Origin of the sequence: Candidatus Pelagibacter sp. (assembly GCF_052049995.1) — a bacterium.
Lineage (GTDB): Bacteria > Pseudomonadota > Alphaproteobacteria > Pelagibacterales > Pelagibacteraceae > Pelagibacter.
Genome location: NZ_JBNGYX010000004.1, coordinates 1 through 57671 on the forward strand (window position 1 = coordinate 1; position 57671 = coordinate 57671).

Below are 57671 nucleotides of genomic sequence, written 5' to 3' on the forward strand. Positions count from 1 at the left end.
ATTTTAATGCTGATTCCCTATTTTTTAATATTGTCATCAAAAGAGAATAATAATTATTCTAAATTAAAACTTCTTACTTTTCTTGGTGGAGTGATTACAATTATTTTTTCAGAAACAACTATAAGATTTATATCAATCGAATTAATAAAGAATTCACTAATATTATTTTCTCCATTTTTAATATTTATTTTTTTATATTTGATATTTTTTTTCAAACTTTCATTTTACTTTAATAAGCAATGAGTACATACATAAAATTTTTTTTTATTATTTTTTTTAAATCACTTTTATATGTCCTTGCGGTGATGATTTGTTTGGTTTTTATTTTAAACCTATTGGGTGAATTAGAATTTTTTAGAAATACTAATGCTGATATTTATTTTACATTGTTTTTAGCATTCTTAAACTCTCCCTCAATGATATTTGAGATGTTTCCATTTATTTTTTTAATAACTTCACAGTTATTCTTTGTAAAGTTATTGAATAACAATCAATTGGAAACATTAAAATATTCAGGTTTAAAAAATTCAAAAATTTTAAGTATATTAACTACTATATCATTTTTTACAGGTATATTAATTGTGTTGATATTTTATAATTTTTCATCAAATCTCAAAAATATTTACTTAGAACTAAAGTCTCCATTTACAAACGATGGAAAATACCTTGCAGTAGTTACAAAAAATGGTTTATGGATAAGAGATAAAATTGGAGAAAATACCATTGTTATAAACTCATCGAAAATAGATAATAATTATTTAATAGATAATTTTATAACTATTTTTGATGAAAAATATAATGTTTTAAAAAATATAAACAGTAACAAGATAGATATAACAAATTATGAGTGGTTAGTTTACGATCCAAAAATTTATAAAAAAAATAATTATGAAAGCAAAGAAATAATAATTTTAAATACAAATTTTAATTACAAAAGAATTCAATCTTTATACTCTAATCTCACGTCTTTAAGTGTTTTTGAACTTTATGAGCTTAGAGAAAATTATAAGAAATTAAATTACTCTATAACAGATGTAGATCTCCAATTATTAAAATTATTTACTAATCCATTTTATTTAGTTTTGATGAGCTTGTTTTCAGCTTTATTAATGATTAAAATTAAGCAAGTAAGTAGTACCGCATTGAAAATTTCTTTGGGATTGTTTTTTTCTGTAGTTATTTATTATATTAATAATTTTTTCTTTGTTTTAGGTAGTACAGAAAAGCTATCAATATTATTTTCAATTTTTACTCCTTTAATAATGCTTACTTTTATAAATATTTTTATGCTAAATAGAATCAATGAAAAATAAATTTTTTTCAAAAATATTTTGGCTTTTTATCTTATTTTTATTGTTACCTTTTAAAGGCAATACGGAACAATTTGAATTTAAAGTAAGTGAAATTGAAATTTTAAACAATGGAAATCTATTTAAAGGTCTAAATAGAGGAATAATAGAGACAGATAATGGAGTAATTATCGAAGCTAATAATTTTGTTTATGACAAATTATTAAATATACTAAATGCAAATGGAGAAGTAAGAGTAAATGATACAATAAATAAATATAATATATTCTCTGACAAAATTACCTATAAAAAAAATGAAGAAATTATATTTACTACTGGCAACTCAAAAGCAATAGACAATAATCAAAAAATTATAAAAGCAGATAATTTTACTTATAATAAAAAATTAGACATTTTAAATGCAAAAAAAAATGTTTTTGTTCAGGATGGTATAAATAATTACGAATTAACTTCTGAAGAAATTACATATAATAGAAAAGAGGAAGAATTATTTTCTTCTGGAAAAACAGATGCAATAATAGACTCTAAATATAACTTTGAAGGAGAAAATATTTTATTTCTTATAAAATCAAAACAACTAAGTTCTAAAAACAAAACAAAAATAAAAGATTCTAATTCACAAATTTATTTTCTAGATGAATTTTTTTATTTAATAAATGAAGGAATTCTGAAAGGCAAAAATATCATTGCTATATCAAATCATGGGTTGCCTAAGAGTGACAAGGCTTTTTTTTCAGAAGCTATAATTAATTTTAAAAATAATAATTTTACTGCAAAAGATCCAAAGATTGAAATCCATAATGATGCATTTGGAAATAAAGAAAATAATCCAAGAATATACGGGGTTTCTTCGACCGGTAATAACAATAGAACCAAAATCAATAAAGCTATATTTACAAGCTGCAAAAAAGATGACAGCTGTCCTCCTTGGTCAATTAAAGCTGATCAAATAGAGCATGATAAAAGTAAAAGACAAATAAATTATAAAAATGCATTTTTGAATATTTATGACATTCCAATTTTATATTTTCCAAAATTTTTTCATCCAGATCCGTCTGTTGAAAGACAATCTGGATTATTAAAACCTGCTTTAAATAATTCAAATCTTCTTGGTAGTTCATTAACAATACCTTATTTCAAAGTAATTTCTGAGAGTAAAGATTTTACTTTTTCGCCAACATGGTTTGATAATAAAATATTAATGGCACAAAATGAGTATAGACAATCTAATGAAAAATCTGAGTTTATTGCAGATTTTGGTTTTGTTAATGGATATAAATCTTCATTAAGTAAAAAAAAAAATAATTTATCTCATTTATTTGCAAATCTTGATTTAGATCTTAATCTAAAGAATTTTGACTCAAGCAAACTTACAATGTCAATTGAACAAGTCTCTAATGATACTTATTTAAAAATTTTTGATGCACATATAACAAAATCAACTTTAAGACCTGATAATTTCGATATTCTAAATAATAAAATTAAATTATCTTTAGATCATGAGAAATATACGTTTGAGGCTGGTATGGAGTCTTATGAGAACTTGCAATTGGAAAATTCAGATAGATATCAATATATTTTACCATACTATAATTATAGTACAATTTTAGATAATCAATTTTTCAATAGCACTATTGGTTTTAAATCTTCAGGCACCAATAATTTAAATAATACAAATGATTTGAAAACAAATATAATTAATGACATTAGTTTCAATTGGCAAAGTTATATTTCAAATTTAGGTTTTTTGAACAACTATAGTTTTGATGTAAAAAATTTAAATTCACTAGGTAAAAAAAATTCAGAATACAAATCTTCTCCTCAAGTAGAATTCGTAAGTATATTTACAGCTAATTCAAGTATACCTTTAATAAAAGAAGAAAAAAATTATACAAATTATTTAACCCCAAAGGCATCGCTTAAAATAAATCCTAGCGATATGAAAAATTATTCTACTTCTGACAAAAAAATCAATGTTGGAAATATATTTTCTAATAATAGACTAGGCGTTGAAGATACTTTCGAGGCAGGAAAATCTCTAACATTAGGAATTGACTATAAAAGAGAAAATAATGATTTAGAAAAAATAAATAACTATTTTGAATTTAAACTTGCTACAGTTTATAGAGATAAAATAGAGGAACATATTCCTAAAACAAGTACTTTGAATAAAAAAAATTCAAATTTATTTGGCTCAATTTCAAATAATTTTTCAGATCAATTTAAATTAAATTATAACTTTGCGATAGATAACGACCTGAATAAATTTGAATACAATGACTTTAATGCAACATTGTCTATTAATAATCTTGTTACTACATTTAATTTCATAGAAGAAAACGGTGTAATAGGTGATACGAATGCTTTTGAAAATTCAATTAGTTATACATTTGATGAAAATAATTATTTGTCATTCAAAACAAGAAGAAATCGAAAGTTAAACTTAACTGAATATTATGATTTAGTTTATGAATATAAAAATGATTGTTTAACTGCTGGAATAAAATATAAAAAATCTTATTACCAAGATAGAGATTTAAAACCAACAGAAAATTTATTGTTTACTTTAACTCTATTTCCTTTAACTACATATGAATATGTTGCCGATGAGCTTCTAGAAAATTAAGTTTTTACATGAAATTAAAACTGTTAATTATTTTAATATTTTTTAACTTATTTAATATGTCCTATGGTAAAGAAAATAGGATACTTTTAAAAATAAATAACGAAATCATTACGTCAATCGATATTCTTCAAGAGGTAAAATATTTATCAATTATAAATAAAGAATTTAATAAAACTGGAAAAAATCAAGCTATAGAAATAGCTAAGAATTCTTTAATAAGAGAAAAAGTTAAGCGTATAGAATTATTAAAATATCATGAGGTAATATCAATAGAGGAAAAAATTATAGAAGAAATAATTGTAAATTACTTTTCTCGTTTAAACATTAATTCTTTAGATCAATTTGAGATTTACTTTAATAAAAAAAATATTGACACAGTATTAATAAAAGAAAAAATTGCTATTGAGATACTTTGGAATCAATTAATCTATAGAAAGTTTTTTGAGAAAGTTAAAATAGATGAAAATAAAATTAAAGTTAATTTAAGCAAAAAAGAAAATCAAAAAGAATTTTTGCTTTCAGAAATTATATTCATCCTTGAAAAAAATGAAAAACTTGAAGATAAATTAAATAAGATAAAAAAAACAATAAATGAAAAAAATTTTTCTCAAGCTGCACTAATTCATAGTATATCTGACTCATCTAAAGATGGTGGTAAGTTAGATTGGATTAAAGAAACAGTTCTAAATGAAAAAATAAAGAAAGAGTTAAATAATATTGAAACTGGAATGTTCACAAATCCGATATTAGTTCCAGGTGGTTTCTTGTTATTATATATTGAAGATACTAAGATAAGCAAAGTGCCTATAAATAAAGATAATGAAATAAAAAAAATTATAAACCAGCAAACAAATGAACAACTAAATAGATATTCAAATATTTATTTCAAAAAAGTTAAGAAAAATATTTTAATAAATGAATTCTAAATATATTTTAATTGTAAGTGGAGAGCCAAATAGTATTTTCTCAGAAGTACTTTTTAAAGCTTTGAAGAAAGAAAAATTTAAAAATCCAATAATACTTATCTCATCTAAGAAAATAATAGAAATTCAAATGAGGCACCTAAAGTTTAAAAAAAAAATAAAAGTGTTAGATTTTAGAAAGTTAAATGAATACAAACTTGACAATAAATCAATTAATTTAATCAACGTTAATTATAATCAAAGGCGACCATTTGAAAAGATTTCAAAAAATTCAAACAAATTTATAAGTGAATCATTTAAACTAGCAATTCAAATTATCAAAAAATATAAAATTGTAAAATTTATAAATGGTCCAGTTGTAAAAAAAACTTTTTTACAAAAAAAATATCTTGGCATCACAGAATATATTTCAAAAAAGTTTAATATAATGAATAATGCAATGTTAATTTATAATAAAGATCTATCAGTTTGTCCTTTAACAACTCATCTTCCCTTGAAATCTGTAACACGAAAAGTTACTAAAAATAATATTTTTGATAAAATAGAGCTAATTAATAATTTTTTTAAAAAGAAACTGAATAAAAAACCAAAAATTGCCATTTTAGGTCTTAACCCACATTGTGAGAGTATTAGTAAATTTAATGAGGACGAAAAAATAATTAAACCAACGATAAAACTACTTAATAAAAAAGATTTTAATGTTTCGGGACCTTTTTCAGCTGATACTTTTTTTATTAAAAAAAATAGAAAAAAATTTAATGTGGTGTTGGGAATGTATCATGATCAAGTATTAACACCAATTAAAACATTATATGAATATGATGCTATTAATATTACCTTGGGTCTACCTTTTATACGCATCTCACCTGACCATGGACCCAATGAAAAAATGCTAGGAAAAAATTTATCTGATCCCACAAGTCTTATTCAAGCAATTAAATTTTTGGACAAAAGTTGATAAAAGCTAAAAAAAGTTTAGGTCAAAATTTTTTAATTGATAAAAAAGCTTTAGAAAAAATTACAGATACTACTGATATTGAAAATAAAATTATTCTTGAAATCGGCCCTGGTACTGGAAATCTCACTTCCTATATTCTTAAAAAAAAACCAAAAAAACTATTTGTTGTCGAAAAAGATAATAAGCTTGCAAAATATCTTGAAAATAAATTTAATAATAAGATAACAATTATTAATGATGATGTTTTAAAAATAAACGAAAACCAACTTTTTAAAGAGAAGGTAATAGTCTTTGGAAATTTGCCTTATAATATTTCAACTGAAATTCTAAATAAATGGATAATAAATTTAAAAGAAAGTTTTTGGTTTGAAAGTTTGATTTTAATGTTTCAAAAAGAAGTTGCTGATAGAATTATTGCTGAGTTTAATACCCCAAATTATGGAAGATTATCAATTATCTCTAATTGGAAATTAAATATAAAAAAAATATGTGATATCAAGCCTGAAGCATTTTATCCAAGACCAAAAATTGATAGTACTTTATTATACTTATTACCTAAGAAAAATTTTATTAAAATAAATGATCCTAGTCATTTGGAAAAACTTACAAGAATTTTTTTTAATCAAAGAAGAAAAATGTTAAAAAAACCCTTTAATCAACTTTTTAATGGAGATCAAAAAGTTTTAGATAAATTAAAAATTGATTTAAATTTAAGACCACAAAACCTTAATTTAGATACTTATTACAAATTAGCCTGTGAATATGAAAAATTAAGAGGTTAGTTTCTCAACATGACTTCTTATATAATCAGGGTCATAATCTTTAGACCCATTAGTGATTACTGCATCTATTAAATTAATTATTTTTAAATAGCATTCATTTAAATCATTATTAATAACAACATAATCATAATTTATCCAATGCAAGACATCCCTTTCGAACTGTTTCATTCTTTCTTCAGCTATAAATTTGTCATTTGCGTGTCTTTTAGACAATCTTTCAAATAAAACTTCTTTACTCGGGGGAAGTATAAAAAAGGTAATTAGTTTATAATCTAATTTTTTATTTTTAATTTGGTCGGCTCCCTGCCAATCAATGTCAAATAAAACATTCTTACGTTTATTTAATTTATCAATAACTGGTGTTCTCGTTGTACCGTAAAAATTATTGAAAACTTTTGCGTATTCAAGAAACTCTTCATTTTTAATAAGTCTTTTAAATTCTAACTCATCAACAAAAAAGTAATCCTCATTCTTCTTTTCATTAGGTCTTGGTTGTCTGGTAGTATGTGATATTGAAATTTCAAAATTATCTTCTTCAGACAATTTTTTAACTAAAGTGGTTTTACCTGCTCCTGAAGGAGAAGATAAGATTATCATTACTCCATCTTTTTCTGATGGCATTAAAATTTCTAGTTAGCTTTTCCTTCGATAAACTTAACTGCATCACCCACAGTTAAAATTTTCTCAGCTTCACTGTCTGAAATTTCAGATCCAAATTCTTCTTCAAAAGCCATCACTAACTCAACTGTGTCTAAACTATCAGCTCCTAAATCATCTATAAAACTTGACTCTTCAGTTACTTTTGCTTCGTCGATACCTAAGTGATCAGCTACAATTTTTTTTACTTTGCTTGAAACATCCTCTGACATATTGATCCTTTTTGTTATAAATTCTTAATAGTTTAAAAACCTATTTTGTCAAGCCATATACATACCACCATTAACATGCAAGGTCTCACCATTTATGTAACTTGATTGACTTGAGCATAAAAAAAGTACTGCATTTGCAATATCATCTGGCTCTCCTAGTCTTGCAGATGGGATTTTTGATATTATAGCCTCTTTAAATTTATCATCTAATTTATCAGTCATTGCAGTTTTAATGAAACCTGGTGAAATGCAATTTATATTTATATTTTTCTTAGCATATTCTATAGCCAAGCTCTTTGACATTGCAATTATACCTGCTTTAGAAGCAGTATAATTGGCCTGACCTAAATTACCTGTGTGTCCAACAACTGAAGTAATATTAACAATCTTTCCTGATTTATTTTTAAGCATTTTTTTAATTGCTGATTTGCTCATTAAAAAAGTTGATGTTAAATTTACATCAATCACTTTTTTCCATTCATCTAGACTCATCCTTATTGCTAAATTATCTTGAGTGATCCCTGCATTATTAACTATACAATCTAGACTGCCGCCAAGTTCTTTGGTTGCGTGTTCAACAAACTCCTCAATTTTATCACTTTGAGAAATATCAAACTTTAATGTTTTAATACTTGTATATTTACCTTTTAGTTCCTCAAGTTTTTCTATTCTTGTGCCTGAAGCTAAAATATTTGCTCCAGCTTGATTTAATTTTTCAATTATTGAATTTCCTATTCCACCTGAAGCACCTGTAACTATAATATTTTTATCTTTTAAATCTGTCATATTTTAAGACCTTCAATATCACTTTGAGAATTAATTGTATCAGTTTTAACGTTTCTATTAATTCTTTTTACCAAACCTGACAAAACTTTCCCAGGTCCAATTTCTATAAAATGATCTACATCATTTTCTATCATATTTATTACACTTTCTCTCCATCTAACTCTATTCTCTATTTGCTTAATTAATAGATTTTTTAGTTCATTTGGATCTTTGATTTCATTGGCAGTTACATTTGAAATCAATTTATTTTGACCATTTTTGAAACTAAGCTTATTTAGCTCTTCTGTCATAATTTTTGTAGCATTATTCATCAAATCACAGTGAAAGGGTGCGCTTACAGGAAGCTTAATATTTTTAATTGAATTATCCTTTAAAATTTGAATTAACTTATTTAAATCTTCCGTTTTTCCACTTAATACAATTTGACCTTCAGAATTATCATTTGCAATTTGTGCTTTTAAATTTTCTTTATTTTCTGTCAAAATTTTTTCAATCACATCAACTGATGAACCTAATACAGCAACCATTCCTCCCTGTCCTTTAGGCACAGCGTTTTGCATTGCACCTCCTCTAATTCTTAGTATTTTTATAGTGTCGGAAAAATCAAGATATCCTGCGCATGATAAAGCTGAATATTCACCTAAGGAATGTCCAGCAAAGTACTTCGCTTTATTTAAATCTAAGTTAAATTCATTTTTTGCAAGATTGAATATTGAATAGCTTATTAGATATATTGCTGGCTGTGTATTGGCTGTTAAATCTAGCTCTTCTTTTGGTCCTTCTAGAATAAGTTTGGAAATAGAAAAATTTAGTGTGTTATCTGCCTGTTTAAAAAGGTCTTTTACTATATTAAATTTATCATAAAGCTCTTTTCCCATTCCCACTATTTGAGATCCCTGACCTGGAAAAATTACTGAAAACATATAAAAAAAACTAATTATTTTGCCTTTTTAACTATTGTAATTGAACTTTTATAATAGTATATCCTCACATTTTATTAAAGAACTTAAATGAATTTATACGAACATACAATTATAGCTAGGCAGGATGCTTCACCAAGTGAATTAAAGCAACTAACAGAAAAATATTCTAAAATTGTCGAAAAAAATGATGGTGAAGTTGTTAAAACTGAAAACTGGGGATTACTAAACTTATCTTATCTAATTAAAAAAAATAAAAAAGGGAGTTACATACACTTTAAAATAAAAGGTAAAGGCAATGTTATTGATGAATTAGAGAAAAATGAAGCTATAGACAAAAAATTACTAAGGTATCTAACAGTAAGAGTAAAAAAATTTGACCTAGAAACAAACTATTTTGGAAAAAAAGAAGATAGTGAAAAAAAAGAGAGCGCTAAAAACTAATGCCTAAAAGACAAAGTGGAAATAAAAAAGGTAAACAGAGTAACTTTGCAAAATTAAGTATTTTTCAACCAAACAAATATAAATTTAAAAAAACTTGCCCATTATCAGTTAAGGGTGCACCTGAAGTAGATTATAAAAACATCAAACTTTTAAAAAAATACATATCTGAAAATGGTAAAATTTTACCTTCAAGGATTACAAATGTATCTCAAAAAAAACAAAGAGAACTTTCTCTTTCAATCAAAAGAGCAAGAAACTTAGCATTAATATAAAATGAAAGTAATATTATTAGAAAACGTAAAAAGAATAGGGTCTATTGGTGAGGTAATAGATGTAAAAAGAGGTTTTGCTAGAAACTTTCTAATTGCTAATAAAAAAGCTCTTTATGCATCAAAAGAAAATATAAAAGAAGTTGAAAAAATTAAAGCTGAATTATCTAAAAAAGATAACGAAAAAAAAAAAGAAGCCTCTCAAATTGCTGAACAGATTAATGGTAAAGAGTATTCTGTAAAAAAACTTAGTACAGAAAATAATGAATTGTATGGTTCTGTTAAACCAACTGAAATTTCAAAACTTATTCAAGAAGAAAACAAAATTGATATTAAACCTTCAATGATACAACCAGTTGAAGAAATAAAAGCTTTAGGGAAATTTAAAGTTAAAATTTCTTTACACTCAGAAGTTGATGCTGAAATTACAATCAATGTTTCTTCGGCTGATACAATTCAATAATTATACATTCTTTTCCCCAGTAGAAATATACAATTTGAATTAATTATTTTTCATGTAAATTTATCTTCATGGAAAACAATTTAAGTATAGTCAAAGATCAATTTAAAGAGTTACCAAATAACATTGAGGCAGAACAAGCAGTTATAGGATCAATTCTTGTAAGCAATGATATTTTTGATGAAATAAATACAATAATTTCCAGCATTAACTTTTATGATCCTATGCATCAAAAAATATTTGAGGCAGTTGAAAGCCTTATCTACAAAGGAATGCTAGCTAACCCAATTACTTTAAAAAATTATTTTGAAGATGAGAAAGACGATCTAAATGTTCCAGAATATTTAGTTAAAATTACAAAATTTTCTACATCAGTTAGACAAGCAATAGAATACTCAAAAATAATTTACGATATGTTTGTAAGAAGGGAATTAATCAAAATTTCTGAACAGACTATTGATAGTGCAAAATTAAATGACCTTAATACTAACGGGCAATCTATAATCGAAAGTTCTGAAAGATTGTTATTTGATTTAGCTGAAAAAGGTTCTTTCAACTCATCTTTAGTAAAATTTGATGAAGCAATGAAACAAACAATTGAAATGGCTTCAGCTGCTTATAAGAACGAAGAGGGAATCGTTGGTGTTCCAACCGGTTTAAGAGATCTAGATGATAAGCTTGGTGGTTTACATCAATCAGATTTAATTATTATTGCTGGTCGACCATCGATGGGTAAAACCTCACTAGCTACAAATATTGCATTTAATGCTGCTCAAAAACTACAAGAGAGTGGTAAAAAATCATCTATAGCATTCTTTTCACTTGAAATGTCTTCAGAACAATTGTCTACAAGAATTATATCTGAACAAGCTAGAATTAGTTCTAATGATATTAGAAGAGGAAGAATATCAGATGATCAATTTGATAAATTTTTAGAAACATCAAAAAATATTTCTGAACTACCCCTTTATATTGATGAAACTCCAGCAATAAGTATTGCTGCTCTAAGTAATAGAGCTAGACGTATTAAAAGACTTTTTGGCCTTGATATGATTGTGGTCGATTACATCCAATTAATGAGAGGAACTACATTCAACAAAGACGGAAGAGTTCAAGAAATTTCACAAATTACTCAAGGACTTAAAGCAATAGCCAAAGAACTTTCCGTTCCTGTAGTAGCTCTTTCACAACTTTCTCGACAAGTAGAACAAAGAGATGATCATAAACCTCAATTAGCAGACTTAAGAGAATCTGGATCTATTGAACAAGATGCAGATGTTGTAATGTTTGTTTACAGGGAGGGATATTATTTACAAAGAAAAGAGCCAAGAGAAGCAACAGTTGAACATGCAGAGTGGCAAGCAAAAATGAATGAAGTTGCACATTTAGCTCAAATTATAATTGGGAAACAACGACACGGTCCTATTGGTAATGTAACTCTTGAATTTGAGGAAAGATTTACAAAATTTAAGGATACTCAATCAAGTTAAATTCCAATATAAAGAGCTTGAATGATAGCTCATTTTTATCAAAACGTTATCCTTAAAAATCCCAAAGCAATATTTTTATTGTTAATTATTGCTATTTTAAGTTTTGGTTACTATTCAAAAAATTTTAGGCTAGATGCTTCATCAGAAACCCTGTTAATAGAGGGTGACCCAGATTTAGCATATTTGAAAGAAGTCTCTGAAAGATACGGATCTAAAGAATTTTTAATTCTTACCTATACGCCAAATGAGGGAATGGTAACCGACTCATCAATTAATAATTTATTAAGTTTAAAATATAAAATTCAGAGCCTTAACTGGGTCCATAGTGTAATTACTTTATTAGATATTCCACTTTTAAATAATTCTGATGCACCCCTTCAAGAAAGACTAGAAAGCTTTAAAACTTTAAAAGATGAAGATGTTGACAGAAATCGAGGTTTTAAAGAAATTTTAAATAGTCCTGTTTTTAGAAATTTTGTCATTAGTGAGGACGGTAAAACTAGTGGGATTATTGTTAACATTAAACCATCTCAAAAATTAGAAGATATAGAAAATAAATCAAAAGAAGAAGTAGAACTAATTAAAGATCAAATCAAAAAACAAAACCATCAAAATATTTTAGAAATTAGACAAGTTATTCAAAGTTATGGTGATGTTGGAAAGATTTATCTTGGAGGAATACCAATGATTGCTGATGATATGATGACTTTTATCAAAAGTGATATAATTGTTTTTGGTTTAGGAGTTCTATTATTTATAATAGCCACTCTATGGTTTGTTTTTAGAAATTTTCTTTGGATTGTAGTTCCTATAAGTAGTTGTCTTTTTTCTGTAATAATAATGATGGGACTACTTGGATTGCTAGGATGGAAAGTTACGGTTATTTCATCAAATTTTATTGCACTTATGTTAATTCTAACAATGGCAATGAATATTCATATGAGCACCAGATTTCTTCAACTTAAAAAAGATTTTCCATCAAAAAATAATTTTGAAATTATTTCCTTAACAACTTCAAAAATGTTTTGGCCAATTCTTTATACTGTTCTTACGACAATTTTCGCTTTCTTATCTTTAATTTTTAGTGAAATAAAACCTATTATTGATTTTGGCTGGATGATGACTTTTGGTTTGATTACATCATTTATCATTACATTTACTTTGCTACCTACCCTTTTAAACTTTGCACCCACAAATAATATTTCAGTTAAAAAAGAACAGAAATCTAAAATTACAAATTTACTTAGTTTAATTTCTATAAATAATAAAAACTCCATCTTCTTAGTAACTGGAATAATTATAATATTCAGTGTTATTGGAATAAGTAGGCTTGAGGTTGAAAATAGTTTTATAAATTACTTTGATAAGAATACTGAAATTTACAAGGGTATGAAACTTATAGATGATGAGCTAGGTGGAACCACTCCTTTGGAAGTTATTATAAAATTTCCTGAGAAAGAAAAAGTGAAAAAATCTGAAGAAGATGATGAATTTGATGATTGGAGCGATGAAGAAGATAATAATGATGAAAAATACTGGTTTACAAAAGATAAAATTGATCTAATCACATCTGTTCATAATTACTTAGATAGCTTACCTGAAATTGGTAAAGTTCTATCTTTTTCATCTATTATTGAAGTTGCTACTCAGTTAAACAACAATAAACCTTTAGGTACTTTAGAAATGGGCGTGCTTTACTCTAAAATTCCCGAGAGTATTAAAACTGAAATCATTGATCCCTATCTTTCAATTAAAGATAATGAGGCTCGAATTAGTTTAAGAATTATAGACTCACAGGAAGATTTGAGAAGAAATGATTTAATTAACAAAATCAATTTTGATCTAAAAGATAAATTTGGTTTAGAAGAAAAAGATTACAAACTAGCAGGTGTTTTAATATTATTTAATAATTTATTACAAAGCCTGTTTAAATCTCAGATATTAACATTGGGATTAGTTATTATTGGAATATTTTCAATGTTTATAGTCTTATTTAGAAATATCAAACTTTCATTGATTGGTGTTGTTCCAAACTTTATTGCTGCTTTTTTTATACTAGGAATAATTGGATTGTTAGGAATACCTTTGGATATGATGACGATAACAATTGCAGCAATTACAATTGGAATTGCTGTAGATAATAGCATTCACTATATTTATAGATTTAAAGAAGAGTTTAATAAAATAAAGGATTACAACAAAACACTAAAAACGTGTCATTCAACTGTTGGTGTTGCTATACTAAACACTTCAATTACAATTGTTTTTGGATTTTCAATTTTAATGTTATCAAAGTTTATTCCGACAATTTATTTTGGTGTATTTACTGGACTTGCTATGTTGTTGGCTATGATATCTGTATTAACACTGCTTCCTGCATTAATCTTAATTATTAAACCTTTTGGCAAATAATCCTAATGTTAGAAATCATAAAAGATTTTTATAAAGCAATATCAATAATTGATTTAATTTATTTAATTTTAACAATTCTTTCTTTGATAAATTGTTACAAAAAGGGCTTCATTTTAAGTATTCTCTCGATGGCTAAATGGTTGCTGGCATACATAATTACATTAATTCTATTTCCAAAAGTTAAACCTTATGTAAAAGACGTAATTGATAATGAATATGTGCTCGATGTTGGTTTGGGAATAATAATATTTGTCGTTGTTATCTTTTTAGTTTTATTAGTTAATAAGGGAATTAGTAAAGCAGTCAGATATACAGGAATCGGTGGCTTAGATACGACATTTGGATTCTTTTTTGGTTTTATAAGAGCTTACATTATTTCTGTATGTATCTTTTCAGGTGTTCATATCGTATATAATTATGATAAATGGCCAATAAATTTTGACAAATCATACGTCTTTCCATATTTAGAAAAAGGTAGTAGTTATTTGATAAAAGAATTTCCTAATGAAAAAACATATCAAGATTCTAAAGAAAAAATTAAAGACCTATAATCCAAGATTAAAGGAAGAGTGTGGGGTTTTTGGCATAAGCAATGCAAAAGATGCTTCAGCTTTAACAGCGCTTGGACTGCATGCTCTACAACACAGAGGTCAAGAAGGCTGTGGTATAGTCACTTTTGATGGGGAAAAATATTATTCTGAGAAAAGATTTGGTTTAGTTGGAGACAATTTCAACAAAGAAAAAGTACTTAACAATCTTAAAGGAAATTATGCAATTGGCCACAACAGATATAGTACAACTGGAAATAATATATTAAGAAATATACAGCCTTTTTTTGCTGACACTAATGCAGGTGGTATTGGAGTTGCTCATAACGGAAATCTTACTAATTCAATATCATTAAGAAAAAAATTAGTAGAAGAAGGAGCAATATTTTATACTACTTCAGATACTGAAACGATCGTTCAACTAATTGCTAAATCAAAAAGACCCCAAACAATTGATAAAGTTATTGATGCAATTTTTCAAATTCAAGGTGGTTATGCTTTGGTAATGCTAACTCAAAACTCATTGATTGGGGTACGAGACCCTTATGGAATCAGGCCACTAGTTATTGGTAAACTTGGAAGTAGTTATGTTCTTGCATCCGAAACTTGTGCGTTCGACATTATTGGTGCAAAATTTATTAGAGAGGTTGAGAACGGTGAAATAGTATTAATTGAAAAAAATGAATTAAAAAGTATTAAGCCTTTTCCTCTTAAAAAAGTAAGACCATGTGTCTTTGAATATATTTATTTTTCAAGACCTGATAGCTTGATTGGAGGTAAAACAGCTTATGAACACAGAAAAAACCTAGGTAGAGAACTTGCAAAAGAAAGTAAAATCAATGCAGACATTGTGGTTCCAGTGCCAGATTCTGGAAATGCTGCTGCTATGGGTTTTGCTCAAGAATTAAAAATGAATTTTGAACATGGATTAATTAGAAATCACTATGTTGGAAGAACTTTTATTGAACCAAGCCAGAAAATAAGAAGCTTAGGTGTTAAATTAAAACTAAATGCTAATCAATCAACTATTAAAAATAAAAAAATAATTCTAATTGATGACTCACTTGTTAGAGGAACAACGTCTCATAAAATTGTAAAAATGCTTTATGATGGCGGTGCAAAAGAAGTTCATGTTAAGATTGCATGTCCTGAAATAAGATACCCAGATTTCTATGGAGTAGATACGCCAACAAAAAAAGAATTATTGGCTGCAAACAAAACTAATGATGAAATTTGTAAATATATCGGTGCCAAATCTCTAAGTTTTTTATCAATAGATGGATTATATAAAGCAATAGGTTTTGAAAACAGAAGCAAAATTTATCCACAATTAACAGATCATTATTTTACAGGTGATTATCCAGTAAAATTGGTTGATGAGTTGGGAGACAATAAAATTACTCAATTATCATTATTGAGTTCAGCATCAAATAATTAAACTATGAAAACAGTTAAATTTACTGAAATGAAAAATGGTAGTAAAGATGACTATCAACTTTTAGAAAAACTAGAAAAGAAATTTGAAAGACAAACAGCAGATAGAATTCTTAGTTATTTGAGCAAACAAACCTCAACCTTAGAAGGTTACAAAATCAGTAGACTAGAACATTCTTTACAGGCTGCAACAAGAGCTTTTAAAAATAAAGAAAGTGATGAAATGATTGTTGCAACTTTACTACATGATATTGGAGACGATTTAGCACCAATGAATCATTCTCAATATGCTGCATCCATACTTAGACCTTATGTTTCAGAAAAAACCTATTGGATTATTCTACACCATGGTCTTTTTCAAACTTATTACAGTGCTCATCATTTAGGTGGTGATAGAAATGCAAGAGATAAATTTAAAGACCACAAATATTATCAAGACACAATAGATTTTTGTGAAAAATATGATCAATGCTCTTTTGACCCTGATTACAAAAGTATGACTTTGGATGATTTTAAGCCATTAGTTAAAAAAATATTTGCAAAAGAGCCTTATTATTATCTTTAAATTTATCTATAAATCATTATTTACAGCGCATGATTGATTCAAAAGAAGAAATTATTAATTATTTTAAGTCAGGTGTTAAAGAGCCCAAAAATTTTAAAATTGGGATAGAGCATGAAAAGTTTTTATTTAATAATTCTAACAATAAAAGGATTGATTATTCAAAAATAAAAGAAATGTTTTCAGCCTTACTTGAGTTTGGCTGGAATCCAATTTTTGAAAAAGAAAATATCATTGCTCTTAATAAAGGTGGTAAAAATATAACTCTTGAACCAGGAAATCAAATAGAATTGTCTGGAGATAAATTAAATCATATGCACGAAGCTTGTGCAGAGTCACAAGATTATTTATTTGAACTTAAACAGGTAACAAAAAAATTAGATATAAAAATTGTTAGCGCAGGATTTGATCCTATATCTAAATTAAATGAAATCCCAGGCAACCCTAAGCAAAGATATGAATTAATGACTAAGGATATGCCTCTAGGTGGTGAGCTTAGTTTAGATATGATGTATCGAACTTGTGGCACTCAATTAAATTTAGATTATAAATCAGAGGAAGATTTTATTAAGAAATTTAGAGTAGCAAACTCAATTGTACCCATTGCAATTGCTTTGTTTGCTAATTCATCAATTATAGAGAAAAAAAATAGCAACTACCTATCTTATAGATCTAAAGTATGGCAAAGTACTTCAAGGGGTGGATTGCCTAAATTATTTTTTGAAAATATGAATTTTGAAAAATATGCTGATTTTGTAATTAATTTTCCAATATTATTTATACAACATAAAGATCAATATATTTCAGGTAGGAAATATATTTTTAAAGATTTTATGAATAGAAAAATACAAGAAATTGAAAATAAACTTCCAACTGAAACAGACTTAACAACTCACTTGAGCACAATATTTACTGAAAACAGAGTTAAAAAATATATTGAATTGAGATCTATGGATACCTGTGGCTGGGATTGTTTATGTGCGGGACCTGCTTTCAATATTGGTATGCTTTATGGAAATTTAGATGAAGTTCATGAATTAATTTCAAAATGGGATGTCGATAAAATAATTAACGCTTATCTAGAGGCACCAAAAAAAGGATTTAATACTCAATTGATGGGTAAAGATCTTCTTTATTGGTCGTCTATACTTTTAGATCTTTCGAGAAAAGGTTTAGAGAACAGAGATATTTTAAGTAAAAAAGGTAATAACGAAACTATATTTCTAAATCATCTACAAAAAGTAATTGATAATAAGACAACAAACGCAGATCATATGATTAGTAAATTTTCAAAAAACGAAAATTTAGACGAATTATATGATAAATAAAATTGTTGCTGTTCAAGGAAATCATCCTTCTAAACTAAATCCTTTAACGGATACAAGTGTTTTTTTAGCAAACGAAATACAGAACAAAAAATATAAAATTTTCTATTACGATCCAAAAGATTTATCAGTTATTAATTCAAAAGTTATAGCTAAGGGTTTTTTCATTAAATTTAACTACAGCAAAAAAAAATTCTATAAAATCCTTAAAAAAGAAAATCTAGACTTAACAAAATGTAAATTTATTCTTATTCGCCAAGATCCACCATTTAATCTTGAATATATTTCAACAACATACATTTTGGATACAATTAAGACTAAAGTTAAAATAATTAATAACCCCACATCTGTTAGAAATATTTCTGAAAAATTATATTCATCTAAATATCAAAAATACATGCCACCAACAATTTTTACCCAAAATATGGATGAAATAAAAAAATTTTTTAAAAAAAACAAAAAAGTCATTTTAAAACCCATCCATAGTTTCAGTGGAAATGATATTCATTTACATACTAAATTTAATTCAAAATTTATTAATAAATTTATTAAAAAACATGATCATATTATGTGCCAAAGATTTATTCCAAGAATAAGCAAGGGAGACAAAAGAGTTTTTATTATTAATGGAAAAGTATGTGGTGCAATTTCAAGGGTTCCAAAGAAAGGTTCAATTTTAAGTAATATGAGTAAAGGAGCAAAACCAACTAATATCAAATTAACAAGTAAAGAAATTAAAATTTCAAAAATTATTGCAAAAGATTTAAAAAAAGAAAATATTTTTTTTGCTGGAATTGATTTTATAGATCAAAAACTCAATGGAGATATAAATGTTACATCTCCAACTGGACTTAAAACACTATATGATCTATCGGGAATAAATTTAGCTAAAACTTTTTGGAAAGAACTTAAAGCGTGAATAATTTAAGTAATCAACAAAAAGGCTCTTTAATGGCATTTGTAGCTATTATGTTTATAACTCCTGACTCATTACTAATTAGATTATCAAATATTGATACTTGGGGGATGCTTTTTTACAGAGGAGCAATACCGTTTTTAGTAGTTTTTGTTGGTCTTCTTCTATTTTATAAAAATAATTTCTTAAAAGCTTTATTTAAAATTGGTTATCCAGGTATTTTTTATGTAATTAGTTTTTCCATATGTAATATTACTTTTATTATCTCAATACAAAACACCAATGTAGCAAATACTTTATTAATGGTAGCCCTTGCACCGATGCTATCTGCAATATTGGGAGCTATTTTCCTAAAAGAAAAACCTGATAATAAGACTTGGATCGCTATAATAATTACCTTTATTGCTTGTGTTTATATTTTTTATGACTCATTAAGTCTTGGTAATTTTTATGGAGATTTATTTGGTTTAATTACCTCTTTTGGGTTAGCCTGTAACGCAAACATTGCAAGATATGCAAAATCAACTGACTTGGTACCTGCTGCTGTAATTGGAAAATCATGTGTCGCTATATTTGCCTTTTTCTTTGTAAAAGACTTTGCTTTAGTAGGAAATGATCTTTTTTATATACCTTTAATGTGTGTGATGTGCGTAGCTATACCTTTTGTTTTGGTAACTATAGCACCAAGATTTATAACTGCTGCTGAAGTTAATCTGTTTTTTCTTTTAGAGACAATTCTTGGACCTTTATGGGTTTGGATGGTGATCAAAGAACAGCCTTCTCCTGAAACGATCTATGGGGGCATTGTTATCATTATCACGATAGCAATTCATTCTTTACTAGCCATAAAAAAAACACAAACCAAAACTACCTAGCCAAGAATTATTAAATTTTAAAAACAAAGCATGCAAAAAGAAGTAAAAAAGTCTTGGGCTCTATTTATTGGGATAGGAGTAATGATGATTGCTCATGGATTGCAAATGCAAATCATGGGTATTCGGTCAGTACTTGAGGATTTTAGTGTTTTTACAACTGGTATCTTCATGTCTGGATATTATGTTGGCTACTTTATAGGCTCAAAAACTACTCCTAATTTTGTTTCAAAAGTTGGTCATATAAGAGTATTTGCTGCATTCGCTTCGCTTGCATCTTTAAGTGCTTTAGTAGCAGTTGTTTATGTAAATCCACTTATGTGGACAATTAGTAGATTTATAACAGGTATAAGTTTAGTTAGTTGTTATGTCGTTACTGAGAGCTGGTTAAACGATAGAGCAACTAATAAAAATAGAGGGCAACTATTATCTGCATATATGATGGTAATTTATTTTGGTTTAGCTCTAGGTATGCTTTTACTTAATATAAGTAAACCTGAAGCTTATGAACCCTTTATTTTGGTTTCTGTTTTACTTTCTGTTGCTCTAGTTCCTATTTTATTAACAAAAAGACCCGCTCCTAAATTTAAAAAAATTGAAACAATAAGTATTCTAGAACTTTATAAAATCTCACCTCTTGGTTCTTTAAGCTCTTTCTTTACAGGAATAATTCATGCAGCTTTCTTTTCTTTAATTTCTGTGTATGCAACAATCGCAAAATTTACTTTATTTGAAACATCTATACTTTTGTTTGTTGCAACAATTGCTGGTGTTTTAGGTCAGGGTCCTATTGGTTATTTTTCAGATATTTTTGACAGAAGGAGAGTGATAGTCATAACAACATTTGGAAGTTCTCTTTTAGCATTTATTGCAATTTTAACTTCAAATGATCCTATACAAAATATTTACTATATGGATGAATTTGCTTTTAGAAAAATAATCTTTTTTATAGCTGTTGGACTTTATACAAGTTTATGTCTACCATTATTCTCACTTAACCTTGCACATACTAATGACTTTGTTCCAAAATCTAAATTTGTTGCTGCAGGTGGTGGATTACAATTAATTTTTGGTGTAGGAGCTATTAGTGGTCCTATTTTGTGTGCAATTTTCATGGAATGGTTTGGATTAAATGGTTTGTTTGTATTTTTAATTATAGCACACTCAATAATTGGTGTATTTGGTTTGTATAGAATGAAGGTTAGACGCACTGTTGAAAATCCAGACTCAACATTCACACCAGTTCCAGCAACAATTACACCTGCTGGATTGGAATTAGATCCTGATGCGCCTGCAACACTAGATGAAACTCAAGTTAATGAATTGCAAAAACTTAAATATTAGATAATTCTATTTTATCACCAATATTAATTTTTGAAGAAGTGAGAATTTGACACCTTAGTCCACCCTTCCTCATAAATTCTTTAAGTATATTTTTTTGGTCAAGCATTTCAGTTAAATGTCTGCATGGACGACATAATTCAATCGCCACTAATTCTACATTTCCAACCTTAATTTTTTTTCCAATTAAATCATTTAATTTAATGCCTTTTGTGACTACATTTCTTCTGAAATCTATATAAGGAATATTAAGGCCAAATTTAATATTATATTCATCTATATTCTCAGATTCTATTAATGACAATTGATTGTAAGGATCATTAGACTCATGAAAATGACGATCTCCTACTATTCCTTTATTTGCTAAAACTTCAATTGAATGTACTTCCGAGATGGGTTGATTATTGTCAGTAGCAATTCCTAATTTAAATACTTCGGCCATAAATTATTGAAGAAATGATTAAGCTCATATAATCTTTTCAGAATAATATGACTTATCTATCATCAAATCAACTTAAACAGTATGAAGATCAAGGGTACATATCCCCTATTGAAGTTTTATCGGATAGTGAAGCATTAGAGGCAAGAAAAGAAATAGAATTAATTGAAAAAAAAATGCCCAGTGAAATAGATAATGCAGGAAGATATAATGTCCATCTAATTTCGCCAAAACTTGATTCGATTGTTCATAATTCAAAAATTTTAGATGCAGTAGAAAGTATTATTGGAAAAAATATCTTAGTTTGCAGTACTACTTTATTTATTAAAAACCCTAATGAGCAAGGTTTTGTAAGCTATCATCAAGATGCAAAGTACATAGGATTAGAGCCACACAATTGGGTTACAGCATGGGTAGCATTAACAGACTCAAATGAAAATAATGGGTGTATGAAAATGTGGCCTAAATCACATTTAAATATTAAAGATCATAATGAGAAATTTAATGAAGGCAACCTACTTACTAGAGGTCAAACAGTAGAAAATGTGCCTGAAGATAAAGTTAAAATTATAGAACTTAAAGCTGGTCAAATGTCTTTGCATCATCCAAGAATAGTACATGGATCAGGAATAAATAAAAGTGATGATAGAAGAATAGGATTTGTTATCCAAAGTTATATAAGCACAAATGTAAAACAAACCCTAGGTAAAAATAGTGTTCAGGTTGCAAGAGGTGAGGATAAATTTCATTATCATGAGGTTATACATAGAACTAACGCTTTAATGAGTGATGAAAGTATTTTACTTAGAAAAAAAGAAAATGATCACTTGCAAGAAATTTTTTATAAAGGTGCAAAACAAAAAGGTTCTTATTAATTGATGAAAAAAACGCTCAACCTTGGGGTAATTGGAATAGATCATGGACATATTTTCGATATGTTAGATGAAATGATTAAAGAAGGTTGTAGTTGTAATTGTTTTTGGACAGAAGGAGATCCTTTAACTCTTCAGGAATTTAATAAAAAATACCCTAATGTTAAGAGAAAAGAAAATAAACAGGAAATATTAAATGACTCATCTATTGATATGATTTTAATATCTTCGATCCCTGTAGATAGAGCTGGTCATTCAATAGATGCTTTAAATGCTGGCAAAGATGTTATGGTAGATAAACCGGGCTGCACTACCCTAGATCAATTAAATCAAATTAAACAAACAGTAAAAGAAACTGGAAAAATATGGTCAGTAAATTTTTCAGAGAGATTTCACGTTGCTGCAGTTGCTAAAGCAGAAGAATTAGTAAATGAGGGCAAAATAGGAAAAGTAAAACAAACTATTGGTACAGGTCCACATAGGCAAGGAAACTATGTAAGACCTGATTGGTTTTATAATCGTCAAAGTTATGGAGGAATTATTACCGATATTGGTTCTCACCAAATTCATCAATTTTTAATATTTACAAAATCAAATCAGGCAAAAATCAACCATGCATTAGTAGAAAATACGACAAAGAAAGATATGCCTGGTTTTCAGGATTTTGGTGAAGTGAACCTTACAGGTAATGGTGGGCATGGTTATATTCGCCTAGATTGGTTTACTCCAGATGCACTTCCAACTTGGGGAGATGGAAGATTGTTAATCCTTGGAGACAAGGGTTTTATTGAAATAAGAAAATATACAGATTTAGCAAAATCAGAAAAAGGTAATCATTTATTTTTAGCAAATAATGATGAGGTGAAACATATTGATTGTTCTAATGATAAGCTACCATACTTTAGTAATTTAATTAATGATGTTTTAAACAGAACAGAAACTGCATGTCCTCAAGATCTTACTTATCTTTCAATGGAACTTGCTATTAAAGCTCAAGAGCAAGCTGAAAAAAAATGAAAAAATATCAAGTAGCTATAATTGGAACTAATATAGGAGCAAAACATTTCGAAGATTTTCAAAAAGTATCTGAGAGATTTAATGTTCACACCTTATGTGGTTTAACCAGAGAATCTATTGATAAAATATTAAAGTCAAATACAGAAACAAAAGTTTCTCTTAATTTTGAAGATGTATTAAAAGTTAAAGAAATTGATATAATTGATATTTGTCTTCCACCTCACTTACATTTTTCTGCTTGTAAAAAAGCTATGGAGGCTGGTAAGCATGTAATTTGTGAAAAACCTTTAGTCTCAAGCCTTAAAGAAGTGGATGAATTAGAAAAAATTAGCAAAGAAACTGGTAAAATTATTTTTCCAGTATTTCAATATCGATATGGTCTAGGATTTTCAAAGTTAAAAGCATTAATCAAATCTGGTTTGGCAGGAAAACCATTGGTTGCATCTTTAGAAACTCACTGGAATAGAGGAAAAGATTACTATTCAAAACCATGGAGAGGAACCTGGAAAGGTGAACAAGGTGGAGCAATTTTAAGTCACTCTATTCATATTCATGATTTAGTTAGTATGATCCTTGGTCCTGTATCAAATGTTTTCGCAAAACTAACAACTAGAGTAAATGATATTGAGGTTGAGGATTGTGCTGCTCTTTCAATTGAAATGGAAACTGGAGCTCTTGTTACAAGTTCTATTACATTGGGTGCTGCAAACGATATTAGTAGACTTCGATTTTGTTTTGAGGGGTTAACTGCCGAGTCTGCTGCTTCTCCTGAAAAACCTTATAGCCCAGCTGACGATGAGTGGAATTTTTTAGCAAGAACACCTATAACACAAAGTCAAATTGAAGATGTATTATCTAAAGTAAAACAAACTAAATCCTGGTATGCTGGTATGTTTGAGGAAATAGCAAATAAACTTAACGGTTTGCCTAGTGATGAGGTAACCTTAACAGATGCTAGAAATTCTTTAGAATTTGTCACCGCAGTCTATGCTTCATCTAGGCAAAATAAAACAATTGAAATTCCAATAGATAAAAAAAATAAGCTTTATAATTCCTGGCTCCCTAATTAAATTAATTAATTTTTGAATGTTTTAAATATGCTTACAGATATAAAATAAATATTTGAAACAACCCATAAAAACATTAAGAAAACCTCATATACTGGGTTTATGTTTAAATCCTTTATTAAAATTAGCAAAATTGAAGTAATGAACCAAAAAATTGCAAAAAATATTGATAAACTTTTAAATTTTTTAACTCTTAAAGGATGAATGCATTTTAAAGGAGAAAATTTTAGTAATATTAACAAAATTAGAAATATCAAATTAAAATTTTGGCTGGTGCCAAAAATATAAAAATAAAGTACGATTACATTCCAAATAGCTGGAAAACCATTATAGTAATTATCATTTGTTAAAATATTCAAATTCACATAAGAATAAATAGAAATAAAAATCAAAATTACAGGAATTAATAAAATAAACTGGTCTGGTACATACCTAAACCAATAAATCATTACTGATGGTATTATAACGTAGTTAAAAAAATCAATTATACTATCCAACATTTTACCATCAATATGTGGCAAATTTTTTTTCACATTAAATTTTCTAGCTAAAGTTCCATCAACACTGTCTATTAAAAATGCAAACCCAAGCCAAAGAAAAGCCGCTTTTTGGTTGTTATTCATAACAGCAATTAAAGCAAAAAAACCAGCAACAATTCCTAATCCAGTCAATAAATGAACAAGAATACCAAGAAATCTATCTTGTTTAAAAAGTTCATAGGTTTTAATATTTTTTTCTTTACTCATTTTTTTCTAAATCATCTTGCCAATTTTATAAAAATATCTCCCATTCCACTTTGCAATTGTTCATCAGGCGTATTGTTTCTAAATTCACAAAATAAACCAGTCACTTGATGATTATCTATTTTGACAATTTCAGATTTATCACAAGATTTAGCTTGATGGAATAATCCAATAACTAGCCTATTATTTAATTCAACAACTTGATCTTTTGATAAACTTTCACCATTACAAAAATAATCTCTATTTACTTGTTTAGGAAAATTTTTTTTTCCACACGGGTTTTTAATGGTTAAAACATAAAACTCTTTTTCGATATCTTTAAATTTATGTTTCATTTTATCAACTTTTGAATATTTCATCACATCACAAGAACATGGAATACAGCATCTGTAGTAATCCCCACAAATTTTTTTATTTGTGTTGACTTCTTGTAAATATACTTCTTCAGGTTCAGCGTTAGGATCAATTAAAGAACCGGATACAGCACAATAAAGTTTATTAAACTCTACAAATTCCTGATAAGTAATATCTTTATTTAATATATGTTTAAAAAATTTTGGACCAGCAGCGTTTCTATTTCTATCTGGAAATATTTTACTCCACTCATTTACTAATTCTTGATAATAATCTCTTTCTTGTGCTTCTAAACTTGAGTTATAAGACAAAACTAAAAATACAGTGCATATTATTAATAAAAATTTTTTCATAAAAAGATTAATTTTTTTGTTTAACTTCCAATGTTTTATTTAAATTTTTAATTTCAAAAATATCTTCTTTTCCATTTGTCCAAGTAATTAAAATCTTAATATTTCTCTCATTTTTTCGAATTCCATAATGTGCCACTGGCTCCATTTGACACAAGTAACCTGAGCCTGCATCTATTGTTTTAGAATGTGTTCTTAAATTTGAAATAAGTGTAACTGTGGCACCCCTTGCCGGAGCTCCATAAATATTAATTGGTTTAATTCTTAAATAATCATTTTTTGAATTTGCCTTATATAAAGTTAAAGGTTGATAACCTGACTCACCATGAGAAACCAAAAGTTCGAGTATTCCATCACCATCAATATCAGCTACTGCTGCCCCTGTTCCTAATCCATTAGTTTCTAAAGCATTTCCAATATTTATTTCTTTGAACTCACCATTATCTAAAATTTTAAATAATTTATTTGGCTCACCAATGTTATTCATGAACACCTCATCATAACCATCGTTGTCAAAATCGGCTGAGATTACTGTTCTAATTCTTGATGGAGTACTAAATGTTTTGTCAGCTATGTCTACAAACTTACCATCTTTTAAAACAAATGCTCGATGAGGGCCCTCCCAATTTGAAGTTAAAATATCTAATCTTCCTCGATAATAAATATCACTTAACGCAGTCCCTCGGCCGTTTTGAAAGATATCATCAACAGCATAGTCTTTTGCAAGTTCAACAAAATTTCCATTATTATTATAATATAAAAAATTTTCCCCTCTTTCATTTGCAGCAAAAATATCTGATCTTCCGGATAAAATATTACCTGAAATAACTGCTCTGCCTCCAGTAATTTTGTCAATACCTAGCTCCACAGCTTTGTCAATTATTTGATTTCCATCTTTTTCATAAAATCTTGTTGGACCTCCATAATTTGCAACGTATATTCCATAAGCTCCGTTTCCATTTCTATCTACACATACAACTGATCTACCTGCTGTAAGATTTAAATTTTTTTGATTTATTTCTAATTCAAATAAATCAATAAATTTATTTCCATCAAAATCTAACAATCTATCTGAATATCTTTTGTTTCCACTATAAGTGTCTGTGTTTAAAAAATATATTTCCTCATAACCATCTTGATCAATATCACAAGATGCTACTCCTATTGTTTTACGATTTTTGTCTACAAATATACTTTGGTCAATTGAATTAAACAAAATACCTTTTTTATGAGCTAAGGCTAAATTATTAAATCCAAATCCAGTAACTATAAATTCAAAGGTACCATCATTGTTTACGTCCGAAACAGACACGCCATAACTTAATCTAGGTTGATTTTCTAATATTTGATAAGTTATATCTTCAAAGAAATCGTCTGACTTGGAATAATTAGCAATATTTAAAAATATAAATAAAAATATAAATAATTTTTTCATTTAATTCCACTAGACTAAAAATTTAAAATTAAAACTGTTAATATTGGCATAGTTAATTTAGTGTAATTTCAATAGTAAATTTAAAAATTTTATAAAATATGAGTGATCTAAACAAAGCACCAAACGATTTTTTTGATAATTGGAATAAAATTCAATCAATGTCATATAAAAATGTCATTGAGCTACTTGTAAAGAGAAGTAGTGAAAAAAAGATATTAGCTTTAATTCAATTTGAATTAGATCAATTTTCAGAAAGTGTTCAAAAAGATTTAGTTATTTCTGAAACAAGTTCTTTCTATCAAGAAATATCTAATCTTTTCAGAGACTCAAACTGGTGGTCAACAGCTACAGTAACTGATGCTTGTAAATATTATTTAAACTGTGCAAGAAATAATATTTCTTATTTTGAAAACTATGTAGAGGCAGATACTAATTTGTCTCAAAATCAAAAAAATGAGATATTTGCCTTATATCAATTATGCACTTTATTTGTTTCTTGGAATGCTATTAAAGACAAACAAATAAGAGAAATTATGGATATTAGAAAAAGTTTATTTTTTAGATAAATATTTAGATTAATAATATTCATACTTTTTTTCTCGTCTTTTATATCTATCAGAGTAAATACTGACATAATTACCTTGTTCATAGGCATTGCACCAAAAAATACGTCTTTGTTCTCTAGCCAATGCAGCACGATTACGCTCTATTCTCTCCTTTTCTTTCATCTCTTTAGTAAATTCTCGATATCAAAATAATCCCAAAGTCTTAAATGAAACTTATGTCACAGAGACAGATAATAAATATATTTGTATTTAAAATCTCATGAAAACAATATTTGTTATAGGTTCAAAAAAACATACATTGAAGTACACAAGAAAAATGCCCGAAGGTGAAGTTAAGAAAATGAAATCTTTTGTTACAAACAAAGGTCAAAAGCTTGAGAAAACTTCAAAATTTAAAATTTTAAAAGTATCAGACGACAAAACTTCAAGAACTTTCAAAATCAGTCTTTAAATATTTAAAATGAACAAAATCGTATGGTTCAGGAACGATCTACGTGTATCTAATAATGATGCATTTAACGAAGCTATAAAATTAGGAAAGATTTTACCAATTTACATATTTGATAAAGAATATCACAAATTACCTACATCAAGCTCATTCCATTTAGATTTTTTAAAATCATCATTAGACGATTTATCAAAAACACTAAGTGAAAAATATAATGCTAAACTCAATATATATTATGGAGATACATTAGAAATTTTAAGTCTTTTAACTGATAAATTTAAAATAAATGAGGTTTATTCAAATATAATATTCAAGAACATGTATATAACTAACTTAGATAAAGAAGTTAGTTTTTTATTTAAAGAAAAAAATATTAGCTGGAAAATATCAAATCAATTTGGCGTTCAACTAAATCATAGAATTAGAAATAAATGGTCATATAATTGGAATAAATTTATAGATAGTGAAAGCGTTAATTCAAATTTAAATTGTGAGTTTATTTCAGATGATTATGTAGAAGATTTATCGAAAATAAAAACAAATAATTTAGAAAATGGAAAAATTCAAATTGGCGGAAGACAAAAAGCACTTCAACTTTTAGATTCATTCCTTAATGACAGATCAGAAAATTACCAAAAAGAAATGTCTTCACCAATAACTGGGGAAACTTCTTGTTCTAGATTAAGTCCTCATATTGCATTCGGAAATATTTCTATTAAAGAAATTTTTACAAAAACTAACGATAAATTAAAATCTAAATTATCTTTTTCAAAAAAGAAATCCTTAATTGCATTTAAAAGTCGATTAGCCTGGCACTGTCATTTTATTCAAAAGTTATATGATGAACCAGAAATTGAATTTAGAAATATGAATAGCGCTTATAATGGAATAAGAGAAAATGATTTTAATGAAGATTATCATTTAGCATGGAAAAATGGAACTACTGGTTATCCCTTTGTTGATGCTTGTATGAGGTACCTCAGAACTAATGGATGGATTAATTTTAGAATGAGAGCAATGTTAGTTTCATTTGCGTCTTATCAATTATGGCTTGATTGGAAAAAAACATCAAAACATTTAGCAAAATTATTTACAGATTATGAGCCAGGCATTCATTATTCACAATTTCAAATGCAATCAGGAACAACAGGAATAAATTCAATAAGAATTTACAATCCAATTAAACAATCAATTGATCAAGATCCTAAAGGAGATTTTATCAAAAAATGGGTGCCAGAATTAAAAGAAGTACCCAATAAATTAGTCCATGAGCCATGGAAACTAACCTATATTGATCAAAAGGGCCTAGGTATCGAAATAGGAAAACATTATCCAAATCCAATTGTTGATCACCATTCTTCATCGAAGATTGCAAGAGATAAGATTTGGATGATTAAAAAAACAGAAGAGGCAAAGTTTAATGCCAAAAAAATCTTAGAAAAGCACGCAAGTGCTAAGGGCAGACGATAATATTTTTAAAGTGCAATTTAATTAACAACATTTAAGAGATAAAACAAAGTTTGAAATAGTATGAACAAAGAAAACGCAAGTAAACTTTGGAAAATTATTCAGGAAGCTGGCGATTATTTGGTGGGTCAATTACCTGATCACCCAAATCACCCTAAAGGAAGAAACCCATATGCTCACGTTGCTATTTGTGTGAAAAGCAAATTCAATGCTAGCTATAAAGATATTCCTGATGAAAAATACGATGATGTAATTAAATACATTGAATTTTTAAAACAAAATCCAAGTTAATCTTAATTTCAAATAAATTATTGCTTTGGAAAATAGTCTTTTAAATCGCCTTCTCGATAAACATCAGCTGTACAGCAATGAAGGCCTCCACCAAAAGCATATGCATCTCTAAGTTCAACTGGTATAACTTCCATTCCTAATTTATCCAATTGTTCAGCTTGATAAGTTTCACTTTTTTCCACACATACAGTCTTAGGATCTAATACTAAAACATTCATTGATAGCCATGTTGACGAATAACATAGTGGTGGTGGTTCGTTATGCGCTGGTTGTGCACTGTCCACTATTTCCCAACCATTATCCTCAAATAATTTTCTTTGTTCTTTAGGAAGTCTTCTTTGTGGATTATTAATAATTAAACCCTCCTTTATTGGTGTAAAAGTTGCATCAATGTGAATTGGGTAAGGATCACCTGGGAAGTTAACTGCATGAACTCTGTGATCTTTATAATGTCTTTTAAGCCAATCTATTCCTTTTAAATTTGTTGTAAATCCATGCTGAACAACTAAATCTTTTCCAAATCTCAATACATCTGCTGCATCAAACAATGGTTCTTCTTCAGTAGTTACGAAATATTTTTTCTCAGTCCACTCTAATCTTTTTTGAACACCAATTTTATCTGATAAATAATCTTTTCTGTAATCTGCATCAGTTAGTCTTGGTTTTGGAGCAGACTCGTGTCTCATATTAGGATCTTGATTATAATAATCTTTTAAAAGTGGTCGGTAACATAAATATTCAAACCAACGACATCGGTAACTCATTGTTGCTTCTAAAATTTCATTGCCCACTGTTAACAAAACATCTCTTGGAGGCATGCAACCAAACATTGTTTCAGATTCCCAATCTGGAGTGGATGTTTTTTGATTAAAATCTATTGGTGTTGGACGATCAACTTTAATGCCTCTTATTTCTAAAATGTTTGAAAAGTTATCTAATAATTCATTTGCTTTATCAACAGTATCTTTGGTTCTTGGTCCAAACTGACCTCGCATATCACTGTCTTCAGGAACTTTTGCATCTAACGCTGGTTCAGGCGCAGGTATACATGTACCATCCGCTCTACCAACTATTACATGTTTTAACGGATCCCACTCATTCCAACTATTAACAATAGTTTTATTCTCACTCATAAAGGTTAATTTTTTATAATATTATGGTCTGGGCCGAAAGGAAATTTTGTAATATTTTCTGCTCCATCTTTACCAATCACTAAAATATCGTGTTCTCTATATCCACCTGCACCAGTATTACCTTCTGGTATCATGATCATTGGCTCCATCGAAACAACCATGTTTTCTTCTAACACCGTATCAATATCTTCCCTTAATTCTAATCCAGCCTCTCTTCCATAAAAATGTGAAAGCATACCAAATGAATGTCCATAACCAAAAGTTCGATACTGAAGATAACCAAGCTCTGCAAAAAGTTCGTTAAGCTCATTACAAATATCAGAACACTTAACGCCTGGTTTAATTAATTCTAATCCACGTTTGTGAACTTTAACATTTGCCTCCCAAGCTTTAAGAGAAGCATCATCAGCATGATCTAAAAATAAAGTTCGCTCTAGTGCAGTGTAATATCCTGAGATCATTGGAAAAGTATTCAAAGATAAAATATCTCCTTTAACTAATTTTCTATTAGTCTTTGGATTGTGAGCACCATCTGTATTGATACCTGATTGAAACCATACCCAAGTGTCCATATACTCTGCACCTGGATAGCTTTTAACAATCTCTCTTTCCATTCTATCTCTTGCTGCAATTGCTACTTCGATCTCTGTATTACCTTCTTTAATATTTTTAACTATTTCTTCACCACCAATGTCTGCAATTCTTGCACCATTTCTAATGATCTCAATTTCTTCGTTCGATTTAATCATTCTAAGTTTCATTAGATCTTTTGAAACATCACTAAACACAGAGAAAGTAAAAATAGACCCTATTTTTTCTCGTATATCTAACGTGACGTGATCATTTTCAATTCCAATATTTTTTGGAGGTTCGTCTCTTCCAACGATTGAAACAATGGCTCTTAAAAAATTATCTCTCTTCCAATCAGTATAAATAACATTATCACAATGAGATCTACGCCATGGTTGACTTGCATCAATATTAGCTGAAATTGTTGAGATTTTATTTTGAGTGATCACACATCCGTATGGTCTACCAAAAGAGCAATAAATAAAACCTGTGTAATACGCAACGTTATGCATTGAAGTTAAAATAACCATATCAAGACCATTTTGATCCATCACTGATCTAAGTTTGCTTACTCGATCATTATATTCTTTATTTGTAAAAGGTAATTTTACTTTTTCACCATTTTTAAGTTCAAAAAAATCTGGTCGTTCCATATTAATTTAATGCTATGTATCTTTTGTTCCATCTCATTATTAAACTGTAATAAAATATAGATATGAAAAGAAAAAAACCACCGATTATAGTGTTGGTGGATGGTACTTCGTTAATTCCAAATATTGGAAGCCAAACCCAAAAAATTCCTCCTACAACTTCAGTTAAAGATAATAGCGTCAATTCTGCTGCGGGTATTGCCTTAGATCCAATCGAATATAAAATTAATCCAAAACAAACTAACGTTCCATGCAAGGAAAACAAAGTTCCATTATAACTAGATGAAAAAAAAACTAGATTTTTTGATAAAATCATAATTGTTGCGAACACGAAACAAAATAAACCTGCAAAAGCAACTGTTGTAAATTTTGGTGTTTCTTTTCTCCATCTTAAGGTTACAGAAAAAACTGAGAAACCAATTGAAGACGTTAGACCAAACACAAAACCAATTAATGATTTTTCGCCAGTATTATCAAAAGCCATAATAATTATTCCAACTGTTGCAATTATGATTGATATCCAAACATTAAGAGAAATTTTTTCTTTTAAAAATAAAAATGCCAATAACGCTGTAAAAAAAGGCATCGCTGCCAAACAAAGCAAAGTAACTGCAGCACTAGTATTTGTAATTGAATAAATAAATGTAATCATAGCGACCCCCAATCCAGATCCGCCAATTACTCCAGATAAACCTATTTTATAATAGTTTTTGTAAAAATTTTTTCCTTCTTCGAAAAATAAATACAGATTTAATAGGATGAAAATCGTTAAACCTCTTCCAAAAATATATTGCCAAGGCACCAATTGAGGATTATCCATGTATCGAACTACTAATGGGCCGAACGACCATAGCAGACCAGCAAAAAGCACTACAGGAATAGCTATTCTTGGATTTCTCAACTCTAACATATTCAGAAATCTAATTGTAAATAGAATTTTCTACAACAAAAATACGTTTCTAAACTAAATTTTGATTTGAAAGGTTGGGGAAAAAGCAATCAACGATATCTCCTTTTTTAAATTTTGATTTACCAGCTGGTAACAAAACCCAAATATTTGATTTTACAAATGATTTAATTCTAAAAGATTCTTGACCTTTTAAAATTTCAACATTTAATTTTCCATTTTTAGTTGTGCTTAATTGGCTCTTTACAAATCTTGTAAAATTCTTTTTTTTATTAAAACCATTCGTCAAAATAGCTTTAATTGATTTTTCATCTGATAGTCCTAAAGCATTTAAAATATATGGAATTACAAAAAATCTAAAACATGCGGCTGAAGAGATCGGATTTCCAGGAAGTCCAAATATAGCCTTTTCTTTCCCTTTAATTTTTGCAAACATTATAGGTTTTCCTGGCCTAATTGCAGCACTTTTAAAGTAACTTGATAACTTAAATTTTTTAACAACGTCAGGTATAAAATCAAATTTACCTGCAGACACTGCACCTGATGTAATAATAATATCATCTTTAGATTTAATTAATTTATTTATTTTTTGTTTAAAAATATTTTGATGATTGTCTCTTAATATACTGCCACTTTTAAAATTAAATAAAAAATTTTGATTTAAGTTTTTTATATAGTGTGTGTTGGAATTTCTTACCATCCAATTTGGAATATTATCTTTGTCTGATATTTCGTTTCCTGTTGAAAAAAATAATATGTTAATCCTTTTTTTTACTTTAATTTTTTTAATACCTAAACTTTTAAAAGCTAAAATATGGTTTGGTTGAACAATTGTATTTTTTTTTATTACAACCTCACCTCTTTTAAAATCTGAGCCTGCAAATCTTACGTGATTATATTTTTTAATTTTTTGATTTATTAAAATATATTTTTTATTATTTTTATTTGGATAGAAATTAATTTGCTCAATAGGAATAATTGAATCAAACCCTTTTGGAATAATCCCTCCTGTCATTATCTCTATTGCATCAAATTTTTTAATTTTTTTCTTTAATGGTTTAGAACCAGCAGCAATTGAGCCAATTATCTTGAATTGTTTTTGAGAATTTTTTTTAATCTGATTTGTATCTTTTGAATTAATCGCATATCCATCAAAAGCAGCATTATCTCCGGTTGGATAATTTATATTAGAATAAACATTGCTAGAAACAACTCTATTTAAGGATTTAATACTATTAATTTTTTCATCTTTAATCTTTATTTTTGCTTTTTTTAATATTTTCTTAGATTGCTCGTAACTTAACATTTCAATATTTCTTTAGCTTTTTCTAAATCTTCTTTTGTATTTATATTAAAGAAAGGATCATTATTTGGAAACTCCATATTAATTATTTTAACTCCAACATTATTTGCCCATAACTCTACTTTTCTTTCTCCATCATTTAAGTCTTTTTCTAACCTATCTAGTAATTTTATTGACCATAGGCCAAAAATATTATGTCTTGTATTATTCGATTTAATAAAAAATAAATCGCTTTCATTGAAATTAATATTTTTAATAAAATCTTTAAGTATTTGTCTCTTAAAAAAAGGAGTATCCACAGGAAATGTTGCTATCCACTGGTAATCTCTTTTATTTGTTTTGATCCATTTCATGGCAGATAAAACTCCACATAAAGGACCAAGTCCTTTTTTATAGTCTTCAATTTTAGTTATTTTTTCTGAACTTTGAAAATTTATCGAATTATTTGAGACAATCAAAATCTCTTTAAATTGATCAATTATTTCCGACAACACGTAATCTATTAATAGCTTGTTTGCTAAGTTCACTTGTGATTTATCTTCACCAAATCTTTGTGACTTTCCGCCTGCTAGCACTGTGCCTAAAATATTGTTATGTTGCATTAGTTAAAATATAAAACATTCAAACTTGAATTAAAGAAATTAAATGGACCTTAGAATTTTAGAAATTGCCTCTCACACAGAGAACAATAAAGTCCTCGAAAATTATACTCATAAATCTAAACACAAAAATCCATTATGTGGAGATGAAATGGAAATAAGCTTAGTTGTTAAGGATGAAGTTGTAAAAGACATGGCTTATCAGTGCAAATCATGTGTTTATTGTCAGGCTTCAGTTAGTTTACTATCAAGAAAAATAAAGGAAAAAAAGATAGAGGAAATTAAAGGATTTATTGAAATTGGAGAGCAATTGTTTGATGATGTTAAAGTAACTTTAGAGAAACACTGGAAGGATTTTATGGAAATTTTTGATAAAAAAAACCTCTCCAGGAAAGAATGTTTGTTATTACCTTTAAGAACAATTGCAAAAGCTTTAAAAATTTAAATGATTAATATTTCAAAACCTATTTTGCAGAAAGCATTAATTGCTGGATTTTTTTCAGCATTCACAATTGGTGTGTTAACAGTGCTTACTTACAAAAGTACTCTTGGCTATTTTATAGCAGGGTCTTTTGGATCTTCCATGGTTTTGTTATTTGGTTTTCCTGAAAGTCCATTTGCTCAACCAAAAAATGTTTTTTTTGGACATTTGGTAACAGCTTTAGTTGGTGTGATTTTTGTTCATTTTATTCCACTACCTATTTATATCAATATTGCAGCTGCAGTTGGTATCGGGGTATTTTTAATGATATTATTGAATGTTGTCCATCCACCAGCTGGAGGAAATCCTATAATGGTAATTATAGGTAGTGCCTCTTACGATTATCTAATTAATCCAATAATTTTTGGGTGTATTATTATTCTATTATTGGCAATAATTGTTAACAAATATCTTTTGAAAAAAAATTATCCTTTAAAATAATTTAATGAATTCAAAATATAAAGTTACAAAATTTTCTTCAAAAAATTTTAGTGATACCGAAGATTTAATATCCATTGAAGAGCCTCTTGAAATTTCTCTAAAATATAAATCAGAAGATAAATGGATTAATCAAAATTTATCTATCACAATGAGAACACCAGGTCATGATGAAGACTTGGTAACAGGTTTTTTGTTTAATGAACAAATTATTACATCTTTAGAAGATATTGCTTCTGTTGAAAGTTATGGTGAAAAAGTTGGCCAATACAACCTCCAAAATAAAATCTTAGCAACTTTAATAAATTCAGAAAATGTTAATATAGCGAAAATAAAAAGAGATTTTTTAACTAATTCTTCCTGTGGTGTATGTGGAAAATCTTCATTAGATGCACTTGAGATTGTAAAAAAAAATAAAACTCACGCTTCTGAACCAAAAATTTCAAAAGATATTATAGTTCAATCTCCTGATACTTTACGAGAAGCTCAATCAGAGTTCAGCAAAACAGGTGGTATTCATGCAAGTGGTCTCTTTAATTCTAGTGGGGAACTGATAGATTTAAGAGAAGATGTAGGAAGACACAATGCATTAGATAAGCTTATTGGTTGCACTTTAAAAAATGGTAAAATTGATCCAAAATCTCAATTTATCACATGCTCCGGAAGACTTAATTTTGAGCTGGTTCAAAAGGTTTTGATGACGGATATAGGTATAATGATAGGCGTTGGTGCGCCAACTAGTCTTGCTATCGATTTAGCGAATAAATTTAACATTACCCTTGTTGGTTTCGTAAAGAGGGACAGTTTTAATATTTACACAAATAACAAAAAAGTTATTGTGGACTAAATTAATAAAAGGGTATTTGTGTCAAAAAATATAAGTAATTTATCAGGCAGAATAGGCTTAAAAGATAACCTATTTAAGCAAATCTCAGAAAATACTTTAAGCGATAATCCTCAAGATATTAAAGAAATTGCCAAAAAACATAACCTAGGTGTTTCAACTCTCCATGGTGCAGAATCCTTTTATGAGTTTTTAAGACCTTCTCATAGAGAAAAAAAAGCTTTCGTTTGTAACGGTAGTGCGTGCATGTGTGCAGGTACTCAAGACAAATTAAAAGATAAGCTCAAGGAAAAACTAGGTGATGACAAAGTTGGAGAAATGTTCTGCTTAGGTCATTGTTATGAAAACCATGCATTTCACTATGATGGAGAAAATTATGCTGGTAAAGATATAGAAAAAATTGATCAGATTTTAAAAGGTGAGGAAATTAAGCAAGAAAAATTTTTTTCTAAGAGTTATGCGACAACAAGTTTTTTAATGGATGATAAACTTTCTTCTACAGACCAATTCAAAGATCAATTAAGTAAATTTCTAAAATCAGATAAAAAAGAAATAGTAAAATCATTATTAGACTCAAATTTAACAGGAAGAGGTGGTGCAGGTTTTCCAACAGGAATGAAATGGGATTTCTGCAGTAAAGCAAAAGGAGATAAAAAATATGTTATCTGTAATGCAGATGAGGGCGACTCTGGTGCTTTCTCAGATAGATATTTATTAGAAGACCAACCTTTAAAAGTTATTTTTGGAATGGTAATATGTGGTTATGTAATTGGGAGTGATGAGGGTGTTTTATATATAAGAGGAGAATATCCAAAATCAATTGAAGCATTAAATGGGAGTATAAACGAACTTAAAAAATTAGGATTATTAGGTGAAAATATTTTAGGAACAGATTTTTCATTTGATTTAGGAATTTGTATTGGTCAAGGTGCGTATATCTGTGGAGAAGAAACAGCTTTGATTGCATCTATTGAAGGAAGAAGAGCAGAAGTTGATGTTAGACCTCCTTTTCCTGTTACAGAAGGATTATATAAAAAACCAACTGTTGTTAACAATGTTGAAACTTTAGCAGCTGCAACTGGAATTTTAATAAATGGTTCTGAGAAGTTTTCATCTATAGGAAATAAAAAATCAGCAGGTACTAAATTAGTTTGTTTGGATAGTTTCTTTAACAACCCAGGTGTTTATGAAATTGATATGGGTACTCCAATGAAAAAAATATTTAATGAAATTGGTGGAGGATACAAAGAACCATTAAAAGCTTTTCAAATTGGTGGCCCACTTGGTGGTGTGGTTCCATTAAGTGAAATAGAAAATCTTAATTTAGATTTTCAGGAGTTTACTGCAAAAGGTTTCATGTTAGGTCATGCTAGTGTGGTGAGTATTCCTAAAGATTTTTCTATGGCAGAATACATTCATCATCTATTTGAATTTTCTGCTGAAGAATCATGTGGAAAATGTTTCCCTGGAAGACTTGGATCTTACAGAGGTAAAGAAATGTTTGACCAAGCTAAAAAGAAAACTGCCAAAATACCTTTGAAATTGCTTGAAGAATTGCTTGTTACAATGAAAAAAGGATGTTTATGTGCTTTATGTGGAGCTATACCCACTCCTATTCAGAACATTCTAAAGTACTTTGGGGATGAAATGAAAAATGATATGGTTAAAGATAATTAATGAGTTCAGAGAAAAGAAAAATTGCTTATATTGACGGAAAACCGTATGAAATCGGACCAAATCATTCGTCTATTTTAAAATTTGTAAAAAGCTATGTAGGTGAAAAAAAAGTTCCTACTTTATGTGATGATCCAAATTTAGCACCTTATGGAGCTTGTAGAGTGTGTTCAGTTGAGGTTGCTTTAGAAAAAGATGGCCCTACAAGAGTAGTTGCTTCTTGCCATACTCCAGTTGCTGAGAATCAACACATATTTACGTCAAATGAATCTTTGAAAGATCTTAGAAAAAATATTGTTGAATTAGTATTAACAGACCATCCAATGGAATGTGATACTTGTGAGGTAAATAACAACTGTGAATTACAAACAGTAGCAAACGATTTAGGGGTATCTGATCACAGATATAACAGTCCAAAACAACATAAAGGAATTCCAAGAGATACATCTCATGATTACATGAGAATGAATTTAGATAATTGTATCAATTGTGGAAGATGTGTCAGAGCCTGTGATGAAATTCAAGGTTCATTCGTTTTAACAATGAGTGGAAGAGGATTTGAATCAAGAATAACAACTGATAACGACATGATGTTTGGAGATAGTTCATGCGTTTCTTGTGGTGCTTGCGCTCACACTTGTCCAACAGATGCTATCTCAGATGTTTTTCAATCAAAGTCCGCTGCAGTAGATAAAAAAGTTAGAACAACTTGTTCATACTGCGGTGTTGGTTGTAATTTAGAGGCTTCGATTAAAGATGATAAAGTTGTAGCTATTGATACGCCTAAACAAACAGAAGTTAATGCTGGACATACGTGTATTAAAGGAAGATATGCGTTTAGTTTTTATGATCATCCAGACAGATTAAAATCACCTCTAATTAAAAGAAATGGAAAATTTGAAGAAGCTTCTTGGGAAGAAGCTTATGATTTTATCAAAAAGGAAATGAACAGAATTACAAAAGATAATGGTCCAGATGCCTTTGCTGGAATTTCTTCTGCGAGATGTACGAATGAAGAAAATTATGTTTTCCAAAAAATGATTAGAGCTGCGGTAGGAACCAACAGTGTAGACTGTTGCGCAAGAATTTGTCATTCACCAACAGCTTGGGGAATGCAACAAACTTTTGGAACGGGAGCAGCGACTAACTCTACAGACGATATTTATCATGCAGATTTATTTTTAGTCATTGGAGCTAATCCAACTAATGCTCATCCTGTAACAGGTGCTAAAATAAAACAGCAAGTAATGAAAGGTAAAAAACTAATTGTTCTTGATCCAGTTACAACTGAACTAGCAAAACTTGCAGATTACCATATTAAATTAAGACCAGGAACCAACGTTGCAGTTCTAAATATGATGTTGCACTTTATTATTAAATCAAAACTTTATAATGCAGATTTTGTTAGAGATAGAACTGAAGGATTTGATAATTTCTTAAAAGAAATTGAAAGACAAGATGTAGATCATTTAGCAAAAGTAGCAGGTGTAGATAAGCAATTAATTAAAGAAGCAGCAATTGCATATGCTACTGCAAGAAATTCAATGGAATTTCATGGTTTAGGAGTTACTGAACACGAACAAGGTTCAAAAACAGTCATGCTAATTGCAGATCTAGCAATGATTACTGGAAACATTGGAAGAAAAGGTGTTGGGGTTAATCCTTTAAGAGGCCAAAACAATGTTCAAGGTGCAGCAGATATGGGATGTCAACCACACCAAGGCGCTGGATATTTTCCTGTGGCTGATGAAAAGCATCAAGAATTCTATACAGAAAAATATGGAGTAACACACCCAACTAAACCAGGATTAAAAATTCCTCAAATGTTTGAAGCTGCAATAAACAAGGAATTAAAAGGTTTATGGATTATAGGTGAAGATATTGTTCAAACAGATCCTAATAGCGCACATGTTATTGAAGCTATGAACTCTTTAGAGCTTTTAGTTGTTCAAGAAATATTTATGAGTGAAACAGCAAAATTAGCAACTGTTGTTCTGCCAGGTACAACTTTCCTAGAAAAAGATGGAACTTTTACAAATACTGAGAGAAGAATTCAAAGAGTGAACAGAGCTGTACCTCCTCTACCAGGGACTAAACCTGATGGATTAATTGTAACTGAAATGATGCAAAAATTAGGTTTTGACCAACCAACTTATGACGCTGATCAAGTTCTAGGAGAGATTGCTGACATAGTTCCTTTCTTTAAGGGAGTAACTAGAGAAAGATTAGGAAAGTTCGGACTTCAATGGCCAGTTCAAGAAGATGGAACTGATACAAAAATTTTACATACAGAAACATTTAAATTAGGTAAAGGCAGACTTAAAAACTTTGATTGGAAAGAATCATCAGAAATAGAAGCTAATCAAAAAGACTACCCATTGATTTTAACAACTAGCAGAGTTTTACAACATTACAACGCTGCAACAATGACTAGAAGAACAAAAAATATAAATATTGTTGATGAAGATGTTTTGTTAATTCATCCTAAAGATGCAGCTCATAGAGATCTAAATACTGGTGATATTGGAAGACTTTATTCTGGTAGAGGTGAGGTTGCACTTAAAGTTGAGGTTACAGATAAAGTTAAAGAAGGAATTGTGTTTACTACATTCCATTTCCCAGAGCATATGGTTAATATGGTTACAGGTCATGGTAAAGATGAAGAAACAATGTGTGCAGAATACAAAGTATCTTCTGTTGAAGTACAAAAAATCTCTAATCAATTTAAAACAGAAGTTAAACCAAAAGAAAATCAGGCTGAAGTTAGTTAATTAAAATGACCATTGGTTGGCATTTTGATAATACATATTCGAAGTTATCAAATACTTTTAAAGAAAATATTAAACCAACTCCTGTTCATGACCCTGAATTAGTAATTTTAAACGAGGAACTAGCATCTACTTTAAATTTAGATTTTTCAAAAACAGACAAAAAAAAATTAGCAGAAATATTTTCTGGAAACTCCATACCAGAAGAAACTAATACCATTGCGCAAGCGTATGCTGGTCATCAATTTGGACACTTTACTATGTTGGGAGATGGTAGAGCAGTTTTATTGGGTGAGCATTTGGTTAATAATCATAACCGTTTTGATATTCAGTTTAAAGGTTCAGGGAGAACTTCTTTTTCTAGAGGTGGTGATGGGAGAGCAGCATTAGGACCTATGCTTAGAGAATATATTATCAGTGAAGCGATACATTCATTAAATATTCCAACAACTAGAAGCCTAGCTGTAGTAAAAACAGGAGAAAAAGTTGTAAGAGAAAATCTTTTACAGGGTGCTATATTAACTAGAGTTGCATCAAGTCATCTTCGAGTTGGAACTTTTCAATATATTGCTGCAACTCAAAATATTGAAAATTTAAGTACTTTAGTCGACTACACAATAAACAGACATTATCCAGAAATAAAAACATCAAATTCAAAAGCATTAGATTTATTAAATCTTGTAATGGAAAAACAATGCCAGCTAGTAATCAATTGGATGAGAGTTGGATTTATTCATGGGGTTATGAATACTGATAACATGGCAATTTCAGGTGAAACAATAGATTATGGTCCATGCGCATTTATGGATCATTATGATCCAAAAACTGTATTTAGCTCAATAGACAAATTTGGCAGATACGCCTTTTCTAATCAACCACCAATTACAAAGTGGAATTTAGCAAGATTTGCTGAATGTTTGATCCCTATAATTGATAAAGATGAAGATACTGCAATTAAATTAGCTACAGATTTAATAGATAATTTCCAAAATATTTATGAAGATAAGTGGTTAAATATGATGAGAGATAAGCTTGGTCTATTTGGTCAGGATAAAAATGATAAAAAATTAATTAATGATTTGTTTAATTGGATGGAAAAAAATAAGGCAGATTACACAAATACTTTCTGTAATCTAATGAACATCAACTCTGATGAAATTTACAGAAATAATGATTTTATCAATTGGAAAAATCAATGGAAAAAAAGATCTGAGTTAAATAATTCAACCAAGGAAAAACAAAGCAAACTTATGAAATCAAATAATCCAACAGTTATTCCTAGGAATCATAAAGTAGAAGAAGCTCTGGCTGCTGCAGACAAAGGGAATCTTGATCTAATGAAAGTGCTACTTAGTATTTTAAAAAGTCCGTATGATCATCAAAAAAATATTACAGAATATCAAGTTCCAGCACCTCCTAGAAAAGAGAAATATCAGACTTTTTGTGGAACTTAAAATTAATCAAATGGATAACACATCCAGCCCGAAATTATATATTTTGTATCAATTTTTAATATCTCACCTGCATGTGCATGAGTCCATTCAGCGGGCCAAATCAAAGTTTTTCCCATTTCTGGTTTTACCCTTACATCATAATGGGAAAAATATGTACTTCCATTATCATAGCCAACGTCATTCAAATAAGTCATCCAAGCAAATACACGATGCATCGTTAAAGTTGAGTTTCTTTCACAATGAATTAAAGAGAAATGATCTCCAGGATTATATTTTTGCAAAGTAAAAGTTGGAATGTCTAATTCTGAATTAGTCTTGGTTAAAAATGGCCATTGTTGTTTGTAGTCATTATAACATTTATAAAGCTCTTCAAAATAGTCATTAAACATATTAAATTTTTCTTTTTTCAAAAACAAAGGGTCTATATTAATATTAGTAGTTTTTTTACTTTCTTCATTGTGACCAAATCCCGTAACTCCTTTGCTTTGTAAATGAACATTTTTCTCAAAAAAATCAATCATTCCTGAAAACAATTTTTGATCTTCAATTTTCCAACAACCAATAAAGTTTTTATTTTTAGTATTAATTTCTTGTCTAATCATTCAATAATTTCAAATCCTGAGTTATTAAATCTTATAAATCCTGTTGCTTTTTTAATATGATTTAAACCTTTCTTATGTTCATTTAATTTTAAATATAAATTTCCAAGTCTAAAATTTGATTTTTTATGTTCAGGATCTTTTTCTAGAGCCATATTAAGATATTTTTTCGCATCATCTAAATTATTTTCATTTATATAAATGTTTGCTATTTCACTCATTGAATCAATATTTTGATCAATTTCAATTGCTGTTAAATAATTTTTTTTTGCAGATTCTAAATCTCCTTTTACAACCATCAAATTAGCTAGATTATTAAAAATTGAAGAATTCTTATTATCTAACTTTGATGCTTTAATTAAAAATTCTTCTCCTAAATTTATATTTTTCATTACTGAGTAAATTGTACCTAGTAAAAAAAATACTCTTGAATCTTGAATCTCTATTTTTTTTAGTATTTCTAAGGCCTCATTGTATTTATTACTTTTAAGTAAACTAAGCGACTCATTTAACGAATTTTCTAAATTGCTCATTAAAAAATTATATTACAAGACGTATGGCTCTGGTCTAGCTGTTTTTCCTAAAACTCTTTCTACGGCAAATTCACTTATATCTATTGTTTGATAAGAGCCAGTTGTGATTAGTTCTGTTAAAGCTCTGCCAACACCTGGTGCCTGCATTAATCCTCTACCTGTGAAACCTGAGGCCATATAAACATTTTCATATTTTGGATGCTTACCAACAACTGCATTGTTATCTAATTTATTGCAATCATAGAAACCTGCCCATCCGCCAGTTAATTTTAATTCTTCAAAAACAGGTATTCTCTTAGCAAGAGCTGGCCAAACTAATTCCTCAAAATCATTCCAAGCTGGTTCTAAATCTTCTGCATCAAATACAGAAATAGGTGATCCTGCTAAATATTCCCCTCCTTCTGGTCTCCAATAAACACCGGTTGTTAAATCTCCACTTAGTGGCATATCTTTTATATATGTTGGGCATTTTACTCTAAACACGGTATGTTTTTGCGGAACAACAGGAATATCCTTTAACAATTCTTTTGTCCAGCAACCAGCCGCAGAAACAATTGTTTTGGCATTTATTTCAGAAATACTTTTTACTTCACCTTTAATAAATTCTGCTCCAAGTTCTATAGCTTTACTTTTAAGAGCGCTATGAAACATAAATGGATCAATCCATCCTTCACTTTGATTATCCGTATAAGTTGCTGTCTCTATACCTTCACTATTCACATAAGGGAAAACTTTAGATAATTCTGACCCTTTAATATTTTTTGTTCCTGCATCACATTCTTTATGATTTTCTAATGCTCTATATTGTTCTTCAGCATGCTCAGGACCAAACATTAAAAGATATCCATTGGTTACCATGCTAGCAGTAGGATTAGGATTTTTTTCTGTTTTTAATAATTTTGGTATTTGGAAAATAAATTCTCTTGCAAATTTTCCTAATAAAATATTTTCTTTTTGGAAAAATTGTCTTCTAAAACCACCTAGAGATAATGGGAATGAAGCTGTTTTATAAGTAGGATCTCTTTCAATTACTTTTACTTTTCTACCTTCTTTCGATAAAAAATAGGCTGTTGCTGCCCCAATTATTCCTCCGCCAATTACTACAACATCATCCATATCTAATTTAATATAATTAAGCTTGTATTCAGAATTAGTGCAAAGCTACACCAAAGTAAATAAGGAATCATTAAGTAGGAACTCAACATCTTGACGCGTTTAAACCTTAAAATAAGATTGATTATCAATACTATTAATATGATTAATACTAAAAGAGCCAAAATCATATTATGGAAAACAAAGAAAACTACACTCCAAGTTGTATTAAATGCTAAATGAATAAAATAAATATAAACAGTATTCATATCTCTATTTTTTGTATGCCAGTAAAGCCATATTGAAATTGTCATCAATGTATACAAGGTGGTCCAAACAGGTCCAAATATCCAATCTGGTGGATTAAATGATGGTTTATTTAATAATGAGTACCATGGCTCTTTAAATGTAATAGTAGCTAAACCACCAATCAATGAAGCAGAGAATGTAATAGCAAGAAACAATATAAATGTTAAAAATTTATTTTTAAACATGTAAGATATATACATAACAAAAAATGAGTAAAAAAACTATTTGGATTACAGGCGGTAGTACTGGGATTGGCAAAGCTTTAGCAATCAAGTTTGCAAGTAAGGGATGGAATGTTGCTATATCTGCAAGAAGAGCTGAATTACTAAATGAGCTTTCAAATTCTTATGAAAATATCTCAAGTTTTCCTTTAGATGTAACAGATAAAGAAAAGTGCAAAGAAGTATTTAATGAAATTAAAAAAAAATATGAAAATATAGATATTTGTTTTTTTTCAACTGGAACATGGGATCCCAAAAAAGAAAAAGATATAGATGTCGAACAAATGGAAGATGTGTTTAGAGTAAATTTTTTTGGAACTGTGAATAGTATCAAAGCAGTTGAGCAATACTTTAGAGATAAAAAAAATGGTATAATTACTATTGTTTCATCAATTGCAGGATATAGAGGATTACCTAATTCAACTGGATATGGACCATCTAAATCTGCATTAAACAACTTAGCTGAAAGTTTGTACTTTGATTTTAAAAGATACAATGTACGTATTTGTTTAGTGTCTCCTGGATTTATTAAAACACCAATGACAGATAAAAATGATTTTAAAATGCCTTTTTTGAAAACTCCTGAGTATGCTGCAGATCAAATTTATGAGGGTTTAATTAACAAAAATATATTTGAAATACATTTTCCAAAATCACTCACAATCACATTAAAACTATTGAGTTTTTTACCGAGTAAAATTTATTTTGGTTTAGTTGGAAAACTTACAAAATATCAAAAAAAGTAATTAATCTTTTACAAATACAACTGTTAATTCAGCTACTTTAAAACCAAATTTAGTCATTGTTGCTCTATTAATTGCAACCCTATCATCTTGTTTAAAAATCCAATCATCGAAAGTTATTTTTAATTCTTTACCTTTAACTGGAACTAATAAAACATATTCAAATTTAAATGCTGGTCCATAAGAATATCCTACTGCTTTACCCACAACATCCCCTGCTGTTCCTTCATAATTGTGCTCATCAATTTTATTTATTCTCCATTCTCGGTCTTGAACTTCACCATCATCCCAATTAAATTTTTCTTTAAGAATTAACTGCTTTCCATCCCAAGTCCCATTTAAATCTGCAGAAAATTGTCTTGTAACTTTTCCTGATCTATTTTGTAGAACTCCCCAAGCCTTAACATTTCCAGATAAATATTCCTCAATAATTAATCTTGGTTCTTTATTTTTAAAGTCTTCTGGTTTCATGGCACTATTATTCGAGCAACTTGTAATTAAGAATAATGAAATTATCAATGAAATTGACTTAATTATTTTTATATGTCGCATAAATATCTCCATTATTTTCACTTGTTTTGCATTGAAAATTGTATCAGATCAATATTTTTTGACTTAAATCCAGCTTCACAATAAGAAAGATAAAACTCCCACATTCTTTTAAATGTTAAGTCAAAACCTTGATTTTTTATTAAATCCCATTTTTTTAAAAACTCATTTCTCCATATAGCCAATGTATTTGCATAATGGTCAGCATAAGAAATATATGAATTAACAGTTAAACCATTGTCAGAAACATATCGATTAATGCTATTTTTATTTGGCAAAAAACCACCTGGAAAAATATATTTTTGAATAAAATCTTGTTTATTTTTATATCTATCAAATAACCTATCATCGATGGTTATTGCTTGAATAGCTGCTTTACCACCATCAGATAAGTTAGTTTTAATGGTTTTAAAATAACCCTCTAAATAATTTTGACCAACAGCCTCAATCATCTCTATAGAGGCAATTGAATTGTATTTGCCTTTAAGATCTCTGTAATCCTTTATTTCAATATTTACTTTTTCGTTTAAACCACAATTAAAAATTCTTTCTTTTGCGTATTCAAATTGTTTTTTTGATATTGTAATACAGTCTAGTTTAACATCATATTTTTTACCTAAGTATTCAGCAAAACCTCCCCAACCACATCCTATTTCTAAAACTTTGTCACCATTGTTTGGTTTAATTAGATCAATTAATTTTTGATATTTGTTATTTTGAGCATCGGAAAGATTTTTCGACTTATCATCAAAAATAGCACTAGAGTAAGTAAGTGTGTCATCTAACCAAAGAGAAAAAAAATCATTACCTAGATCATAATGTTTAGCAATATTTTCTTTGCTTCTACTTTTTGTATTTTTGATTATTTTATTTTTTACAAAATTAATTATTGGAAAATCGAGAAGACCTGAGAATTTATATATTACTTCTATATTTCTTGCAGTTAATTCAATTAAATTTGATAAGTTATCTGTTTCAAATTCACCTCTCATGTAGCTTTCAGCAAATCCAATACTACCACCTCTAATTAAATTATAATTAAAATCTGGTTTTTTGATTAAAATATTTGCATGCAATTTTTCATTTGGATTTCCAAACTTTAAAACTTTTCTATCATATGTTGTTAACTCAAGATAACCATAACTTATTTTATTAAGAAATTTAAAAACTAATTTATCTGCAGCATTATTTAAAAACATTAATTTTCAACTGTTATATTATTTTTAATATTAAGTTTTTTCTTAATAAATTTAATTCCTTTAATCCACAATTTAAACGCTTCAAAATGTATCGCAGAGATAATTTTAAATGTCATTAAAGGGTGTTTTAGATAAGAATTCATTAAGTTTTTACTTGTCAAATCAGATCTTTCACCATCTTGAGATGCGAAAAGAATTTTTCCTTCTTGATCATATTGATCTATTACAACTGACAACTTCTGCTCTGGATTTAATATCCTAAAAAAATAATTACAATCCATTTCAATAAATGGTGAAACATGAAATTTTTTTGAGCAATTATTTTGAATTAATTTATTTTGTCCTTCCACTTTAAAAACATAAGTGTGTTGTTCACCAAATGTATTTTTAACCTCATATAATATAGAAATTAAATTACCATTTCTATTGTATACAAAAAAAATACTTAGTGGATTAAAAACATAACCAAATATTCTTGGATAGCATAAAAGTTTAACTTTTATATTGTCAGTACTGATTTCGTTATTAATTAGATTTTTTTTTACCCACTCAAAAAGAGATGAACCATCACGATCACCATGATCTTTCTCGTAAAAACTAATTAAATTAAATTTATTTAAAGAAAAAAATTTTAATTTATCATTAAGCTCATTTAGTTCTGATAGATCTATAAATAATGAAAATACTTTATATTTAAAAAAATGTTCTTTCGGTTTAAATCTCTTATGGATTACATTTCCATTATATATACAAGAATTAATCATCAAGGTTTTTCAGCATTTCAATAGATGATTTTATTCCATCTTCATGAAATCCGTAACCAAAATAACTGCCACAAAAAAGTAAATCTTTTTGATTTTGTATTTTAATAAGCTCTGATTGAGCATCTAATGCTTTTTGATCATAATATGGATGTGTAAATTTCACTTTTCTCAATATTTTTTTCTCATCAATATTGAAGTAAGGATTTAATGTTAAGAAAATATTTTCATCACACTTTAAATTTTGCAATAAATTTAACCAGTAGGTTATTGAATTTTTCTCTAAATTCTTGTCATCTATTGATGAATTCCAAGAAGACCAAGCTTTTTTATTTTTGGGCATGGCCCGCTGATCTGTATGTATGTAAGCTATATTTTCTTTGTAGCTAAAATTCGAAAGAATATTTATCTCATCATCAGTTGGATTTTCAATTAACTTTAAAGCTTCATCAGCATGTGTCGCTAAAACTACTTTGTCATAATCGAAGAATTCGCTTTCTCCACCATAATATAAATCTAATCCTGATGATTTTCTTTTAATTGTTGTAACTTTGTAATTTTTGAAGTGTTCACCACTTATTTGAGAAAGTATTTTACTAACATAGGTTCTGCTTCTATTGGTTACTGTGTACCATTGCGGTCTATTTTTCAATTTAAACAAACCATGATTTTGAAAAAATTTTATAAAAAAACTAATCGGCATTTTGCTTGCTTCATATGGAGGCATAGACCAAATTGCAGATACCATTGGTATTATATGATAGTTAACAAATGTTTTTGATAATTTATTAATTTTTAAATATTCACCTAAGGTAATTTTATCATTGGATAAGGTTAATTGATCACTTTTTTTATAAAATTTAATTATATCAAAAAACATCTTTAAGAAATCAATATTAAATAGATTTGATTTATTGGAGAAAATCCCACCCAACCCTTTTCCACAATATTCAAATTTTGTATTATCCACCGAAACTGAAAAAGACATGTTGCTTTTTTCGATTTGGATATCGTTTTCTTTAAAAAAATTAATTAAATTTGGATAAGTTTGAAAATTAAAAACAATAAAACCAATATCTACAGAAACTTTTTTTTCATCAAAAAAAATATCTATTGTATTTGAGTGTCCACCAAAGTGATCTTCGCGCTCGAAAAGATCTACATGATGTTTTTTAGATAAATAATAAGCAGCACTTAGTCCAGAAATACCTGACCCAACGACAGCAATTTTCATTAATTATTATGCTGCATCTTCTTTAAACTCATCCATACTTGGACAAGTGCAAAAAATATTTTTATCTCCGTATACATTATCAACTCTTGCAACTGGAGGCCAAAATTTATTTGCTTTTAAGAATTTTGCTGGATATGCAGCTTGCTCTCTTGAATATTTATGTTTCCATTCATCTGAAGCTAATTCAATATCGGTGTGAGGTGCATTTTTAATAGGGTTATCTACTTTGTCAAACTTGCCTGACTTGACCATATCTATTTCCTCTTTAATGCTAATCAAAGTGTCACAAAATCTATCCAGTTCAGATAAACTCTCACTCTCTGTTGGTTCTATCATCATTGTTCCAGCAACTGGCCATGACATTGTTGGCGCATGAAATCCATAATCTATTAATCTTTTAGCTATATCTTCTTCTGAAATACCTGTTTCGCTTTTAATTGATCTAATATCAATAATACATTCATGAGCTACATTACCATTTGAACCTTTATAAAGAATTGGGTAATGATCTTTTAATCTATTTGCTATGTAATTTGCATTTAGGATTGCAATTTGTGTTGCAAGTTTTACACCTTCGGATCCCATCATCTTAATGTACATCCAGGAAATTGATAAAATGCTTGAGCTTCCCCAAGGAGCTGCTGAAACAGCACCTATTCCACTTGCAGGTCCACAATCTTTTACTACTGGATGATTGGGCAGATAAACTTGTAAATGTCTTTTACATGCGATAGGTCCCATTCCAGGTCCTCCTCCACCATGTGGAATACAAAATGTTTTATGCAAATTTATATGACAAACATCAGGACCAAAATTTCCTGGTTTTGCAACTCCAACAAGTGCGTTTAGGTTTGCTCCATCCATATAAACTTGACCACCATGTTCATGAATTACTTCACATATATCTTTAATTTTTTCCTCAAATACACCATGGGTTGATGGGTAAGTTACCATCAATGCACCAAGATTTTCTGAATGCAATTCTGCTTTTTTCTTTAAATCCTCAAAATCAACATTTCCTTCTTTATCACAATCAACAACGACAACTTTCATTCCAACCATCTGTGCACTTGCTGGATTAGTTCCATGTGCTGAGCTTGGAATTAAACATATATTTCTATTTTCATCCCCTCTATCTAAATGATACTTTCTTATTACCATTAAGCCTGCATACTCACCTTGGGCTCCCGCATTTGGCTGAAGTGAAACACCAGAAAAACCAGTAATAGATCTTAACCAATTTTTAAGATCTGTGAACATTTCTCTATAACCCTCCATCTGTTCAACAGGTACGAATGGGTGGGGCTCAGCCAATTCTCTCCACGAAATAGGTATCATTTCTGCAGTAGCATTTAATTTCATAGTACATGATCCTAGAGCAATCATTGTTCTGTTAAGAGCTATATCTTTATCCTCTAACTTTTTAAGATATCTGAGCATTTCTGTCTCTGAATGATATGAGTTAAAAACAGGGTGTTCTAAATATTTTGAAGTTCTTAATAAATTTTTTGGTAAATTTGGTAAACTAACAGTAGGATCCTCTTTTTTAATTGACTCTGCAGCATTAAATATTTTTAATAATTGATTTACTCTGTAAACATTTTTTCTTTCATCGAAAGAAACAGATAGCATTTCTGAATTTACTTTTCTGATATTAACTTTTTGGTCTAAAGCATTTTTGAAAATTTGATCTGTCTTTTCTTTGGTAATAATAGTTACGGTATCAAAAAAATAATCAGAGTATAATTCATATCCTGATTGCTTTATTTTATCTGCAAAATTTTTTGCTAGTTGAGATACTCTTTCGGAAATACTTTTAATTCCATCTGGGCCATGATAAATAGCGTATGCTGCTGAAACAATCGCTAGTAAAGCTTGAGCGGTACAAATATTGCTTGTAGCTTTGTCTCTTCTAATGTGTTGCTCTCTAGTTTGTAATGACAATCTATAAGCCTGGCTTCCATGCCTATCCACTGAGACCCCAACAATTCTACCTGGCATAGATCGTTTGTATTCATCTTTTGTTGCAAAAAAGGCTGCATGAGGTCCTCCATAACCCATTGGAATACCGAATCTTTGGGAGCTACCGACTGCAATATCTGCTCCAAGCTCTCTTGGAGTTTTTAGCATAGAAAGTGCAAGAAGATCACAAACTAAAATTGCTTTTCCATTTTTTTTATGAATTTTACTTATGGCCTCACTAGGATCTTTAATATCACCTAAAGTTCCTGGATATTGTAAAACTCCGCAAACAATATCTTCTTTTAACTGCTCTAGAACTTTATCCTCGTTTCCAACAAGTACTTTTAGACCCATTGGCTCTGCTCTAGTTTGAATTACGTCAATTGTTTGTGGGTGGCAATTTTCTGAAACAAAAACTAAATTACTATCACTTTTATTAAGTCTATGACTTAAACCCATAGCTTCGGCAGCTGCTGTTCCCTCATCAAGTAAAGACGCGTTTGCTATATCCATTCCAGTAAAATCAACGATCATTTGTTGAAAGTTTAATAGCATCTCTAATCTACCTTGTGCTACTTCAGGCTGGTAAGGTGTATATGATGTGTACCATCCAGGATTTTCTAATATATTTCTTAAAATTACGTATGGTGTGTAGGTTCCATAATAACCCATGCCTATAAAATTTGAGTAAATTTGGTTTTTTTTTGAAATTGCTTTTAATTTTCTTAAAGCTTCATATTCTGAATTTGGTTCACCGATATTTAATTCACCTTTAAACTGAATCTTTTCTGGTATGGTGCTATTAATAAACTCATCTAATGACTTAAAGTTAAGATCTTTAAGCATTTTTTCTTGATCATTTTTTGATGGACCTATGTGTCTTCTAATAAAATCTTTTTGTGAATTGTGTAACATTAGCTTGATGTCTCCTTTGCAAATTTATCGTATTCTTCTTTATTCATTAAAGTATCTAGCTCCGATGTGTCTTTAATTTTCAGTTTAAAAAACCATGCACCACCTTCAGGGTCTTCATTGATTTTGGCAGGATCGTCAACTATAGACTGGTTAGTGTCTACCACTTCACCACTAACTGGAGTATAGACATCACTAGCAGCTTTCGTAGATTCTACTACTCCTGCAGTACCATCTTTTTCAACATTAGATCCTTTTTCAGGAAGTTCCGCAAAAACTATGTCTCCAAGCATTTCTGTTGCATGTTTTGTAATTCCTATTGTAGCTACATCTCCCTCCAAAGTAATCCACTCATGCTCTTTAGAAAATTTTACTTCACTCATTAATTTACTCCTTTCACATAATTTTTCTTATAAAATGGTAATGCGCAAACATTTGCTGGATATTTTTTTCCTCTTACCTCAAGCAAAATTTTAGTATCAACCTTTGAAAACTCTTTATCAACATAACCCATCGCTATAGGACCGTTTACGCTTGGTCCAAACGTTCCACTAGTTATCTCACCAATTTGTTTATCTGTATCATTAAATATTTTAGTTTTTTCTCTTGCAATCAGTCTACCTTCAGGCTTAATCCCTACTCTTATTTGGCTTGCTCCATCTTGCATTTGATTCATAATTTTTTTCGACCCAATAAAACCCCCATTTGATAATCTAGATTTTGAGATTGCCCATCTAAGGTTAGCCTCAACTGGCGTTTTATTAATATCTAATTCGTGACCATATAAACATAATCCAGCTTCTAATCTCAAGGTATCTCTTGCCCCAAGTCCTATAAGTTGTGCTCCCTTTTCTATTAAATTTTCAACGAATTTTTCAGCTTTATCATTGGAAATTGAAATTTCAAATCCATCTTCCCCTGTATAACCTGATCTTGTGACAAATAATTTTTGATTATCAGAATCAAACCAATTTCCTGTCATAAAATTTAGTTGATCAACCCCATTTATAATTGAGTTTAAAATTTCAACAGATTTAGGTCCTTGAATTGCTATCAAAGATCTATTGTTATCTAAATTCATTTTAAATTTTGAACCTAGTAAATTAGATAAAATCTCGAAGTCTTTATCTTTGCATGCAGCATTTAGGATTATTAAATACCCCTCCTGAATTTTGGTAATGATTAAATCATCATAAATTCCAGCATACTCATTCATTAAAAAACTATACTTAGAGCAGTTTTGTTTTAGATTTTTTAAATCTAATGGAAAAATTTTTTCTAATTCTTCTGTTAAAGTTTCATCGCCATATACAAATAGCTGGCCCATATGAGATACATCAAATATTCCAGAATGCGATCTTGTGAATTTATGTTCTTCAATAATACCTTTGCTATACTGAATAGGCATTTCATAGCCAGCAAATTCAACAAACTTAGCGTTGTTACTTTGATGAAGTTTATTTAGTGATGTTTTTTTTATTTCCATATTAACTCTTCTTTGCCCCCTCTGTCTTGGTGCCTGAGAGATTTGCTCCTTCGGCGAGAATAATTCTCTTTCCAGAGTTAATATGTACGGTCCTTTTGCCTGAGAGTTTCCGGGGTGGTTGCTCCTTCGGCGCTACAAAAGTAGTCTCTCCCGTATATAAATTTATAACACATTTAAAATGTTTATGTGTAATTTATTTAGCTACATTTTTGACAAGTAATGGAGACAAAAACTGTATAACTACTGCTGTTATAACTACTGCTCCCCCAAAAAGCACTGTAAGTGGCGGATTTTCGTTTGCAAACATCCATGCCCACATGGGTCCTAAGACAGCTTCAGTCAACATAATGATTCCAACAAATGCTGAGGGAGTTGATCTTGCTCCAATTGTTATAAGTATAAATCCAAGTCCAACTTGAAAAAATCCTGCAATAAAACCTAAAAAAATATCATTTGTTGAAACTAAAATACTCGGTGACATAAACAAACCTATTAGTGTTGCAAAAATTCCAGCAACTAATTGTAAAGGTATCATGTCGACTTTTGGATATTTTCTTACAATTAAAATTAAGATTGCAAATGATATCGGCATAATAAATGCAACTAAGTTTCCAGTCATTTGACCTGTTGTTAGTGAACTGCCCAACATTAAAATGATACCAGCTACTGCTGTAATAATACAAGTTAATGTAATTTTTGAAATTTTTTCTTTTAAAAATACATAACCAAAAATTGCTAAAAACAAAGCTTGAGTTTGAATTATAAAGTTTGCATTAGCTACTGTTGTTTCGTACATAGCAAATACATAACTAGCAAATCCAATGGATAAAATTATTCCTCCAAATAAACCTGGAATTCCAGATTTATAAAGAGCACTGAAAATTTTTCTTTTATAAGTAAAGATTAAAAAAATTGTAATTACTCCAATAAAGAAAAGTGATCTCCAAAATAATATTTGCCAAAGTGTAGATCCATCGAAAGACTTAACAATTAAACCTCCAAAACTTAATGCGCAAGCTCCTAAAAAAACTAAAAAAGGACCTGGTATTTTTGATAAAAAATTCATTAAATTTGTGATAGTAAATTTTGAGTTTCCATTTCATATAATTTAAATAAAGTCTCTGCATCAGATAAATTAATCTCTTTGAATTTTATTTTTGAACCAGGAGACATCTGTACTAATCGGTCATAATCGACACTAGCCACAACTCCAATTTTTGGATAACCACCAATAGTACCATGATCTGAAAGCATTATAATTGGATTTCCGTCTGCCGGTACTTGAATTACACCTTTAATCAAACCCTCTGATTTTATGTTGGTATTCACAATATTATCAATTTTAGGTCCCTCTAGTCTCATACCCATTCTGTCTGAAAGTTTGGATACTGTGAATTCCTTTTCATAAAATAATTTTTTACCTTCTTCAGAAAAGTAATCAAAATTAGTGCCTTTGATCACCCTTATGTTTTCTATTTTGGTATTAATGTAATTAGTTTTTTTAATATCCTTATTTAAATTTATTTTTTTTAAATTAATTCTTTGCCCAACTTCTAATTTTTTTCCATCATTGGATCCAATATTTGCTTTTGTATTTATAGAACAACTATTCCATTGAAATTTTAAATCGAACACTCCACCCAATGCTAAATATCCATAAACTGATTTATTTGTAGATATGATATTTATCTCATCTCCATTTTCAATTTGATAACTTTCGTAACATTTACCCTCAATTTCAGTATCTTTTTTTTTAATTGAAAAAATTACATCTCCAGTGATGGCGCAATTAATTTTTTCTCCGGAATATTTTATATGAGGACCTTGATATGCAAACTCTATGACTGCAGAGTCTAAATTATTATAAACAAGTTTATTGGCTATAAGATAATTTCTATTATCCATAGCACCACTAAATGGTATGCCAATATGATAAAGATGATCCCTGCCTTTATCTTGAAAGGTGGTATTAATTCCAGGTCTAATTATTTCTAGATAATTGCTACTCATTATAATTTTTATACTGATCTAACGTAATTTCCTTAAAAATTACTGTATCTCCTGGGTTAATTAGATTTGGTTTGTCTTCTTTTGAACTATCAAAGACATCCACAGGGGTATTTCCTAAAATATTCCATCCACCTGGACTTTCAAATGTATAAATGTTTGCAAATTGTTCAGTTAATGCAACAGATCCCTTTGGCACTTTTACTCTAGGGGTCTCTAAACGTTGAGCTCTCATATTCTCATCCAAGTCACCAAGAAAAGGCATGCCTGCAATAAACCCTGTCATGTAACAAAAATATTCCTTATTTAAAAAATTCTCAAAAATTTTTTCTCTATTTAATTTTAATATTTCTTCCAATCTTTTAATGTCCTTTGAGAATTTTTCATGACAACAAACTGGTATTTCTAATTTTTTTGAATTTGTATCTTTTGAGTCTTGAGCATTAATGTTTTCAACATAATTTTTTACTTTTTTAAAATTTGTTTTTTTTAGATCGTAAGAAATAATTAGTTTATTATAGGAAGGTGTTAAATTATTTATTCCTTCAAATTTTTTTTCTTTAATAGTTTTAAAATATTTTATTACTTGTGAATTAATTGATTTATTTACTTCGTTACCAAAATCACAGTACAAAGCTGCGTCACCAAGATTTGATATATTTTTTATCATGCCATGTTATACTCAACATTATAAGCTATGGAAATTAATATAAATTGTGATTTAGGGGAAAAATCAAAACATCATTCAAATAAGAATGATCCAAATTTACTTGAAATAGTTAATTCAGCTAATGTGGCATGTGGTTACCATGCAGGTGATTATGATTCTATGAAACAAGTTATTCAAATTTCAAAAAAAAATGGTGTTAGTATTGGTGCGCATCCATCATTTAAAGATCCAGAAAATTTTGGAAGGCAAAGAATGAATCTTCCGCCTAATGAGATAA

60 protein-coding genes and 1 riboswitch (1 of these 61 running past the window's edge) are annotated in these 57671 nt (G+C 28.8%); of the genes, 32 read left to right on the forward strand and 28 right to left on the reverse strand.

What is annotated here, in order from left to right:
* Positions 1 to 53 precede the first annotated feature (53 nt).
* Positions 54 to 215 carry a hypothetical protein gene (locus tag ACTT9Y_RS04245; protein ID WP_440933158.1) on the reverse strand — a complete coding sequence of 54 codons (162 nt, stop codon included), beginning with the start codon at positions 213 to 215 and terminating at the stop codon, positions 54 to 56.
* Between the two features lie 24 nt (positions 216 to 239).
* Between ACTT9Y_RS04245 and ACTT9Y_RS04250 the strand changes: the two genes are divergently transcribed.
* From ACTT9Y_RS04250 to rsmA, 5 genes are read left to right on the forward strand one after another with little or no spacing between them, the layout of a single operon-like run.
* Positions 240 to 1313, forward strand: coding sequence for an LptF/LptG family permease (locus tag ACTT9Y_RS04250; RefSeq protein ID WP_440933159.1), 1074 nt, complete (start codon positions 240 to 242; stop codon positions 1311 to 1313).
* Entirely contained in the window at positions 1303 to 3936 is a 2634-nt protein-coding gene (gene lptD, locus ACTT9Y_RS04255) for an LPS assembly protein LptD (RefSeq protein ID WP_440933160.1), read from the forward strand. The genes ACTT9Y_RS04250 and lptD overlap by 11 nt, the downstream gene beginning before the upstream one ends.
* 8 nt (positions 3937 to 3944) lie before the next feature.
* Positions 3945 to 4862, forward strand: a complete 918-nt coding sequence (locus ACTT9Y_RS04260; protein WP_440933161.1) for a peptidylprolyl isomerase — start codon at positions 3945 to 3947, stop codon at positions 4860 to 4862.
* Positions 4852 to 5817 (forward strand): 4-hydroxythreonine-4-phosphate dehydrogenase PdxA, encoded by a 966-nt coding sequence (locus ACTT9Y_RS04265; RefSeq protein WP_440933162.1) that lies wholly within the window; start codon positions 4852 to 4854, stop codon positions 5815 to 5817. Before ACTT9Y_RS04260 ends, ACTT9Y_RS04265 begins: the two co-directional genes overlap by 11 nt.
* Positions 5814 to 6599, forward strand: coding sequence for a 16S rRNA (adenine(1518)-N(6)/adenine(1519)-N(6))-dimethyltransferase RsmA (gene rsmA, locus ACTT9Y_RS04270; RefSeq protein ID WP_440933163.1), 786 nt, complete (start codon positions 5814 to 5816; stop codon positions 6597 to 6599). The genes ACTT9Y_RS04265 and rsmA overlap by 4 nt, the downstream gene beginning before the upstream one ends.
* On the opposite strand, the gene gmk is transcribed toward rsmA, so the two are convergent.
* Genes gmk through fabD form a run of 4 tightly spaced genes read right to left on the reverse strand, consistent with a single transcriptional unit; the run spans position 6588 to position 9177 of the window.
* A complete protein-coding gene (gene gmk, locus ACTT9Y_RS04275; RefSeq protein WP_075485393.1) occupies positions 6588 to 7220 on the reverse strand; it encodes a guanylate kinase in 633 nt (210 codons plus the stop codon). The genes rsmA and gmk overlap by 12 nt on opposite strands.
* 8 nt (positions 7221 to 7228) lie before the next feature.
* Positions 7229 to 7468, reverse strand: coding sequence for an acyl carrier protein (locus ACTT9Y_RS04280; protein ID WP_008544320.1), 240 nt, complete (start codon positions 7466 to 7468; stop codon positions 7229 to 7231).
* Positions 7469 to 7516: 48 nt separating this feature from the next.
* Positions 7517 to 8254 carry a 3-oxoacyl-[acyl-carrier-protein] reductase gene (gene fabG, locus ACTT9Y_RS04285; protein ID WP_440933164.1) on the reverse strand — a complete coding sequence of 246 codons (738 nt, stop codon included), beginning with the start codon at positions 8252 to 8254 and terminating at the stop codon, positions 7517 to 7519.
* Positions 8251 to 9177, reverse strand: a complete 927-nt coding sequence (fabD, locus tag ACTT9Y_RS04290; protein WP_440933165.1) for an ACP S-malonyltransferase — start codon at positions 9175 to 9177, stop codon at positions 8251 to 8253. The genes fabG and fabD overlap by 4 nt, the downstream gene beginning before the upstream one ends.
* Positions 9178 to 9264: 87 nt before the next feature.
* Between fabD and rpsF the strand changes: the two genes are divergently transcribed.
* The 12 genes from rpsF (at position 9265) to ACTT9Y_RS04350 (ending at position 21250) form a co-directional block, all read left to right on the forward strand.
* On the forward strand, positions 9265 to 9618 hold the full coding sequence (gene rpsF / locus ACTT9Y_RS04295; RefSeq protein ID WP_440933166.1) for a 30S ribosomal protein S6: 354 nt from the start codon (positions 9265 to 9267) through the stop codon (positions 9616 to 9618).
* On the forward strand, positions 9618 to 9890 hold the full coding sequence (gene rpsR, locus ACTT9Y_RS04300) for a 30S ribosomal protein S18 (protein ID WP_440933167.1): 273 nt from the start codon (positions 9618 to 9620) through the stop codon (positions 9888 to 9890). Before rpsF ends, rpsR begins: the two co-directional genes overlap by 1 nt.
* A 1-nt stretch (position 9891) precedes the next feature.
* Positions 9892 to 10350 (forward strand): 50S ribosomal protein L9, encoded by a 459-nt coding sequence (gene rplI, locus ACTT9Y_RS04305; protein WP_440933168.1) that lies wholly within the window; start codon positions 9892 to 9894, stop codon positions 10348 to 10350.
* A 68-nt stretch (positions 10351 to 10418) separates the two neighbouring features.
* Entirely contained in the window at positions 10419 to 11837 is a 1419-nt protein-coding gene (locus tag ACTT9Y_RS04310) for a replicative DNA helicase (protein WP_440933169.1), read from the forward strand.
* Positions 11838 to 11858: 21 nt separating this feature from the next.
* Positions 11859 to 14249 carry an efflux RND transporter permease subunit gene (locus ACTT9Y_RS04315; RefSeq protein WP_440933170.1) on the forward strand — a complete coding sequence of 797 codons (2391 nt, stop codon included), beginning with the start codon at positions 11859 to 11861 and terminating at the stop codon, positions 14247 to 14249.
* Positions 14250 to 14254: 5 nt separating this feature from the next.
* Positions 14255 to 14800 carry a CvpA family protein gene (locus ACTT9Y_RS04320; RefSeq protein WP_440933171.1) on the forward strand — a complete coding sequence of 182 codons (546 nt, stop codon included), beginning with the start codon at positions 14255 to 14257 and terminating at the stop codon, positions 14798 to 14800.
* Positions 14754 to 16235, forward strand: a complete 1482-nt coding sequence (gene purF, locus ACTT9Y_RS04325; RefSeq protein ID WP_440933172.1) for an amidophosphoribosyltransferase — start codon at positions 14754 to 14756, stop codon at positions 16233 to 16235. The genes ACTT9Y_RS04320 and purF overlap by 47 nt, the downstream gene beginning before the upstream one ends.
* 3 nt (positions 16236 to 16238) lie before the next feature.
* The gene (locus ACTT9Y_RS04330) at positions 16239 to 16796 is read left to right on the forward strand and encodes an HD domain-containing protein (protein ID WP_440933173.1); all 558 of its coding nucleotides are present in this window, start codon (positions 16239 to 16241) and stop codon (positions 16794 to 16796) included.
* A gap of 29 nt (positions 16797 to 16825) precedes the next feature.
* Positions 16826 to 18121, forward strand: coding sequence for a glutamate--cysteine ligase (locus tag ACTT9Y_RS04335; protein WP_440933174.1), 1296 nt, complete (start codon positions 16826 to 16828; stop codon positions 18119 to 18121).
* The gene (gshB, locus tag ACTT9Y_RS04340) at positions 18111 to 19037 is read left to right on the forward strand and encodes a glutathione synthase (RefSeq protein ID WP_440933175.1); all 927 of its coding nucleotides are present in this window, start codon (positions 18111 to 18113) and stop codon (positions 19035 to 19037) included. Before ACTT9Y_RS04335 ends, gshB begins: the two co-directional genes overlap by 11 nt.
* Positions 19034 to 19909: a DMT family transporter gene (locus tag ACTT9Y_RS04345; RefSeq protein WP_440933176.1), complete on the forward strand. Its 876-nt coding sequence runs from the start codon at positions 19034 to 19036 to the stop codon at positions 19907 to 19909. The genes gshB and ACTT9Y_RS04345 overlap by 4 nt, the downstream gene beginning before the upstream one ends.
* Before the next feature lie 30 nt (positions 19910 to 19939).
* Positions 19940 to 21250: an MFS transporter gene (locus ACTT9Y_RS04350; protein WP_440933177.1), complete on the forward strand. Its 1311-nt coding sequence runs from the start codon at positions 19940 to 19942 to the stop codon at positions 21248 to 21250.
* Here the strand turns inward: ACTT9Y_RS04350 and ACTT9Y_RS04355 are convergent.
* Positions 21240 to 21689: an MOSC domain-containing protein gene (locus ACTT9Y_RS04355; RefSeq protein ID WP_440933178.1), complete on the reverse strand. Its 450-nt coding sequence runs from the start codon at positions 21687 to 21689 to the stop codon at positions 21240 to 21242. The genes ACTT9Y_RS04350 and ACTT9Y_RS04355 overlap by 11 nt on opposite strands.
* 47 nt (positions 21690 to 21736) lie before the next feature.
* Between ACTT9Y_RS04355 and ACTT9Y_RS04360 the strand changes: the two genes are divergently transcribed.
* The 3 genes from ACTT9Y_RS04360 to ACTT9Y_RS04370 are packed head-to-tail and all read left to right on the forward strand — an operon-like array spanning position 21737 to position 24645.
* Positions 21737 to 22561 carry a phytanoyl-CoA dioxygenase family protein gene (locus tag ACTT9Y_RS04360; RefSeq protein ID WP_440933179.1) on the forward strand — a complete coding sequence of 275 codons (825 nt, stop codon included), beginning with the start codon at positions 21737 to 21739 and terminating at the stop codon, positions 22559 to 22561.
* A 3-nt stretch (positions 22562 to 22564) separates the two neighbouring features.
* Positions 22565 to 23575: a Gfo/Idh/MocA family protein gene (locus ACTT9Y_RS04365; RefSeq protein ID WP_440933180.1), complete on the forward strand. Its 1011-nt coding sequence runs from the start codon at positions 22565 to 22567 to the stop codon at positions 23573 to 23575.
* Positions 23572 to 24645 carry a Gfo/Idh/MocA family protein gene (locus ACTT9Y_RS04370; protein ID WP_440933181.1) on the forward strand — a complete coding sequence of 358 codons (1074 nt, stop codon included), beginning with the start codon at positions 23572 to 23574 and terminating at the stop codon, positions 24643 to 24645. The genes ACTT9Y_RS04365 and ACTT9Y_RS04370 overlap by 4 nt, the downstream gene beginning before the upstream one ends.
* 5 nt (positions 24646 to 24650) lie before the next feature.
* On the opposite strand, the gene ACTT9Y_RS04375 is transcribed toward ACTT9Y_RS04370, so the two are convergent.
* Genes ACTT9Y_RS04375 through ACTT9Y_RS04385 form a run of 3 tightly spaced genes read right to left on the reverse strand, consistent with a single transcriptional unit; the run spans position 24651 to position 27524 of the window.
* Positions 24651 to 25388, reverse strand: coding sequence for a CDP-alcohol phosphatidyltransferase family protein (locus ACTT9Y_RS04375; RefSeq protein WP_440933182.1), 738 nt, complete (start codon positions 25386 to 25388; stop codon positions 24651 to 24653).
* A gap of 11 nt (positions 25389 to 25399) precedes the next feature.
* Positions 25400 to 26092 (reverse strand): hypothetical protein, encoded by a 693-nt coding sequence (locus ACTT9Y_RS04380; protein ID WP_440933183.1) that lies wholly within the window; start codon positions 26090 to 26092, stop codon positions 25400 to 25402.
* A 7-nt stretch (positions 26093 to 26099) separates the two neighbouring features.
* Positions 26100 to 27524 carry a CRTAC1 family protein gene (locus tag ACTT9Y_RS04385; RefSeq protein ID WP_440933184.1) on the reverse strand — a complete coding sequence of 475 codons (1425 nt, stop codon included), beginning with the start codon at positions 27522 to 27524 and terminating at the stop codon, positions 26100 to 26102.
* A gap of 98 nt (positions 27525 to 27622) precedes the next feature.
* Here ACTT9Y_RS04385 and ACTT9Y_RS04390 point away from each other — a divergent pair, with 98 nt between their 5' ends.
* From ACTT9Y_RS04390 to ACTT9Y_RS04405, 4 genes are all read left to right on the forward strand, one after another.
* The gene (locus ACTT9Y_RS04390; RefSeq protein ID WP_440933185.1) at positions 27623 to 28090 is read left to right on the forward strand and encodes a hypothetical protein; all 468 of its coding nucleotides are present in this window, start codon (positions 27623 to 27625) and stop codon (positions 28088 to 28090) included.
* Between the two features lie 259 nt (positions 28091 to 28349).
* Positions 28350 to 28541: a hypothetical protein gene (locus ACTT9Y_RS04395; protein WP_440933186.1), complete on the forward strand. Its 192-nt coding sequence runs from the start codon at positions 28350 to 28352 to the stop codon at positions 28539 to 28541.
* A gap of 9 nt (positions 28542 to 28550) precedes the next feature.
* Positions 28551 to 30008 carry a deoxyribodipyrimidine photo-lyase/cryptochrome family protein gene (locus ACTT9Y_RS04400; RefSeq protein WP_440933187.1) on the forward strand — a complete coding sequence of 486 codons (1458 nt, stop codon included), beginning with the start codon at positions 28551 to 28553 and terminating at the stop codon, positions 30006 to 30008.
* A gap of 60 nt (positions 30009 to 30068) precedes the next feature.
* On the forward strand, positions 30069 to 30296 hold the full coding sequence (locus ACTT9Y_RS04405) for a hypothetical protein (protein WP_440933188.1): 228 nt from the start codon (positions 30069 to 30071) through the stop codon (positions 30294 to 30296).
* Positions 30297 to 30313: 17 nt separating this feature from the next.
* Here ACTT9Y_RS04405 and ACTT9Y_RS04410 read toward each other — a convergent pair whose 3' ends face one another.
* Genes ACTT9Y_RS04410 through mobA form a run of 5 tightly spaced genes read right to left on the reverse strand, consistent with a single transcriptional unit; the run spans position 30314 to position 35461 of the window.
* A complete protein-coding gene (locus ACTT9Y_RS04410) occupies positions 30314 to 31429 on the reverse strand; it encodes a serine/threonine protein kinase (protein ID WP_440933189.1) in 1116 nt (371 codons plus the stop codon).
* 5 nt (positions 31430 to 31434) lie between these two features.
* Positions 31435 to 32652: an aminopeptidase P family protein gene (locus ACTT9Y_RS04415; protein WP_440933190.1), complete on the reverse strand. Its 1218-nt coding sequence runs from the start codon at positions 32650 to 32652 to the stop codon at positions 31435 to 31437.
* Between the two features lies 1 nt (position 32653).
* On the reverse strand, positions 32654 to 33559 hold the full coding sequence (locus ACTT9Y_RS04420; RefSeq protein ID WP_440933191.1) for a DMT family transporter: 906 nt from the start codon (positions 33557 to 33559) through the stop codon (positions 32654 to 32656).
* A 49-nt stretch (positions 33560 to 33608) separates the two neighbouring features.
* On the reverse strand, positions 33609 to 34862 hold the full coding sequence (locus ACTT9Y_RS04425) for a molybdopterin molybdotransferase MoeA (protein ID WP_440933192.1): 1254 nt from the start codon (positions 34860 to 34862) through the stop codon (positions 33609 to 33611).
* Complete coding sequence (gene mobA, locus ACTT9Y_RS04430; RefSeq protein ID WP_440933193.1) at positions 34856 to 35461, reverse strand: molybdenum cofactor guanylyltransferase; 606 nt, start codon at positions 35459 to 35461, stop codon at positions 34856 to 34858. The genes ACTT9Y_RS04425 and mobA overlap by 7 nt, the downstream gene beginning before the upstream one ends.
* A gap of 43 nt (positions 35462 to 35504) precedes the next feature.
* On the opposite strand from mobA, the gene ACTT9Y_RS04435 reads away from it, so the two are divergent.
* Genes ACTT9Y_RS04435 through ACTT9Y_RS04460 form a run of 6 tightly spaced genes read left to right on the forward strand, consistent with a single transcriptional unit; the run spans position 35505 to position 43117 of the window.
* Positions 35505 to 35903, forward strand: a complete 399-nt coding sequence (locus ACTT9Y_RS04435; protein ID WP_440933194.1) for an iron-sulfur cluster assembly scaffold protein — start codon at positions 35505 to 35507, stop codon at positions 35901 to 35903.
* On the forward strand, positions 35904 to 36380 hold the full coding sequence (locus ACTT9Y_RS04440; RefSeq protein WP_440933195.1) for an HPP family protein: 477 nt from the start codon (positions 35904 to 35906) through the stop codon (positions 36378 to 36380).
* Between the two features lie 4 nt (positions 36381 to 36384).
* Positions 36385 to 37224, forward strand: a complete 840-nt coding sequence (gene fdhD / locus ACTT9Y_RS04445; RefSeq protein WP_440933196.1) for a formate dehydrogenase accessory sulfurtransferase FdhD — start codon at positions 36385 to 36387, stop codon at positions 37222 to 37224.
* 18 nt (positions 37225 to 37242) lie between these two features.
* Positions 37243 to 38898, forward strand: coding sequence for an NADH-ubiquinone oxidoreductase-F iron-sulfur binding region domain-containing protein (locus ACTT9Y_RS04450; protein WP_440933197.1), 1656 nt, complete (start codon positions 37243 to 37245; stop codon positions 38896 to 38898).
* Complete coding sequence (gene fdhF, locus ACTT9Y_RS04455) at positions 38898 to 41666, forward strand: formate dehydrogenase subunit alpha (RefSeq protein ID WP_440933198.1); 2769 nt, start codon at positions 38898 to 38900, stop codon at positions 41664 to 41666. The genes ACTT9Y_RS04450 and fdhF overlap by 1 nt, the downstream gene beginning before the upstream one ends.
* 5 nt (positions 41667 to 41671) lie before the next feature.
* Entirely contained in the window at positions 41672 to 43117 is a 1446-nt protein-coding gene (locus ACTT9Y_RS04460; RefSeq protein WP_440933199.1) for a protein adenylyltransferase SelO, read from the forward strand.
* A 2-nt stretch (positions 43118 to 43119) separates the two neighbouring features.
* On the opposite strand, the gene ACTT9Y_RS04465 is transcribed toward ACTT9Y_RS04460, so the two are convergent.
* From ACTT9Y_RS04465 to ACTT9Y_RS04480, 4 genes are read right to left on the reverse strand one after another with little or no spacing between them, the layout of a single operon-like run.
* On the reverse strand, positions 43120 to 43719 hold the full coding sequence (locus tag ACTT9Y_RS04465) for a 2OG-Fe(II) oxygenase (RefSeq protein ID WP_440933200.1): 600 nt from the start codon (positions 43717 to 43719) through the stop codon (positions 43120 to 43122).
* Positions 43716 to 44249 carry a tetratricopeptide repeat protein gene (locus ACTT9Y_RS04470; protein ID WP_440933201.1) on the reverse strand — a complete coding sequence of 178 codons (534 nt, stop codon included), beginning with the start codon at positions 44247 to 44249 and terminating at the stop codon, positions 43716 to 43718. The genes ACTT9Y_RS04465 and ACTT9Y_RS04470 overlap by 4 nt, the downstream gene beginning before the upstream one ends.
* Positions 44250 to 44261: 12 nt before the next feature.
* On the reverse strand, positions 44262 to 45365 hold the full coding sequence (locus ACTT9Y_RS04475) for an NAD(P)/FAD-dependent oxidoreductase (RefSeq protein WP_440933202.1): 1104 nt from the start codon (positions 45363 to 45365) through the stop codon (positions 44262 to 44264).
* A 2-nt stretch (positions 45366 to 45367) separates the two neighbouring features.
* A complete protein-coding gene (locus ACTT9Y_RS04480) occupies positions 45368 to 45850 on the reverse strand; it encodes a TspO/MBR family protein (RefSeq protein ID WP_440933203.1) in 483 nt (160 codons plus the stop codon).
* A gap of 8 nt (positions 45851 to 45858) precedes the next feature.
* On the opposite strand from ACTT9Y_RS04480, the gene ACTT9Y_RS04485 reads away from it, so the two are divergent.
* On the forward strand, positions 45859 to 46617 hold the full coding sequence (locus ACTT9Y_RS04485; protein WP_440933204.1) for an SDR family NAD(P)-dependent oxidoreductase: 759 nt from the start codon (positions 45859 to 45861) through the stop codon (positions 46615 to 46617).
* On the opposite strand, the gene ACTT9Y_RS04490 is transcribed toward ACTT9Y_RS04485, so the two are convergent.
* From ACTT9Y_RS04490 to ACTT9Y_RS04535, 10 genes are all read right to left on the reverse strand, one after another.
* On the reverse strand, positions 46618 to 47178 hold the full coding sequence (locus ACTT9Y_RS04490; protein WP_440933205.1) for a DUF3833 domain-containing protein: 561 nt from the start codon (positions 47176 to 47178) through the stop codon (positions 46618 to 46620).
* A gap of 5 nt (positions 47179 to 47183) precedes the next feature.
* Complete coding sequence (locus ACTT9Y_RS04495) at positions 47184 to 48362, reverse strand: class I SAM-dependent methyltransferase (protein WP_440933206.1); 1179 nt, start codon at positions 48360 to 48362, stop codon at positions 47184 to 47186.
* Complete coding sequence (locus tag ACTT9Y_RS04500; protein ID WP_440933207.1) at positions 48362 to 49126, reverse strand: DUF1365 domain-containing protein; 765 nt, start codon at positions 49124 to 49126, stop codon at positions 48362 to 48364. Before ACTT9Y_RS04500 ends, ACTT9Y_RS04495 begins: the two co-directional genes overlap by 1 nt.
* Positions 49119 to 50357, reverse strand: coding sequence for an NAD(P)/FAD-dependent oxidoreductase (locus ACTT9Y_RS04505; protein ID WP_440933208.1), 1239 nt, complete (start codon positions 50355 to 50357; stop codon positions 49119 to 49121). Before ACTT9Y_RS04505 ends, ACTT9Y_RS04500 begins: the two co-directional genes overlap by 8 nt.
* Before the next feature lie 6 nt (positions 50358 to 50363).
* Entirely contained in the window at positions 50364 to 53234 is a 2871-nt protein-coding gene (gene gcvP, locus ACTT9Y_RS04510) for an aminomethyl-transferring glycine dehydrogenase (RefSeq protein ID WP_440933209.1), read from the reverse strand.
* Positions 53234 to 53614, reverse strand: coding sequence for a glycine cleavage system protein GcvH (gene gcvH, locus ACTT9Y_RS04515; RefSeq protein WP_440933210.1), 381 nt, complete (start codon positions 53612 to 53614; stop codon positions 53234 to 53236). The genes gcvP and gcvH overlap by 1 nt, the downstream gene beginning before the upstream one ends.
* Entirely contained in the window at positions 53614 to 54717 is a 1104-nt protein-coding gene (gene gcvT, locus ACTT9Y_RS04520) for a glycine cleavage system aminomethyltransferase GcvT (protein ID WP_440933211.1), read from the reverse strand. Before gcvT ends, gcvH begins: the two co-directional genes overlap by 1 nt.
* Before the next feature lie 77 nt (positions 54718 to 54794).
* Positions 54795 to 54880: riboswitch (glycine riboswitch) on the reverse strand.
* A gap of 30 nt (positions 54881 to 54910) precedes the next feature.
* The gene (locus ACTT9Y_RS04525; RefSeq protein ID WP_440933212.1) at positions 54911 to 55783 is read right to left on the reverse strand and encodes a DMT family transporter; all 873 of its coding nucleotides are present in this window, start codon (positions 55781 to 55783) and stop codon (positions 54911 to 54913) included.
* A complete protein-coding gene (locus ACTT9Y_RS04530; protein WP_440933213.1) occupies positions 55783 to 56727 on the reverse strand; it encodes a biotin-dependent carboxyltransferase family protein in 945 nt (314 codons plus the stop codon). The genes ACTT9Y_RS04525 and ACTT9Y_RS04530 overlap by 1 nt, the downstream gene beginning before the upstream one ends.
* On the reverse strand, positions 56720 to 57394 hold the full coding sequence (locus tag ACTT9Y_RS04535; protein WP_440933214.1) for an allophanate hydrolase subunit 1: 675 nt from the start codon (positions 57392 to 57394) through the stop codon (positions 56720 to 56722). The genes ACTT9Y_RS04530 and ACTT9Y_RS04535 overlap by 8 nt, the downstream gene beginning before the upstream one ends.
* Positions 57395 to 57421: 27 nt before the next feature.
* On the opposite strand from ACTT9Y_RS04535, the gene ACTT9Y_RS04540 reads away from it, so the two are divergent.
* On the forward strand, positions 57422 to 57671 hold the start of the coding sequence (locus tag ACTT9Y_RS04540; protein ID WP_440933215.1) for a 5-oxoprolinase subunit PxpA. It continues 530 nt past the right edge of the window; 250 of the gene's 780 nt are visible here — the first part of the coding sequence; the start codon lies at positions 57422 to 57424; its stop codon lies off the right edge, out of view.

Bases quoted from the DNA above. Each gene is read 5' to 3' on its own strand.
- ACTT9Y_RS04250 (WP_440933159.1), top strand. From the start codon at position 240: ATGAGTACATACATAAAATTTTTTTTTATTATTTTTTTTAAATCACTT.
- lptD (WP_440933160.1), top strand. From the start codon at position 1,303: ATGAAAAATAAATTTTTTTCAAAAATATTTTGGCTTTTTATCTTATTT.
- ACTT9Y_RS04260 (WP_440933161.1), top strand. From the start codon at position 3,945: ATGAAATTAAAACTGTTAATTATTTTAATATTTTTTAACTTATTTAAT.
- ACTT9Y_RS04265 (WP_440933162.1), top strand. From the start codon at position 4,852: ATGAATTCTAAATATATTTTAATTGTAAGTGGAGAGCCAAATAGTATT.
- gmk (WP_075485393.1), bottom strand. From the start codon at position 7,220: ATGCCATCAGAAAAAGATGGAGTAATGATAATCTTATCTTCTCCTTCA.
- ACTT9Y_RS04280 (WP_008544320.1), bottom strand. From the start codon at position 7,468: ATGTCAGAGGATGTTTCAAGCAAAGTAAAAAAAATTGTAGCTGATCAC.
- fabG (WP_440933164.1), bottom strand. From the start codon at position 8,254: ATGACAGATTTAAAAGATAAAAATATTATAGTTACAGGTGCTTCAGGT.
- fabD (WP_440933165.1), bottom strand. From the start codon at position 9,177: ATGTTTTCAGTAATTTTTCCAGGTCAGGGATCTCAAATAGTGGGAATG.
- rpsF (WP_440933166.1), top strand. From the start codon at position 9,265: ATGAATTTATACGAACATACAATTATAGCTAGGCAGGATGCTTCACCA.
- rpsR (WP_440933167.1), top strand. From the start codon at position 9,618: ATGCCTAAAAGACAAAGTGGAAATAAAAAAGGTAAACAGAGTAACTTT.
- rplI (WP_440933168.1), top strand. From the start codon at position 9,892: ATGAAAGTAATATTATTAGAAAACGTAAAAAGAATAGGGTCTATTGGT.
- ACTT9Y_RS04310 (WP_440933169.1), top strand. From the start codon at position 10,419: ATGGAAAACAATTTAAGTATAGTCAAAGATCAATTTAAAGAGTTACCA.
- ACTT9Y_RS04315 (WP_440933170.1), top strand. From the start codon at position 11,859: ATGATAGCTCATTTTTATCAAAACGTTATCCTTAAAAATCCCAAAGCA.
- ACTT9Y_RS04320 (WP_440933171.1), top strand. From the start codon at position 14,255: ATGTTAGAAATCATAAAAGATTTTTATAAAGCAATATCAATAATTGAT.
- purF (WP_440933172.1), top strand. From the start codon at position 14,754: ATGAAAAAACATATCAAGATTCTAAAGAAAAAATTAAAGACCTATAAT.
- ACTT9Y_RS04330 (WP_440933173.1), top strand. From the start codon at position 16,239: ATGAAAACAGTTAAATTTACTGAAATGAAAAATGGTAGTAAAGATGAC.
- ACTT9Y_RS04335 (WP_440933174.1), top strand. From the start codon at position 16,826: ATGATTGATTCAAAAGAAGAAATTATTAATTATTTTAAGTCAGGTGTT.
- gshB (WP_440933175.1), top strand. From the start codon at position 18,111: ATGATAAATAAAATTGTTGCTGTTCAAGGAAATCATCCTTCTAAACTA.
- ACTT9Y_RS04350 (WP_440933177.1), top strand. From the start codon at position 19,940: ATGCAAAAAGAAGTAAAAAAGTCTTGGGCTCTATTTATTGGGATAGGA.
- ACTT9Y_RS04355 (WP_440933178.1), bottom strand. From the start codon at position 21,689: ATGGCCGAAGTATTTAAATTAGGAATTGCTACTGACAATAATCAACCC.
- ACTT9Y_RS04360 (WP_440933179.1), top strand. From the start codon at position 21,737: ATGACTTATCTATCATCAAATCAACTTAAACAGTATGAAGATCAAGGG.
- ACTT9Y_RS04365 (WP_440933180.1), top strand. From the start codon at position 22,565: ATGAAAAAAACGCTCAACCTTGGGGTAATTGGAATAGATCATGGACAT.
- ACTT9Y_RS04370 (WP_440933181.1), top strand. From the start codon at position 23,572: ATGAAAAAATATCAAGTAGCTATAATTGGAACTAATATAGGAGCAAAA.
- ACTT9Y_RS04375 (WP_440933182.1), bottom strand. From the start codon at position 25,388: ATGAGTAAAGAAAAAAATATTAAAACCTATGAACTTTTTAAACAAGAT.
- ACTT9Y_RS04380 (WP_440933183.1), bottom strand. From the start codon at position 26,092: ATGAAAAAATTTTTATTAATAATATGCACTGTATTTTTAGTTTTGTCT.
- ACTT9Y_RS04385 (WP_440933184.1), bottom strand. From the start codon at position 27,524: ATGAAAAAATTATTTATATTTTTATTTATATTTTTAAATATTGCTAAT.
- ACTT9Y_RS04390 (WP_440933185.1), top strand. From the start codon at position 27,623: ATGAGTGATCTAAACAAAGCACCAAACGATTTTTTTGATAATTGGAAT.
- ACTT9Y_RS04395 (WP_440933186.1), top strand. From the start codon at position 28,350: ATGAAAACAATATTTGTTATAGGTTCAAAAAAACATACATTGAAGTAC.
- ACTT9Y_RS04400 (WP_440933187.1), top strand. From the start codon at position 28,551: ATGAACAAAATCGTATGGTTCAGGAACGATCTACGTGTATCTAATAAT.
- ACTT9Y_RS04405 (WP_440933188.1), top strand. From the start codon at position 30,069: ATGAACAAAGAAAACGCAAGTAAACTTTGGAAAATTATTCAGGAAGCT.
- ACTT9Y_RS04410 (WP_440933189.1), bottom strand. From the start codon at position 31,429: ATGAGTGAGAATAAAACTATTGTTAATAGTTGGAATGAGTGGGATCCG.
- ACTT9Y_RS04415 (WP_440933190.1), bottom strand. From the start codon at position 32,652: ATGGAACGACCAGATTTTTTTGAACTTAAAAATGGTGAAAAAGTAAAA.
- ACTT9Y_RS04420 (WP_440933191.1), bottom strand. From the start codon at position 33,559: ATGTTAGAGTTGAGAAATCCAAGAATAGCTATTCCTGTAGTGCTTTTT.
- ACTT9Y_RS04425 (WP_440933192.1), bottom strand. From the start codon at position 34,862: ATGTTAAGTTACGAGCAATCTAAGAAAATATTAAAAAAAGCAAAAATA.
- mobA (WP_440933193.1), bottom strand. From the start codon at position 35,461: ATGCAACATAACAATATTTTAGGCACAGTGCTAGCAGGCGGAAAGTCA.
- ACTT9Y_RS04435 (WP_440933194.1), top strand. From the start codon at position 35,505: ATGGACCTTAGAATTTTAGAAATTGCCTCTCACACAGAGAACAATAAA.
- ACTT9Y_RS04440 (WP_440933195.1), top strand. From the start codon at position 35,904: ATGATTAATATTTCAAAACCTATTTTGCAGAAAGCATTAATTGCTGGA.
- fdhD (WP_440933196.1), top strand. From the start codon at position 36,385: ATGAATTCAAAATATAAAGTTACAAAATTTTCTTCAAAAAATTTTAGT.
- fdhF (WP_440933198.1), top strand. From the start codon at position 38,898: ATGAGTTCAGAGAAAAGAAAAATTGCTTATATTGACGGAAAACCGTAT.
- ACTT9Y_RS04460 (WP_440933199.1), top strand. From the start codon at position 41,672: ATGACCATTGGTTGGCATTTTGATAATACATATTCGAAGTTATCAAAT.
- ACTT9Y_RS04465 (WP_440933200.1), bottom strand. From the start codon at position 43,719: ATGATTAGACAAGAAATTAATACTAAAAATAAAAACTTTATTGGTTGT.
- ACTT9Y_RS04470 (WP_440933201.1), bottom strand. From the start codon at position 44,249: ATGAGCAATTTAGAAAATTCGTTAAATGAGTCGCTTAGTTTACTTAAA.
- ACTT9Y_RS04475 (WP_440933202.1), bottom strand. From the start codon at position 45,365: ATGGATGATGTTGTAGTAATTGGCGGAGGAATAATTGGGGCAGCAACA.
- ACTT9Y_RS04480 (WP_440933203.1), bottom strand. From the start codon at position 45,850: ATGTATATATCTTACATGTTTAAAAATAAATTTTTAACATTTATATTG.
- ACTT9Y_RS04485 (WP_440933204.1), top strand. From the start codon at position 45,859: ATGAGTAAAAAAACTATTTGGATTACAGGCGGTAGTACTGGGATTGGC.
- ACTT9Y_RS04490 (WP_440933205.1), bottom strand. From the start codon at position 47,178: ATGGAGATATTTATGCGACATATAAAAATAATTAAGTCAATTTCATTG.
- ACTT9Y_RS04495 (WP_440933206.1), bottom strand. From the start codon at position 48,362: ATGTTTTTAAATAATGCTGCAGATAAATTAGTTTTTAAATTTCTTAAT.
- ACTT9Y_RS04500 (WP_440933207.1), bottom strand. From the start codon at position 49,126: ATGATTAATTCTTGTATATATAATGGAAATGTAATCCATAAGAGATTT.
- ACTT9Y_RS04505 (WP_440933208.1), bottom strand. From the start codon at position 50,357: ATGAAAATTGCTGTCGTTGGGTCAGGTATTTCTGGACTAAGTGCTGCT.
- gcvP (WP_440933209.1), bottom strand. From the start codon at position 53,234: ATGTTACACAATTCACAAAAAGATTTTATTAGAAGACACATAGGTCCA.
- gcvH (WP_440933210.1), bottom strand. From the start codon at position 53,614: ATGAGTGAAGTAAAATTTTCTAAAGAGCATGAGTGGATTACTTTGGAG.
- gcvT (WP_440933211.1), bottom strand. From the start codon at position 54,717: ATGGAAATAAAAAAAACATCACTAAATAAACTTCATCAAAGTAACAAC.
- ACTT9Y_RS04525 (WP_440933212.1), bottom strand. From the start codon at position 55,783: ATGAATTTTTTATCAAAAATACCAGGTCCTTTTTTAGTTTTTTTAGGA.
- ACTT9Y_RS04530 (WP_440933213.1), bottom strand. From the start codon at position 56,727: ATGAGTAGCAATTATCTAGAAATAATTAGACCTGGAATTAATACCACC.
- ACTT9Y_RS04535 (WP_440933214.1), bottom strand. From the start codon at position 57,394: ATGATAAAAAATATATCAAATCTTGGTGACGCAGCTTTGTACTGTGAT.